49 protein-coding genes (1 of these 49 running past the window's edge) are annotated in these 53,015 nt (G+C 66.2%); 23 read left to right on the forward strand and 26 right to left on the reverse strand.

Annotation, left to right across the window (positions count from 1 at the left end; translation table 11 throughout):
• The 5 genes from VE25_RS17535 to VE25_RS17555 form a co-directional block, all read right to left on the reverse strand.
• Positions 1-482, reverse strand: the 5' portion of a protein-coding gene (locus VE25_RS17535; protein ID WP_052732067.1) for a diacylglycerol/lipid kinase family protein. Its footprint begins 460 nt before the window's first position; only the first 482 of its 942 coding nucleotides appear in the window; its start codon is at positions 480-482; the stop codon falls past the left edge of the window.
• A gap of 79 nt (positions 483-561) precedes the next feature.
• Entirely contained in the window at positions 562-1,392 is an 831-nt protein-coding gene (locus VE25_RS17540; protein WP_046109951.1) for a MotE family protein, read from the reverse strand.
• Positions 1,389-1,817, reverse strand: a complete 429-nt coding sequence (locus VE25_RS17545; RefSeq protein ID WP_210166889.1) for a DUF6468 domain-containing protein — start codon at positions 1,815-1,817, stop codon at positions 1,389-1,391. Before VE25_RS17545 ends, VE25_RS17540 begins: the two co-directional genes overlap by 4 nt.
• A complete protein-coding gene (fliM, locus tag VE25_RS17550; protein ID WP_046109952.1) occupies positions 1,817-2,989 on the reverse strand; it encodes a flagellar motor switch protein FliM in 1,173 nt (390 codons plus the stop codon). Before fliM ends, VE25_RS17545 begins: the two co-directional genes overlap by 1 nt.
• Positions 2,989-3,483 (reverse strand): flagellar basal body-associated FliL family protein, encoded by a 495-nt coding sequence (locus VE25_RS17555; RefSeq protein WP_046109953.1) that lies wholly within the window; start codon positions 3,481-3,483, stop codon positions 2,989-2,991. Before VE25_RS17555 ends, fliM begins: the two co-directional genes overlap by 1 nt.
• A gap of 302 nt (positions 3,484-3,785) precedes the next feature.
• Between VE25_RS17555 and flgF the strand changes: the two genes are divergently transcribed.
• The 6 genes from flgF to VE25_RS17580 all read left to right on the forward strand — a co-directional run bounded on the left by flgF (position 3,786) and on the right by VE25_RS17580 (position 8,966).
• Positions 3,786-4,523 carry a flagellar basal-body rod protein FlgF gene (gene flgF, locus VE25_RS17560; RefSeq protein WP_046110000.1) on the forward strand — a complete coding sequence of 246 codons (738 nt, stop codon included), beginning with the start codon at positions 3,786-3,788 and terminating at the stop codon, positions 4,521-4,523.
• Between the two features lie 12 nt (positions 4,524-4,535).
• Entirely contained in the window at positions 4,536-5,321 is a 786-nt protein-coding gene (gene flgG, locus VE25_RS17565) for a flagellar basal-body rod protein FlgG (protein ID WP_046109954.1), read from the forward strand.
• A gap of 12 nt (positions 5,322-5,333) precedes the next feature.
• Positions 5,334-6,281 (forward strand): flagellar basal body P-ring formation chaperone FlgA, encoded by a 948-nt coding sequence (flgA, locus tag VE25_RS17570; RefSeq protein ID WP_046109955.1) that lies wholly within the window; start codon positions 5,334-5,336, stop codon positions 6,279-6,281.
• Positions 6,282-6,302: 21 nt separating this feature from the next.
• A complete protein-coding gene (gene flgH / locus VE25_RS17575) occupies positions 6,303-7,040 on the forward strand; it encodes a flagellar basal body L-ring protein FlgH (RefSeq protein ID WP_046109956.1) in 738 nt (245 codons plus the stop codon).
• Between the two features lie 201 nt (positions 7,041-7,241).
• Entirely contained in the window at positions 7,242-7,391 is a 150-nt protein-coding gene (locus VE25_RS23030; protein WP_500683372.1) for a glycine zipper domain-containing protein, read from the forward strand.
• An 81-nt stretch (positions 7,392-7,472) separates the two neighbouring features.
• Complete coding sequence (locus tag VE25_RS17580) at positions 7,473-8,966, forward strand: carboxypeptidase M32 (RefSeq protein ID WP_046109957.1); 1,494 nt, start codon at positions 7,473-7,475, stop codon at positions 8,964-8,966.
• A 49-nt stretch (positions 8,967-9,015) separates the two neighbouring features.
• Here the strand turns inward: VE25_RS17580 and VE25_RS17585 are convergent, their stop codons facing one another.
• Positions 9,016-9,714 (reverse strand): L,D-transpeptidase, encoded by a 699-nt coding sequence (locus VE25_RS17585; RefSeq protein WP_244466970.1) that lies wholly within the window; start codon positions 9,712-9,714, stop codon positions 9,016-9,018.
• Between the two features lie 295 nt (positions 9,715-10,009).
• Here VE25_RS17585 and VE25_RS17590 point away from each other — a divergent pair, with 295 nt between their 5' ends.
• The gene (locus tag VE25_RS17590; protein ID WP_046109959.1) at positions 10,010-11,599 is read left to right on the forward strand and encodes an ABC-F family ATP-binding cassette domain-containing protein; all 1,590 of its coding nucleotides are present in this window, start codon (positions 10,010-10,012) and stop codon (positions 11,597-11,599) included.
• Here VE25_RS17590 and VE25_RS22450 read toward each other — a convergent pair.
• From VE25_RS22450 to VE25_RS17605, 3 genes are all read right to left on the reverse strand, one after another.
• Complete coding sequence (locus VE25_RS22450; RefSeq protein ID WP_083989028.1) at positions 11,596-12,267, reverse strand: class I SAM-dependent methyltransferase; 672 nt, start codon at positions 12,265-12,267, stop codon at positions 11,596-11,598. The two genes, VE25_RS17590 and VE25_RS22450, sit on opposite strands and share 4 nt — an antisense overlap.
• A 143-nt stretch (positions 12,268-12,410) precedes the next feature.
• Complete coding sequence (gene dksA / locus VE25_RS17600; RefSeq protein WP_046109961.1) at positions 12,411-12,830, reverse strand: RNA polymerase-binding protein DksA; 420 nt, start codon at positions 12,828-12,830, stop codon at positions 12,411-12,413.
• Between the two features lie 163 nt (positions 12,831-12,993).
• Complete coding sequence (locus VE25_RS17605) at positions 12,994-13,404, reverse strand: flagellar assembly protein FliX (RefSeq protein ID WP_046109962.1); 411 nt, start codon at positions 13,402-13,404, stop codon at positions 12,994-12,996.
• A gap of 259 nt (positions 13,405-13,663) precedes the next feature.
• On the opposite strand from VE25_RS17605, the gene VE25_RS17610 reads away from it, so the two are divergent.
• The 7 genes from VE25_RS17610 to flaF all read left to right on the forward strand — a co-directional run bounded on the left by VE25_RS17610 (position 13,664) and on the right by flaF (position 18,185).
• A complete protein-coding gene (locus VE25_RS17610; protein WP_046110001.1) occupies positions 13,664-14,785 on the forward strand; it encodes a flagellar basal body P-ring protein FlgI in 1,122 nt (373 codons plus the stop codon).
• The gene (locus tag VE25_RS17615; protein ID WP_046109963.1) at positions 14,785-15,111 is read left to right on the forward strand and encodes a rod-binding protein; all 327 of its coding nucleotides are present in this window, start codon (positions 14,785-14,787) and stop codon (positions 15,109-15,111) included. Before VE25_RS17610 ends, VE25_RS17615 begins: the two co-directional genes overlap by 1 nt.
• The gene (locus VE25_RS17620; RefSeq protein WP_046109964.1) at positions 15,112-15,579 is read left to right on the forward strand and encodes a hypothetical protein; all 468 of its coding nucleotides are present in this window, start codon (positions 15,112-15,114) and stop codon (positions 15,577-15,579) included.
• 136 nt (positions 15,580-15,715) lie between these two features.
• Positions 15,716-16,054 (forward strand): hypothetical protein, encoded by a 339-nt coding sequence (locus VE25_RS17625; RefSeq protein WP_046109965.1) that lies wholly within the window; start codon positions 15,716-15,718, stop codon positions 16,052-16,054.
• Positions 16,055-16,188: 134 nt separating this feature from the next.
• Complete coding sequence (locus tag VE25_RS17630; protein ID WP_046109966.1) at positions 16,189-17,334, forward strand: flagellin N-terminal helical domain-containing protein; 1,146 nt, start codon at positions 16,189-16,191, stop codon at positions 17,332-17,334.
• 100 nt (positions 17,335-17,434) lie between these two features.
• Positions 17,435-17,866 (forward strand): flagellar biosynthesis repressor FlbT, encoded by a 432-nt coding sequence (gene flbT / locus VE25_RS17635; RefSeq protein WP_046109967.1) that lies wholly within the window; start codon positions 17,435-17,437, stop codon positions 17,864-17,866.
• Positions 17,811-18,185 (forward strand): flagellar biosynthesis regulator FlaF, encoded by a 375-nt coding sequence (gene flaF / locus VE25_RS17640; protein ID WP_046109968.1) that lies wholly within the window; start codon positions 17,811-17,813, stop codon positions 18,183-18,185. The genes flbT and flaF overlap by 56 nt, the downstream gene beginning before the upstream one ends.
• Positions 18,186-18,561: 376 nt before the next feature.
• Here flaF and VE25_RS17645 read toward each other — a convergent pair whose 3' ends face one another.
• The 3 genes from VE25_RS17645 to VE25_RS17655 all read right to left on the reverse strand — a co-directional run bounded on the left by VE25_RS17645 (position 18,562) and on the right by VE25_RS17655 (position 23,781).
• On the reverse strand, positions 18,562-20,454 hold the full coding sequence (locus VE25_RS17645) for a hypothetical protein (protein ID WP_046109969.1): 1,893 nt from the start codon (positions 20,452-20,454) through the stop codon (positions 18,562-18,564).
• Positions 20,455-20,465: 11 nt separating this feature from the next.
• The gene (gene flgK, locus VE25_RS17650) at positions 20,466-22,301 is read right to left on the reverse strand and encodes a flagellar hook-associated protein FlgK (RefSeq protein ID WP_046109970.1); all 1,836 of its coding nucleotides are present in this window, start codon (positions 22,299-22,301) and stop codon (positions 20,466-20,468) included.
• A 100-nt stretch (positions 22,302-22,401) separates the two neighbouring features.
• Entirely contained in the window at positions 22,402-23,781 is a 1,380-nt protein-coding gene (locus VE25_RS17655; protein ID WP_046109971.1) for a flagellar hook protein FlgE, read from the reverse strand.
• 285 nt (positions 23,782-24,066) lie between these two features.
• Between VE25_RS17655 and VE25_RS17660 the strand changes: the two genes are divergently transcribed.
• The gene (locus tag VE25_RS17660; RefSeq protein ID WP_046109972.1) at positions 24,067-24,933 is read left to right on the forward strand and encodes a hypothetical protein; all 867 of its coding nucleotides are present in this window, start codon (positions 24,067-24,069) and stop codon (positions 24,931-24,933) included.
• 66 nt (positions 24,934-24,999) lie between these two features.
• A complete protein-coding gene (locus VE25_RS17665) occupies positions 25,000-25,917 on the forward strand; it encodes a homoserine O-succinyltransferase (RefSeq protein WP_046109973.1) in 918 nt (305 codons plus the stop codon).
• A 313-nt stretch (positions 25,918-26,230) separates the two neighbouring features.
• Here VE25_RS17665 and VE25_RS17670 read toward each other — a convergent pair whose 3' ends face one another.
• Positions 26,231-28,216: a PhoX family protein gene (locus tag VE25_RS17670; RefSeq protein WP_083989031.1), complete on the reverse strand. Its 1,986-nt coding sequence runs from the start codon at positions 28,214-28,216 to the stop codon at positions 26,231-26,233.
• 329 nt (positions 28,217-28,545) lie between these two features.
• Here VE25_RS17670 and VE25_RS17675 point away from each other — a divergent pair, with 329 nt between their 5' ends.
• Both VE25_RS17675 and VE25_RS17680 read left to right on the forward strand, forming a co-directional pair.
• Entirely contained in the window at positions 28,546-29,997 is a 1,452-nt protein-coding gene (locus VE25_RS17675) for a YcjX family GTP-binding protein (protein WP_046109974.1), read from the forward strand.
• Positions 29,994-31,013: a YcjF family protein gene (locus VE25_RS17680; protein ID WP_046109975.1), complete on the forward strand. Its 1,020-nt coding sequence runs from the start codon at positions 29,994-29,996 to the stop codon at positions 31,011-31,013. Before VE25_RS17675 ends, VE25_RS17680 begins: the two co-directional genes overlap by 4 nt.
• On the opposite strand, the gene VE25_RS17685 is transcribed toward VE25_RS17680, so the two are convergent.
• Positions 31,010-31,438: a winged helix-turn-helix transcriptional regulator gene (locus VE25_RS17685; RefSeq protein WP_046109976.1), complete on the reverse strand. Its 429-nt coding sequence runs from the start codon at positions 31,436-31,438 to the stop codon at positions 31,010-31,012. The genes VE25_RS17680 and VE25_RS17685 overlap by 4 nt on opposite strands.
• Before the next feature lie 115 nt (positions 31,439-31,553).
• On the opposite strand from VE25_RS17685, the gene VE25_RS17690 reads away from it, so the two are divergent.
• Positions 31,554-32,150, forward strand: a complete 597-nt coding sequence (locus tag VE25_RS17690) for an NADPH-dependent FMN reductase (protein ID WP_046109977.1) — start codon at positions 31,554-31,556, stop codon at positions 32,148-32,150.
• Between the two features lie 139 nt (positions 32,151-32,289).
• Here VE25_RS17690 and VE25_RS17695 read toward each other — a convergent pair whose 3' ends face one another.
• The 10 genes from VE25_RS17695 to VE25_RS17740 form a co-directional block, all read right to left on the reverse strand.
• Entirely contained in the window at positions 32,290-32,619 is a 330-nt protein-coding gene (locus VE25_RS17695) for a 2Fe-2S iron-sulfur cluster-binding protein (RefSeq protein WP_046109978.1), read from the reverse strand.
• 149 nt (positions 32,620-32,768) lie between these two features.
• Positions 32,769-33,797, reverse strand: coding sequence for an NAD(P)/FAD-dependent oxidoreductase (locus tag VE25_RS17700; RefSeq protein WP_046109979.1), 1,029 nt, complete (start codon positions 33,795-33,797; stop codon positions 32,769-32,771).
• 175 nt (positions 33,798-33,972) lie between these two features.
• Positions 33,973-35,247: a phosphoadenylyl-sulfate reductase gene (locus VE25_RS22455; protein WP_083989033.1), complete on the reverse strand. Its 1,275-nt coding sequence runs from the start codon at positions 35,245-35,247 to the stop codon at positions 33,973-33,975.
• 167 nt (positions 35,248-35,414) lie between these two features.
• Complete coding sequence (locus tag VE25_RS17710) at positions 35,415-37,085, reverse strand: nitrite/sulfite reductase (protein ID WP_046109980.1); 1,671 nt, start codon at positions 37,083-37,085, stop codon at positions 35,415-35,417.
• The gene (locus VE25_RS17715) at positions 37,072-37,377 is read right to left on the reverse strand and encodes a DUF2849 domain-containing protein (RefSeq protein ID WP_046109981.1); all 306 of its coding nucleotides are present in this window, start codon (positions 37,375-37,377) and stop codon (positions 37,072-37,074) included. The genes VE25_RS17710 and VE25_RS17715 overlap by 14 nt, the downstream gene beginning before the upstream one ends.
• Complete coding sequence (gene cysG, locus VE25_RS17720; RefSeq protein ID WP_046109982.1) at positions 37,378-38,772, reverse strand: siroheme synthase CysG; 1,395 nt, start codon at positions 38,770-38,772, stop codon at positions 37,378-37,380.
• A gap of 193 nt (positions 38,773-38,965) precedes the next feature.
• Complete coding sequence (locus VE25_RS17725; RefSeq protein ID WP_046109983.1) at positions 38,966-39,286, reverse strand: 2Fe-2S iron-sulfur cluster-binding protein; 321 nt, start codon at positions 39,284-39,286, stop codon at positions 38,966-38,968.
• Positions 39,287-39,581: 295 nt separating this feature from the next.
• Positions 39,582-40,763 (reverse strand): class I SAM-dependent methyltransferase, encoded by a 1,182-nt coding sequence (locus VE25_RS17730; RefSeq protein WP_046109984.1) that lies wholly within the window; start codon positions 40,761-40,763, stop codon positions 39,582-39,584.
• On the reverse strand, positions 40,760-42,382 hold the full coding sequence (locus VE25_RS17735) for a peptide chain release factor 3 (protein WP_083989034.1): 1,623 nt from the start codon (positions 42,380-42,382) through the stop codon (positions 40,760-40,762). The genes VE25_RS17730 and VE25_RS17735 overlap by 4 nt, the downstream gene beginning before the upstream one ends.
• A gap of 173 nt (positions 42,383-42,555) precedes the next feature.
• Complete coding sequence (locus VE25_RS17740; protein WP_052732069.1) at positions 42,556-42,948, reverse strand: Hpt domain-containing protein; 393 nt, start codon at positions 42,946-42,948, stop codon at positions 42,556-42,558.
• Positions 42,949-43,364: 416 nt separating this feature from the next.
• Here VE25_RS17740 and VE25_RS17745 point away from each other — a divergent pair, with 416 nt between their 5' ends.
• The 4 genes from VE25_RS17745 to VE25_RS17760 all read left to right on the forward strand — a co-directional run bounded on the left by VE25_RS17745 (position 43,365) and on the right by VE25_RS17760 (position 50,454).
• On the forward strand, positions 43,365-48,566 hold the full coding sequence (locus VE25_RS17745; RefSeq protein ID WP_160300002.1) for an apolipoprotein A-IV repeat region-like domain-containing protein: 5,202 nt from the start codon (positions 43,365-43,367) through the stop codon (positions 48,564-48,566).
• Positions 48,567-48,995: 429 nt separating this feature from the next.
• The gene (locus VE25_RS17750) at positions 48,996-49,562 is read left to right on the forward strand and encodes a DUF2087 domain-containing protein (RefSeq protein ID WP_046109986.1); all 567 of its coding nucleotides are present in this window, start codon (positions 48,996-48,998) and stop codon (positions 49,560-49,562) included.
• A gap of 11 nt (positions 49,563-49,573) precedes the next feature.
• Entirely contained in the window at positions 49,574-49,954 is a 381-nt protein-coding gene (locus VE25_RS17755; protein ID WP_046109987.1) for a GFA family protein, read from the forward strand.
• The gene (locus VE25_RS17760; protein ID WP_046109988.1) at positions 49,951-50,454 is read left to right on the forward strand and encodes a GNAT family N-acetyltransferase; all 504 of its coding nucleotides are present in this window, start codon (positions 49,951-49,953) and stop codon (positions 50,452-50,454) included. Before VE25_RS17755 ends, VE25_RS17760 begins: the two co-directional genes overlap by 4 nt.
• Before the next feature lie 6 nt (positions 50,455-50,460).
• On the opposite strand, the gene VE25_RS17765 is transcribed toward VE25_RS17760, so the two are convergent.
• On the reverse strand, positions 50,461-51,636 hold the full coding sequence (locus tag VE25_RS17765; RefSeq protein ID WP_046109989.1) for an MFS transporter: 1,176 nt from the start codon (positions 51,634-51,636) through the stop codon (positions 50,461-50,463).
• A complete protein-coding gene (locus tag VE25_RS17770; protein WP_046109990.1) occupies positions 51,637-52,866 on the reverse strand; it encodes an MFS transporter in 1,230 nt (409 codons plus the stop codon). It lies immediately after the preceding gene.
• Positions 52,867-53,015: the final 149 nt, after the last annotated feature.

Consider the following 53,015-nt stretch of genomic DNA (forward strand, 5'->3'; position numbering starts at 1 on the left):
ATGAACTCGAGGAGACCGAAATGCCCACGCACCTTCTCGCGCGCCGCCGCGATCCCGGCGACGAAGCCGACGGCCGCCATGTGCAGGAACAGCCGACCGTTGACCTCGCCGATGTCGATGGGCCGCAACTCGCCGTCGGCGATGCCGGCCACCGCCTCCTCCAGGGTCAGCGGCAGACCGAGATCGCGCGCCACAGCGTTGACGGTTCCAAGCGGCAATACGGCAAGCGCCTTGTCCGTGCCGGCGAGGGCTCCTGCGAGCGCCGCGATGGTGCCGTCGCCACCTCCCGCAACGATGACATCCGCATCGCTTTCGAGCGCCCGTTTCACGCGCTCGTCGAGAGAGACATCGGGGTCGGAATCGACCGTCACATCAAGCCCGCGATCGGCGAAGACCGCCTCCAGGGTCTGTGATGTGACGCCTGTTGCGCTGGCTGTCCCGGCGCTGGCGTTGAGGATGACGTGGTAGGAAAGCTTGGGCACGGACGCATCTCGCAGGCAATGGTAGGCCCTGCGATAACGGGCGGGAAGGCGGTTGGTTCACCTTCCCCGCCTCACCCCTTCACTGCCCTACGATCTGCGGCAACGCCGCGAAGTCGTCCGGCGTCATCTGGTCGGCGGGCTCGTCACGCGTGGCGGCAAGGCGCACCGTCAGCTCCTGGGCCCGGGTCGGATTCATCGCCGCCAGGATCGGCGCCATCCTGCGCGGCGCCATCGCTCGCGAGACCTGCAGCAGCACGTCGATGTCGAGCTCGTTGAAGATCGTCGCCGCATCGCGGGGGCGCATGGTCTCGTACATGGCGACGATACCGGTGACCAGTTCCTCCTCGGCCGCCCTGCGCGCCTCGACGAGCGAAGCGATCTGGGCTTCCAGCGCCTCCATCGTGGCCGCGCGTTCCTCGATCCGCTTTTCGGCGGCCTCGATCAGGTCGGCCCGCATCTCGAGCTCGGCCGCATAGGCGTCGAGCTCGGTGCGGCGCTCGGCCAGCCGTTCCAGGAGGCTGCGCTCCGTCGCCCCGCCACCCATGGCATCGAGCGGTTCGGGCTGTTCATCCGCGACAACCTGAGGCGAGGCCGCATGCCCGGCTTCGATGGCATTGGCCCCGATGGACTCTCCCGCCTCCTCGCCGCCCTCGGCAAGCCCATGCGTTCCCGCGATATCGGTCGGATCGACAGTCGGCGCGCGGTCGGCAAGCGTTGGCGATGAATCCTCGGCTGTCGGATCGATGAGTTGCAAGGCGCCGGCATTGCCTGCCGGCTCGGGTCCGGCAGCTGCGGCCTCGCTGACGCCTGTCAGCACGTAGCCGCCCTGCGTCATCAGGCCGATGGACTTGAACGTCAGCAATGCGGCGGTCGCACAGACGACGACCGGCAGGAGGCGAATGGTCCTCACGCCGCGTTCCCCCGCTCGCGGGCATGGGCCGCGAGCCTATCAAGCGCCTGCTGCACCTTGTTGGACTCGCTGACCGGCTCGATGGAGCCGCCTTCGCGCACCGCCCGGGCAATCCGCGAGATGCGCTCGACGAGCGCGCTGCCCGAATTGACGTGGTTGGCGAGTTCGATACCGAACCGCTCGGCCTCGTCCAGCCGCGCGGTGAGCATGGTGTCTGCCTCGACCGCGGATTGCTTCAATTCCTTGATCGCCTGGTTGGCCAGATGCGTCGCGCCCACCAGATCCGCGATCATCTGCTTGAGCATATCGCGATCCGCATGCAGGCGTTTCAGCCGCGCATTGAGCACCACGCAATAGCCGATGGTGAGCGCCAGGAGCAGGGCCACGGCTCCTTCGATCAGGAGCCCGAGAGGAAGTTGCTGCATCATTTGCCGTCCATTGACTCGTCGATCGCCTCGAAGGCCGCCATGGTGACCTTGGGTGGATTGAGCGGGCGCACCACCCGCACCGAAACATTCTTGCCGATATGGCCCATGATGGCCTGCGTCAGTTCCACCGAGCCGCAACGCAGTTGCACGGGGTCGGCCGGCGCGCGTTCGAACATCACCGTGTCCCCTTCCTTGAGGAACATGATGCGTTTCAGCGGCAGGTCCTGCTCGTGGAGCACTGCGTCGATCTCGACCTCGGCCTGGTAGATCTCGGTGGCCAGGTGCCCTTCCCAGATCGGGTCGCGGCCGAACTTTTCACCCATGAACATCTGCAGGAGCTGTTCACGGATCGGCTCGATGGTCGCGTAGGGCAGCAGAATCTCGATCTTGCCGCCGCGATCGTCCATCTCGATGCGCAATTCGATGAGAATCGCCGCATTCGCAGGCCGCGAGATGGCGGCAAAGCGCGGATTGGTCTCCATGCGCTCGAGCTTGAAGTTGACCTGCGTCACCGGCTCGAACGCGCGGTGCGTGTCATCGAGGATCACCTCGATCAACCGGCGCGCCAGCGTCATCTCGATGGTCGTATAAGGCCGCCCTTCCACCCGGATCGCCCCACCCGTGCGCCGGCCGCCGAGCAGCACGTCGATCATCGAGTAGATGAGATTGGAGTCGATGGTCAGCAGCCCGTAGTTGTCCCATTCTTCGGCCTTGATGACCGAGAGGATGGCGGGCAGCGGGATCGAGTTGAGATAGTCGCCGAAACGGACAGACGAGATCGATTCCATCGACACTTCGACATTGTCCGAAGTGAAGTTACGCAAACTCGTCGTCGCCAGCCGCACCAGCCGATCGAAGACGATCTCCAGCATCGGCAGGCGCTCGTAGGAAACGAGCGCCGAGTTGATCAGCGCCTGCACGCCCGTCAGCTCGACGTTGCCGCCGGCGTTGGGATCGAACCCGAGGAGGCTGTCGATCTCGTCCTGGTTGAGCACCCGGCCGCCCGCCTCGCCCTCGGTGCCGGCCGGGTCGGCCTCCAGCATCGCCGCCCACTCGGCAGCGGCCGCGGCAGCGCGCTCGTCGTCGCTCATCGCCTTGCCGGAGATATCGTCGAGGGCGTCGAGCCCCCAGTCCTCGCTCAGCTTGTCCTGTTCACCGGGTCCGGGCATCACTGCACCAGCAATTCTTTAAAGAGCACGCTCTCAGCCCGCGAAGGATAGATGGCGACATTGACGCGCCGCAGCAGCTCTTCCTTCATCCGGTAGACGCCGGCCGAACCTTCGAGGTCGCTCTTGCGCAGCTCGCGCAGATAGACCTGGAAGGCATCGATGACCTTGGCGAGACGGGGCTGGATGTCGAGCATCATCTGCTCGTTGGCGACTTCCAGCGCCACCGTGACGCGCAGGAACGACTGCCCCTCGCCCTCGTCGTTGAGGTTCACCGTCATCGTCGGCAGGTTGAAGATGAAGGTTTCGACCGGTGCAATCACGCCACCTTCGGCGACCGACTGCTGCTGGCTCGAAGAGAGATAGAAGTAGAGCCCGGCGCCACCGGCCAGGATCACGGCCAGTGCCGCGCCGCCAATGATGAGCAACAAGCGGCCACGCCCGCCCTTGGCAGGCACCTGGCCGGCGCCCTCTTGAATTTCTGCATCAGCGGCCATGCCCCCAAACCCCGTCTTTCCCGACGATTCCGAACCCGCGACCAGCTAAGCGGTCGATGGTTAACGAATGGTTACGAAGTGCCCCTCATGCGGCAATTTTTGCCGGGCAGCTTTTTCCCGGCACAACCGCCCTATCCCGGCAATTCCTGCACCTACCCACAGCTAACCCACTGATTTTACTTAATTCAGCGCCTTGGCATGGTTTCTGCAAAGTAAATGGCGAGCCCGCCAGCTTGGGGAAGCGGGAGGGCTCGGGGACCAGGCAAGCGGCAATGTTTGCCACATAACGGGGATCTCGCATGATCGAGAATGCGCAGCTCATCAGCCTGTCGCGCCAGATTGCGCTTCGACGGCAGATGGATGTGGTGGCCAACAACATGGCCAACATCAACACCACCGGTTTCAAGGGCGAACAGATCCTGTTCGAGGAGTACATGATGCCCGGCGCCAGCCACCGGGACTTCATGCGCCCCGACCAGCCGCTCTCTTACGTGCAGGACTGGGCGACGCGCCATGACCTTGCCGCCGGCGCCATCACGCAGACCGGCAGCGAGCTTGACGTGGCGCTGATGGGCGAAGGCTTCCTCGCCGTCGAGACGCCCGCCGGCGAACGCTGGACCCGCGCCGGCTCGCTGCAGGTCGACGCCGCCGGGCGCCTTGTCGACACCTCCGGCAACCCGATCCTCGGCGAAGGCGGACCCATCGTCTTCCAGCCGGAAGAGACCGGCATCGTCATCGCCGAGGACGGCACCGTTTCGACCAGCGAAGGCCTCAAGGGCCGGCTGCGCATCGTCGAGTTCGACAATCCCCAGCAATTGACCCGCGAGGGCTCCAACCTCTTCGCCGGTGGCACGCCGGTAGAGGCGCAGAATACGCGCGTCATTCAAGGCGCCGTCGAGCGCTCCAACGTCTCGGGCGTCACCGGCATGGCCCAGATGATCCGCGTGCAGCGGGCCTACGAATCCCTCGTCAAGCTGATGGGCGACCAGGACGACCTGCGCCGCGCCGCCATCCAGCGTCTCGGCGACGCGAACGCATAAAGGAGAACCCACATGAAAGCGCTCTATATCGCATCGACTGGCATGAGTGCCCAGGAACGCAATGTGGAGGTCATCTCCAACAACATCGCCAACATGCGCACCACGGGCTTCAAGCGGCAACGCGCCGAGTTCCAGGACCTGCTCTACCAGCAGATCCGCCGCGCCGGCTCGCAGACTTCGGACGAAGGCACGATGCTTCCCGCCGGGCTCGAGATCGGCTCGGGCGTGCGCACTGTCGCCACCCCGCGCATCATGAGCCAGGGCTCGGTCGTCGCGACCGAAAAGGAGCTTGATCTTGCCGTGCGCGGCGAAGGCTTCTTCGTCGTCGAGATGCCGGACGGCACCGCCGCCTATACCCGCGACGGCGCCTTCGAGCGCGACGACCAGGGGCGGCTGGTCAACTCCAGCGGCTATCCCGTGCAGCCCGGCATCACCATCCCGCAGGATGCGGTGTCGGTCTCCGTCTCCGCCGACGGTCTCGTCCAGGCCTATATCGGCAACGATGCGTTCCCGACCCAGCTCGGGCAGCTTCAGCTCGCGCGTTTCGTCAACAAGGCCGGCCTCGCCTCCATCGGCGACAATCTCTTCAACGCGACCGCCGCCAGTGGCGAGGCCCAGATCGGCCTGCCCAAGGCCAATGGCACCGGCGACCTGCTGCAGGGATACCTCGAGCAGGCCAACGTCAACTCCGTCACCGAAATCGCAGACCTCATCGCCGCCCAGCGCGCCTACGAGATGAACGCCCGTGTCATCTCCGGGGCCGACGAGATGCTGCGTTCGGCAACGCAGATGAGTTGAGGAGACTGACAGATGATCGCCCGCCCGCTCATTGCCATCGCCGCCGCCGTCCTGATGGCCGGCACCGCCGCCGCCGCGCCGACGCTCAAGGCCGACGTCACGGTCTCGGGCGCCATCGTCACCATCGGCGACATGTTCGAGGATGCCGGCACCTTGGCCGAAACGCCGCTCTTTCGTGCCCCGCAGCCGGGCACGGTCGGCACCGTGCCCCTGAAGGACATAGAAGCTGCCGCAACCCGCGCCGGACTTGCCGAATTCGCCAGCGAAGGGCTTTCGTCCGTGCGGGTGGCCCGCCCCGGCGTGATGGTCGGCAAGGACGATCTGGTGCGGCTGATCGAGACCGATCTTGCCGCCCGCGGCGTTCTCGCCGACGGCATGTCGACGCAGACGCTCTTCTCCCGGGATTTCGCTCCCCTCACCGCCGCCGCCGTTGCCGAGCCGGTCAATCTTGTCGCGTTGCGGTACCTGCCCGGCACCGGAGGCTTCACGGCACGGTTTGCCGTCGCCGGCCTCGACCACACCGTCGACGTTTCCGGCACGATCGATCTGATGATCGAGATGCCGCACCTCGCCGCCGCGATGCCGGCTGGCTCGGTGCTTCGCCCCGAGCACATCGTCATGCGGCCGATGCCGCTGCGCCAGGCCGACGCCATGGGCTTCGCCAGTCCGTCCGCGCTCGTCGGCAAGGCTCTGAAGCGCCAGAGCCGCGAGGGCATGGCGCTCAAGGCCACCGACGTCGCCGAACCGCAGGTGATCGCCCGCAACGAGATGGTGACCATCTATTTCCGTTCCGGCCCCATGACGTTGACCGTCAAGGGCCAGGCGCTGAACGCCGCCGCGCGGGGTGAACCCGTGGACGTGATCAACCTGATGTCGAAGCGTGTCGTTTCCACCACCGCCATTGCTTCCGGCGCGGTCGAGGTGACCGCCGCCGGCCCCATCAATCTCGCTGGCCTCTGACCGGTTTCGGGAGACTTTCTGATGCACCCCTTCAAGATTGCCACGCTCCTCGCCGCCACCCTGGTTCTCGCCGGCTGCAACACCACCGACCGGCTCGCCAGCATCGGCCAGGCTCCGCCGCTCAATCCGATCATCGACCCGACGACGGTCGCCGGCTACCAGCCGGTGCGCCTGCCGATGCCCGAGCCCTCGCCCGACACCTACCAGGCGAACTCGCTCTACCGCACCTCGGCGCGCGGCTTCTTCAAGGATGAGCGTGCCCACAAAGTCGGCGACATCCTCACCGTCCTCGTCACCATCGACGACCGCGCCAGGATCGCCAATCAGACCGCCCGCAGCCGCTCGTCGAGCAATTCGGCCGGCATGGGCGGCATCTTCGGCAGCGCCGTGACCAACATCTCGGGCGGAGCGATCAACCCGGCCGACGCCATCGACCTGACGTCAGGCACGAGCGACAACGGCAACGGCTCTGTCAACCGCTCCGAGAACCTCGAGACGTCCGTCGCCGCCGTCGTCACGCAGGTGCTGCCCAACGGCAACCTCGTCATCGAAGGGCGCCAGGAAGTGCGCGTCAACTTCGAGGTGCGCGACCTCATCGTCGCCGGCATCGTGCGTCCCTCGGACATCCAGGCCAACAACACGATCCCCTCGAGCAAGATTGCCGAGGCGCGCATCTCCTACGGCGGGCGCGGGCAGATCACCGACGTGCAGCAGCCGCGCTACGGTCAGCAAGTGCTCGACGCCATCCTGCCCTTCTAGAACCACCAGCTTGCCCGCCGCGCACTCCCCCATCATGGCGCGGCGGGTGATCGAGGCCGCCTCCCAGAACAGGACCGGCCACTTCGAGGGCGCAGTCTCCCCGGCTGCGCCCTTTCCCTTTCGTGGGGAACGATCCTGTCGCACCACGTGTTGCCCAAGCGAGGGCCAACGCGGAGAACTAGCATGGATACGGCCGGCAGCATGGCCATAGGCATGGCGGTGGGCATCGGCGTCGGAGCCGTTATCGGCGCCGCCCTCGACAACACGGCCCTGGGCATAGGCATCGGAATTGCCATCGGCGCGGCGCTCGGGGCAACCTGGCGCACCTATCGCGGCGGTCGAAGAGACTGAACCTGCCCAACGCTTTGCCCCCTTCCATCTCCGGCCCGGCTGTGGAACTTAGGTGACCATACCGATCCGGAGCGTTCCTTCATGTCCTTCCAAAAACTCGACGCCCTCGGCCGCAAGCTCGAAGCGCTGGAGCATGCGCTGGCGATCCTCGGCGCCGACGAGGCGACCCACATGGCCGTCGGCGGCGGCGAGAAGCGCGCCGAGGCGATGGCCAACCTCGCCGGCATGTACCACGCGCAATCGACCGCACCCGAGATCCGCGACTGGCTCGAGGCAGCCAAGGCCGAGGGCCTCTCCGAGGATCAGCGCCTGGCCCTCGGGGAGTTCGAGCGCGTCTACGTCAACGCCACATGCCTCCCGACCGAGTTCGTCGAGCGGCGCACCGCCGCCACCATGCGTTCCGAGCAGCTCTGGCGCGAATTGCGCCCGACCGGCGACTGGGACGCGTTCCTGCCTGCCCTAGAGGGCGTCGTGGCGCTGGTGCGTGAGGAAGCACAATTGCGCGCTGATGCGCTTGGCCTTGCGCCCTATGACGCGCTGATGGAGCAGTACGATCCCGGCAACCGCACCGCCGAGCTCGACAAGGTCTTTGCCGACCTCAAGGCTTTCCTCACCGATTTCGTGCCGCAAGCGCTCGGCGTTCAAGAAAAGCGCCTCGCCGACCGGCCGCTGAAACCCCTCACCGGCCCCTACCCGATCGAGAAGCAGCGCGAGCTGGGGCTCGCCGCCATGCGGGCCGCCGGTTTCGACTTCACCCACGGCAGCCTCGCCGTCTCGCACCACCCGTTCTGCGGGGGCGTGCCGACCGATGTGCGCATGACGACACGCTACCGCACCGACGAGTTCCTCTCGTCCCTCATGGGCGTGCTGCACGAAACCGGCCACGCGCTCTACGAGCAGGGCCTGCCGAAGGATTGGTCGCACTGGCCTCTGGGCAAGGCGCGCGGCATGGGCATCCACGAAAGCCAGAGCCTCTTCGTCGAGATGCAGGTGGCACGCAGCCCCGAGTTCTGGCAGTTCGCCCTGCCGCTGGTGCACCTGCACCTGGGCGAGGACGCGATCCCCGGATGGGAGGTCGAGGACGTTCTGGCCAAGGTCAACTTCGTCGAGCGCGGCTATATCCGCGTTGATGCCGACGAAGTGACCTACCCGCTCCACGTCATCCTGCGTTACGAGCTCGAGCAGGATCTCGTCTCGGGCAAGCTGGAGGTCAGCCAGATTCCCGAAGCCTGGGACGCCAAGATGACCCAATATCTCGGCATCTCGACCATCAATGACCCCAAGGACGGTCCGATGCAGGACGTACATTGGCCGGCTGGCATCTTCGGATACTTCCCGAGCTATACGCTCGGCGCCATGATCGCGGCGCAGCAATGGGCCGCGCTCGAAAAGGACATCCCCGACGCCCGTGGACAGATCGCCAAGGGCGATTTCGCCGCCGTCAACGACTGGCGCGCGCAGAACATCTGGCTGCAGGCATCCCGCTGGTCGACGCCCGACCTCATCAGGCGCGCCACCGGCGAGCCATTGAACGCCGGCTACTTCAAGGCGCACCTGAAGCGCCGGTATGGATAAATGAAAAGGGCCCGGCACTGCCGGGCCCTTTTCATTGAATTGACTGCGGTCAGATATACCCCAGATCGTTGGGCGCCGCGAGGCCCGTGTTGAGCACGACGACCTTCGAGCCGACCGTCACACGGTTATAGAGGTCGATGATGTCCTGGTTGAACAGGCGCACGCATCCGCTCGACACCGACTGGCCGATCGAGGCCGGGTCGTTGTTGCCGTGGATGCGGTAGAGCGTGTCGCGCCCGTTCTGGAAGAGATAGAGCGCCCGCGCCCCGAGCGGATTATCGAGCCCCGGCGGCTTGCCGTTCGCCCAGGGAGCGTTGAGCTCGGGGTTCTCGGCGATCATGGTTGCGGTCGGCGTCCAGGTCGGCCATGCCGCCTTGCGCCCGATATAGGCCTCGCCCTGATAGTCGTAGCCGGCGCGCCCGACGCCGACGCCATAGCGGATCGCCTGGCCGTCGCCACGGGTGAGATAGAGGAACTTGGCGCCCGGATCGACGATGATCGTGCCGGGCCGCTCCGAGGTCGGATAGTAGACGACCTGCCGCAGCAGCTCAGGCCGCACCCGCGCCGGGTTGAAGGCGGGAATGGGGAACTTCTCTTCGGGCATCGCCCCGTACATCTCGAGATAGAGCGGGTCGACATAGGGCATCGGCTCGACGCCAGCCACCGGCATGCCGCGGCTCGACGTGCACGCCGCGAGCGCGAGGGGAGCGAGCGCCAGGAAGCCGCGGCGCGAAACTTTGGACAACACTTTGACAATTCCGTCGGTTAGGGTGAGCGAAATCTAACGAAAAGCGGCAAACGCTTTCCTAATTGCGGCCCGTCTAGCCGCAATCCAAGGCAGGAACTAGGACGCCAGTGCCACAGTTTCCGGCCTTTGTGTGAGGCGCGATAACATTCTCGCGACGTCGCGCGGAACCGGAAGCCGGTTGACTCCCAGGCGCGCGTCCCTATCTTCCCCTCATCCGCAGCACCAACAGGACGGTGAGTCATGGAAACCCACGTGATCGATCGCTTCGCCCGCATCGCCCACCTGGACTCCGCCCATGCCCACCTCCATCACGCTCGCAAACCTCAGCTACCGGACGCCTGACGGCCAGACGCTTTTCGAAGGGCTTGATCTTTCCTTCGGCCCGCAGCGCACCGGCCTCATCGGCCGCAACGGCACCGGCAAGACCACGATACTGAAGCTGATCACCGGAGAGCTGACGCCCTCCGGCGGACAGATCACGGTCAGTGGAACGCTCGGTGTCCTTCGCCAATCCGTGCAGGTCACGCCCGGCACCACCCTCGCCCAAGCGCTCGGCATCGCGGAGGCACTTGCCCGGCTCGAGCGCCTCGACGCCGGCACCGGCAGCCTCGATGATGCGGCGGAGGCCGACTGGACCCTGACGGCCCGGCTCTCTTCGGCGCTCGCCCAAACGGGCCTGCCCGACCTCGATCCGCATCGCCCGCTCGCAACGCTCAGCGGCGGCCAGCGCACGCGGTTGGCGCTTGCCGCCCTCCTCATAGAAGAGCCGGACATGATCCTGCTCGACGAGCCGACCAACAATCTCGATGCCGACGGGCGTGCGGCGGTCGCGGATGTGCTCTCGGGCTGGCGCGGCGGCGCGATCGTCGTCAGCCACGACCGAGAGCTGCTGCGTCGCATGGACGTCATCGTCGAGCTGACGACGCTCGGCGCAAAGACCTATGGCGGCAATTGGGACCACTATGCCGAGCGCAAGGCCCTGGAGCTCGCCGCCGCCGAGCACAATCTGGCCGCCGCCGAGCGCAAGGTCGTCGAGATCGACCGGCGCATCCAGGCACAGGCCGAGCGCAAGGCCAAGAAGGATGCCGCCGGGACGCGCAAGGCGGCCAAGGGCGACATTCCGCGCATCGTCCTCGGTGGAATGAAACGGCGGGCGGAGGAAACCAGCGGCGAGAACGCCCGGCTCGCCGGCCGCATGCGCGGGGACGCGGCGGAAGCCGCCAGCGAAGCCCGCGCCCAGATCGAAATCCTGCAACCGCTTTCGGTAAAGCTCGCTCCGACGAACCTGCCGACGGGCAAGACCATTGTCGACGTCAAGGAACTGACCGGCGGGCCTGATGCCGGCAATCCGATCATCCGTAACCTGAGCTTTACCGTTGTCGGCCCCGAGCGTGTCGCCATCACCGGCGCCAACGGCTCGGGCAAGACGAGCCTGCTGAGGCTCCTCACCGGCGAATTATCCCCGGTTTCCGGCACAGCGCGCATCCTCGGCAGCTTCGCCATGCTCGACCAGACTGTCTCGATCCTCGATCCCCGAGAAACCATCCGCGACAACTACCGCCGCCTCAACCCGGACGAGGACGAGAACGCCTGCCGCTCAGCGCTGGCCCGCTTCATGTTCCGAGCCGACGCGGCCCTCAAGGTCGTGGGAACGTTGAGTGGCGGCGAGATGCTGCGCGCCGGCCTCGCCGCCACCATCGGCGGCAGGACGCCACCGCAGCTCCTCATCCTCGACGAGCCCACCAACCACCTCGACATCTCCGCCATCGAGGCGGTGGAGGCCGGACTGAAGGCCTATGACGGCGCCCTGCTGGTCGTCAGCCACGATCGGGCGCTCCTAGGAAATATCGGGGTGGAGCGGGAGATCGTGCTGGGTGACGACTAGCGCACCCGACGCCAAATTCCTTCCCATTGCGACCACTGGCCCTGCCCGGGAGGCTTGCGCCACGTCTGCTGGACACGCAGGGGCAGTATAGGATCGAACCAGGGGTGGAGAAGGTCGGCAATTTCGGATGCTCCAAAGAAATGGACCTCCAGTCCCCGCTTCGGACCATCCAGATAGAGCGCGGTAAAGCCTCCACCGGGAGAGTGCTCGGTCACTTCATGGGCAAACGGCAAATCGGTACCTGCCGCGTTGACACGCATGCAGAACAATCCTCCCAACGCAACGCGCTCCAGAGCGGTCCGGATATGGGCATGTGCCACCGCCTGGTTGCCATGCTGGAAGACCTGGATGCCGATGACCAAAGCATAGGTCCGGCCGGCAGGAAGAGCCGACAGGTCGCCATGAATCAGGCGGTGCTTTCCCGCTGGAAACCGCTCCGCCAATTGCGTGAGCGCAACTTGGGAGATATCGAGGCCCGTGAGATTGAGGCCATTGCTCACCAATGGCAGATAGTTGCGGCCATTGCCGCACCCGATATAGAGACCTTCCGCTCGGACTAGATCGGCCGCGCTTGCGTAGGCGAGGATATCTTCAACGAACGCGACGGGCGCTTCGGCTTTGTACCGTCCTGCAGCGTATTCCGCGTCCCAAGCCGTCTCGGCATCCATTCGCTCGCCTCATGCTCACCTGGGATCGCAGCATCGCCGAGTCCAGACGTCACAGAAAGACATTCTTGCGTGGTCGGGTCCTAAAAACAAAAAAGCCCGCACTCAGGCGGGCTTGGCAGGAACTGCGGAATCAATCCCGCAGGTTATTCGTCCCGATATACCTTCTCGCGCCGCTCGTGCAGTTCCTGGGCTTCGAGCGAAAGGGTGGCGATGGGGCGGGCGTCGAGGCGGGCTATGCCGATTGGGTCGCCCGTTTCCTCGCAGTAGCCATAGGTGCCGTCCTCGATCCGCTTCAGCGCCGCGTCGATCTTGGCGATCAGCTTGCGCTGCCGGTCACGGGTGCGAAGCTCCAGCGCCCGGTCGCTTTCGGATGAGGCCCTGTCGGCCATATCGGGATGGTTCTGGCTTTCTTCCTGGAGGTTCTCGAGAGTCTCGCGGCTTTCCCGGAGGATCTCCTCCTTCCAGGTTTCGAGCTTCTTGCGGAAGTATTCCCGCTGGCGCGGGTTCATGAACGGCTCGTCTTCCGTGGGCCGGTATTCAACAAGGTCATCAACCGAAGACATCAGCAGACTCAACTCCAATGCGCCCTTGAGGGGGCCTATATAGTCAAGTGCAAGGGGCCGGGCAAGCAAGGAAAGCCGCTCGCGGCCTCGGGCCAGGCCCATGCCGCCGGGCCTTAGCCCGATTTGCACAACGGTTTGATGACGATGCGGGTGGGCGAGGCCGTCAGCGGCCGTGCTTGGCGAGCTCGACGCGCACGCGCAGCTCGATGTCGTCGAGCAGCGCGTCAAGCTGCGGCTCGGCCGTCTCGCGCTCCTCGGAAAGGATGGTGGCGAGCCGGTCGAGCATGGCGGGATTCGCCCGCCCGGCCAAAAAGTCGGCGCGCATCTCCTCGAGCGTGTCGAGAAGCGTGCGCCCGCGCTTGATCGCCTGCCTGCGGCGCCCTTCGGTCGCATCGCCGACGGCCTGCAGGGCGAGCAGCGCTCCGATGCTGGCCGGTCCCGAAACCAGGGGCGCCGAGCCCGCACGCGCAGAAGCTGCAGCCTCGCCGAGGCGGAACTCGCCCCCACCCTGCGCCTGGCCGACGCCTGAGCGCGAGGCAACGCCGCTGGTCCTGAAATTGGCTTCGATGCGCACCGCGGCCCGACTCTCGGCTGGTCCATTACCCGGCAAAAACTGCCCCGCGCATGGTTAAGGAACGCTTAAACAGATCGGCAAGTTTTGCCCGCACGCCGGAAGGCAATGCCGCGCAGACCCCAAAGCGACAGAAAATTATCTTTAGTTTCATTCCCTTAACGTTGTCCCCGGAATCAATCCGGCAATTGGCACGTTTCTCGCAATGTGCATGGCGAATGGTTCGCCCATGGGGATGGGCGGACGCGATACGGGGAACACCATGAGACCAAGGCTATTGCGATACGCCCTTGCCGCGCTCGCCGCCGTCGTCCTCTCGGGGCCGATGGCCGAGGTGCAGGCCGCCGCTGCGCGCATCAAGGACATCGTCGACTTCGAGGGCATCCGCGAGAACCAGCTCGTCGGCTACGGCCTCGTCGTCGGCCTCAACGGCACCGGCGACGGGCTCAACAACTCGCCCTTCACCCGCCAGTCGCTGCAATCGATGCTCGAACGCCTCGGCGTCAACACCGCCGGCGAGAACGTGCGCACCGCCAACGTCGCGGCCGTCATGGTCACCGCCAATCTGCCGCCGTTCGGCACCCAGGGCTCGCGCATCGACGTCACCGTCTCGGCGCTTGGCGATGCCCGCAGCCTGCAGGGCGGCACGCTCCTCGTCACCCCGCTCCTTGGCGCCGACGGTGAGGTCTATGCCATCGCCCAGGGCCCGGTGAGCATCAACGGCTTCCGCGCCGAAGGGGACGCCGCTACCATCATCTCGGGCGTGCCCACCACCGGCCGCATCTCCAGCGGTGCGCTGATCGAACGCGAGATCGACTTCCATCTCGGCTCGCTCCGCTCGCTGCGCCTCGCCCTGCGCAACCCGGACCTGACCACTGCCCGGCGCATCGCCCTTTCCATCAACGACTTCATCGGCGCGCCGACCGCGACGCCCGAGGATCCGGCGACGGTGCGCGTCACCCTGCCCCCCGGCTTCAACGGCAACATCGTCGACCTGCTGACCGACATCGAGCAGTTGATGGTGCAGACCGACCAGCCCGCCAAGATCGTCATCGACGAGAACTCCGGCATCATCGTCATGGGCCGGGACGTGCGCGTCTCCACTGTGGCGGTCGCCCAGTCGAACCTCACCGTCACGATCGCCGAGAACCCGGAAGTTGTGCAGCCCGCTCCCTTCAGTTTCGGCGTGACCGCTGTCGAGCCCAACACCAACCTCGACGTGACCGAAACGAGCAGCAACCTCGCCCTCGTCAACGAGTCGGTCACCCTTCAGGAGCTCGTCGACGGGCTCAATGCCCTCGGCATCAGCCCGCGCGACCTCATCGCCATCCTGCAGGCGATCAAGGCGACCGGCGCCCTGCAGGCCGAGATCGAGGTGCTGTGATGGTCGGCTCCGTTTCCGTGACCACCCAGACCGGTCTGCCCGTCGAGCGTCTGCGCCAGCAGGCGCAGGAACTGGAGGGCGTGTTCCTTCACACCCTCGTCAAGCAGATGTTCTCCGGCATCGAGACCAAAGGCGCCTTCGGCGGCGGGTTCGGCGAGGAGACCTGGCGCTCGATGCAGGCCGAGCAGATGGCCCAGGCCATGGCCGAGGCCGGTGGCATCGGCCTCGCCGATCAGATTCTCGGCGACCTCATCGCCGTACAGGAAGCCGCCAACGCAACCGTGCCCGCAGGGGCCGCAACAGCCTACAAGGGAGCAACCCGCTAAATGTCCGCCGCAGAACGCCTTTCCGCCCTCGACAGCCTGCCGGCCGCAGAACTCTGCGCCAGCGCCGGCGAGACCCTTGCCGCCCTCGTCGATATCATGAACCGCGAAACGACCCTGCTACGCGCCGGACATCTGCGCGACTCGGCGGCCCTGACACCCGAGAAAACGCGTCTGGCTCAGGACTATGTCGGCTTTGCCCGTTCCATCCAGCGTCAGGCCGATCGGCTGAAGGCCGAAGCCCCCGCCGAGCTCGAGGCGCTGCGCCTCGGCCATGAACGCCTCGCCACCCAGATGGCCGAGAACCTGCGCGTCATCGCCACCGCCAAGGCCGTCACCGACGATCTCCTCACGGACGTCGCCGTGCTCGTCGGCCAGCAGGAGCGGCCGGCGACCTATGGCGCGAACGGCGCGATGGCCGAGGACCCCGCCGATGCCGCCCTCGGCATAGCGGTCAACAAGGCCCGTTAAACGGGCAGCGACATTGCGTTAAAATTTGAATCGAATAGGCTCGAATTCCTAAAGGTGGGGACAACGTCCCCACCCGACCCTCCGGATGAACGAAGGCCGCCGGCGACCCCGGCGACCAAGCCGAAGGGATCGTCGATTGAGTCTTCTCTTTTCCGCCGAGCCCATCCTCGCCGGCGCCGCCGCGAATGCGGACTTGCGGGCACGCACGGCGCCGGGCCAGGCGACGATCCTGCCGGACGGCGCGGTCCCTGCCCGCCGCGCCGGCCTCATGAGCGACAACAAGTCCCGCGAACGTTCCCGCCGCAACGCTCCGCCCGCCGAGCCGGAGCTGCCGGCCGGCGCCATGTTCGCCGCCTCCGTGGCCGCTGAGGCCGTGCCGCCGCGTCCGGACGACCGCCAGGAAAATGTGCGGCGCATCGGCAGGCCGAGGGGCTCGAAGCAGACCGGCCTCATCCTGCCCGACCGCACCGCCTGAACCGGCCTGATGCCACCTGGATGACGACTGGGTTTACCGCCGCCGTTAACGGTTCTTTATCGGGTCCGCGGCATGCTGGCGTCAGTCTCAGGAAGAGGCGTCACTGCAATCGGTCTCCTAGAAGAGGAAACAAAATGTCCGATATTTCGCTTTCGAAAGCCGTTCGTTCGAACCTGCTTTCGCTCCAGAACACCGCGGCGCAGATGGGCAAGACGCAGGAGCGTCTGGCCACCGGCAACAAGGTGAACTCCGCCCTCGACAACCCGACCAACTTCTTCACCGCGTCGTCGCTCAACAGCCGCGCCGGTGACATGGGCGCGCTGCTCGACGGCATGGCCAACGGCATCCAGACGCTGCAGGCCGCCGACAATGGCCTCAAGGCCATCACCAAGAACCTCGAGTCGATGCAGTCGACCCTGCGCCAGGCCCGTCAGGACAAGTCGTTCCAGACCCAGTCTTACGAGCTTTCGCTCACCAACGGCGCTTTCGCGGGCGCTGCCGGTGACGGCACCGTTGTTATCGGCCTGGACGGTGGTTCTATCGGCAACACCGCCGGCACTCCGGCTGAAGTCGACATCAGCGGGTTGACGCTGGATGCCGCAGTTGAAGCGATCAACACCGCGCACACGGGCAAAGTTCGCGCCTCGAACGACAATGGCAAGCTGCGCATCGAGAACATCTCGACTGGAGATTTGACGGTCTCCAACGAGGGCACCAACACCACCGCGGTCACGATCGGCGCTACTGCCGGCACGATTGAGGGCAACTCGGTCCGCGCCGACCTCGCCACCCAGTACAACGAGCTGCGCGACCAGCTCGACAAGCTGGCCGACGATGCCTCGTTCAACGGTGTGAACCTGCTGCGCGGCGACCTCCTGAAGATCACCTTCAACGAGACCGGCACTTCTGAACTGGAAATCCAGTCCAAGGACGGCAAGTCGATCAATTCGGCGACGCTCGGCCTCGAGACCAACATGGAGGCCCAGGACTTCGACGCCGACGCCACGATCGACGCGTTCCTCACCGATGTGAAGTCGGCGATCAACACCGTCCGTTCGCAGTCGTCCGCCTTCGGTTCCTCGCTTTCGATCGTCGAGAACCGCCAGGACTTCTCGAAGAACATGATCAACACGCTGCAGACCGGCGCCGCCAACCTGACGCTGGCCGACGCCAACGAGGAAGCCGCAAACCTCCTCGCCCTGCAGACCCGCCAGCAGCTCTCCTCGACGGCCCTCTCCATGGCCTCGCAGGCTGACCAGGCCGTGCTGCGTCTGTTCTAAGCGCAACGCTCATACGAATGGGAGAAGGCGGGCCTCGTGCCCGCCTTTTCTTTCGCCCCCCTGCTATACTGCGCGCAACATCAACGATTCGAGTCCGCGCATGTCGCTCAAGGTCGAACTCAAGCCCGGCGAACGCCTTATCGTCGGCAACTGCATCATCACCAACTCGGATCAGCGCGCCCGCCTCTTCATCGACGGCAAGGCGCCTATACTTCGCGAGAAAGACATCCTGACGCCGGCGACGGCCGACAGCCCCGCCAAGCGAATTTATCTTGCCGTTCAGCTGATGTACCTTGAGGACGACATCTCGACGTTGCGCGGCGAATATTTCGAGCTCGTGAACGACATCGTCAAAGCCGCTCCGTCGACAATTCCCTTTGTCGATCAAGTAAATAACGAGATTTTAACCGGAAATCTTTACAAAGCTCTCAAGGCAGCCAAGAAGCTGATCGAGCACGAACGGGGCATTTTCGCACATGCAGCAGAATCAGGCGGCGGCGGCTTATCAGCAGGTCGCCAGGCGGACGACTAACCCGCGCGACCTGGAGGCGAACCTGCTTTCGCGTTCGGCGGCAAACCTGCAACGCGTGCGCGACAACTGGGAAAAGGACGCGACCGACCTCAACCAGGTTCTGACCTTCAACCGCAAGCTCTGGAACGTGTTCATCAATTCGGCGACCAACGAAAACCATCCTCTGGCCGCGCCCATCCGCCAGAACATCGCCAATCTTGGCCTCTTCGTCATGAAGCGCTCCCACGAGATCATGCTGCGCCCCGAGCCGCAGAAGCTCGATGTGCTCATCAACATCAACCGCGAGCTGGCCGCGGGCCTGCGCAGCCAGGCGAGCTGATCGGCTTCACCCGCTAGTATCCAAAAGCCCCGAACCTGGTTCGGGGCTTTGTGTTTGAGGGTTCGGCGCTATCACGGGGTAGATGGCGGACACAGCCTCAGTCGCCGCTTGCCCTTTTCATCACTCACCGCCTGTCATCCCGGCGAAAGCCGGGATCCATCCTGAGATGGTTCACCAGCCGCAAGGTGTGCGTGATCGAGGCAGGAGGGGCGCTGCCGCTCCTTGCGTATTCCTTGATGCGCTCGGGGATGGGTCCCGGCTTTCGCCGGGATGACAGCCGGTGGGTGGGCGCGATGGTGCCACGGACACTTCCCCCTTCTCCCTAAGGGAGAAGGAGTGCCGTGCCTGTGGTGGCGTCCGGGCAAGGCCGAGTACGCTACCTGATGTAATGCACCAGGCTCAGCTGCGCGACCATGGCCGTCGTCTGGTAGCTGGCCTGCAGGCGCACCTGCAACGCCAGGATCTCCATGGCGACGTTCTCCTTGGAAACCGTCTCGACATCCGAAAGCAGGTCATCGAGCTGGGCCTTGTAGTTCGTATGCCGGGTAGCGGAGTTGTCCGAGGTCGTTCGGGCGACGGCGAGCTCCATGGTGACGATCTCGATGGAGCCGCGTTCGGTGTTGTGCTGCTCGCCCATCTCCGACATCTGCCGCGTGGTCATGGCGTCGAACCGGCCGCGTGAAGAGGGATCGTCGGTAGGGTACGTCTCGACCGACATGGCCGCCATGGTGCGCATGAGCCGGAGGAACCCGCTCTCGTTGGCCTGGACGCCATAGGCGGCCTTGGTCGCATCGTCGACCTGGGCGGTGACGCTCTGGCGCGGATTTCCCTCCGCCGCCCCCGCCGCGACCGTGACGCCGTCAGTCAGGGCCTTGGAGAAATTGGCCGCGGTCTGGGCGGCATCGCCCCCGATGCTGAACTGTCCGGGCCCGGCCTTGCCGCTGACGGCGGTCAGCGTCACCTGGCGGGTCGTTCCGTTCGGCTCGGAAAGCGTCACCGTCACCGTCTCGCCGGCCGCCGGCGGGGCGTTGAACTGGATCGAGACCGACTCCGGATCGCTGCCGGCCTGGCTCGTCGAGATGTTGGCGGTGGGAAGCGAGACGCCGGTGATCCGGAACCCGTGCGCCGCCGAGACCGGCGCCTGCTCGCCGAGCGTCACCGCATTGCCCGACTGCGTGACATTCAGCCGGCCCAGATTGCTCGCACTGACGGCCGGGCTCTCGCCCGCATACCAGGTGACCGTGTCGTTGGGCGAAGCAAGGCGCAGTCCGGTGGCGGTTGCCGCCGTCTGCGGAGGCGTGAAGTCGACGCGCAGCGCCGGTTCGCCGGGACCGTTGAAGAAATTCTGCGCCGCCGCGTAGGTCGAAGCCGCCGAAAGCGTCGTCGAGGCTTCCGTCTCGAGGCTGCCGCGCAGCGCCGTCTCGAAATTGGCGGCCGTCGCCGTCGGATCGGCGCCAATGGTGAACTGGCCTGCCGCCGGCGGATCATCCGTGGTGGCGGTGAGCGTGATCTGCGTCTCGGTGCCGTCCGGCAGCGTGAAGCCCATGGTCACCGTTTCCCCGGCGATGGGCTGGCCGGTGAAATCGACGCCGAGCGAGGCGGGATTGCCCGTTGGGCCGGAGAGCGTGACGCCGCCGCTCGAGCTCGACAGGTTCGAAAGCTTGAAGCCGAAGGGGTGGCTGCCGTCCTCGCTGAGCGTAACGGTGGTGCCGGCTCGGCTCGTCGCCAGGCGCCCGAGGCCGTCGGCGCCCGCATCGGCGAGCTTCCTTTCGCCCGCGACCGTGCGGAAGCCCGCCCGGCCGCCCTCGCCCTCCAGCAACACCTTCTCGTTGGGCAGCGGCGGCTTGTCGGTCACCGAACCACCGAACAGGTAGCGGCCGGCGACTTCGCTGTTGAGCAGGGTGACGATCTCGTCGAACCGGCCCCGCGACAGGCCCGGGAGCGTCGCCATGTTGATGTCGCCGGTGCCGTACTGGCCGGGGATGGCCGAGTTGCGTGCCTCGCCCTCGATCTTGTCGAAGCGCGTCATGGCGTTGTCGAGGAAATCGAGCCGCAGGTTGACGGTCGAGATGTTGGCATTGAAGCCCTCGATGCGGGCGAGGCGCGAACGCACGCTGAGCGACAGCGGCAGGTCGCGCCCCATGCCCGAAAGGTTCGAGGATTTCTGGCCAGTGCCGAGCTGCATCTGCAGTTCGCTGAGCCGCCCCTGCATCTTGGACAGGACCGAGAAGCTCGTCTGTATCGGGTACATCGACTTGTTGACGATCATGGCGAGCTCCTTCAGGCGTTGAACAGTTTGTCGAACAGGTCCTGGACGATCGAAACCACCCGGGCATTGGCCGAATAGGCGTTCTGCAGCTCGATGAGCCGGGCCAGCTCCTCCTCGACGTTGACGCCGTACTGCTGCTCCATCTGCTGCATGACGGTATCGAGCGTCAGCAACCTGTCGTCGCGCCGGTTGATGGCCGAGGCGATCGAGCTGCCCTGGAAGCCCATCACCTGCGAGATGACCTCGCCGACGCTGCCGTTGAGCTGGAAGGCGTTGGGATTGGCCTTCGGGTCGCCGCCCGAGACGAACTTCATGTTCTTGAGCTGGTCGACCAGATAGTCGGGCCGCGAGCTGTCGCCGAGCGACCCGCCGATCTCGTGCTGCACCAGCACCCGGTTGTCGGCGAGCACCGCAGCGTTGATCGAGATGCGCGCGGCAAAGCCGAGCTTCTGCGGCGGATTGGTGTCGAGGTTGTTGGTGAAGGCCTTGTTGCCGGCGTCGACGAAGAGGTTGAGGGCGAGCCCCCCGCCCTGCGCGGCGCCCGAGGACGAGCGCCCGATCACCGATGTGACGTCGATAGCGCCCCCTGCCCCGTCGTCGAGCACGCTGAGGGTGGACCCGGACGACTGCGAAAAATCGAGACCGGGCAGAAGGCCGGCGAGTTGCCCGGCGACCGCCCCGGCGCCCAGCGACATGTCGACGCCGATGACGCGCACGCCGCTCGCGTCCTTGTAGTCGAGCGCCTGCACCGTGTTGACCAGCCGCACCTGTCGGGCAACGCCGTTTTCGGTGTAGTTGATGAGCACATCCTCGCCCGGCGCGATGCCGCCGATGTCGAGCTCGTAGCCCGCCACTCCGCCATTGGCCGCTTCCGTGCCCGGCGTCTGCACCGTGCCGAAGGCCTTGGCGAGCGCGGCGGCGATCTCGTCGAGCTGCGACTGGGCCTGCACCAGCGTGCGGTCCCGCAGGTCGAGGAGCCCACCGAGCTCACCCCCCTGGATCACCCCATGCTGCACGAGATCGAACGTCATCCCCGAGGGGGAGGTGAGCGTCAGCTTGCCGACCTTGGTCAGGTCCGGATCGTGGTGGAACTCGGAGGTCGCCGCGAGATTGCCCGCGGACTCGAAATTGAAGGTCGAGGCGCGCCCGTCGATCAGGCTCGCGCCCGACCGGGTCATGAGCGCCACCGTGCCGTCCGGGCGATAGTCGGCCGTGACGTCGATCTTCTCGGCGATCTGCGAGACGAGCCTGTCGCGCTGATCCATGAGGCTGGCGCGTGCGCCATCCGTCGCACCGAGGTCGAGCAGCCGCAGGTTCACTTCCTGCAGGCTCGTCAGCATGCCGTTGAGCTGATGAACGTTGGCGGCGATCTGCCCCTCGGTCTCCTGACGCATGGTCTGGATATCGTTGGAGAGGCGGTTGAGCGTCTCGACCATGGTCTGGGCCTGGGAGACGACCTGGGCGCGCACGTTGTAGTCGTCCGGGCTCGTGGCAAGCGAGGAGAGCGCGTTCTGAAGGTCCTGGAACACCTTGTCGAGCGAGCCGGCGTCGCCGGGCTTGCCGAGGTAGGTCTGCAGGCGGTCGAGGTAGTTCGCCTGCACGCTCGACATCGCCGCGTCCGAGACCTGGCGCGTGTAGTAGGTCTGCAGGCTCTTGTCGAACGCCCGGTTGATCCCCATCGTGCGCGCATAGGTCGACGAGTGATCGCTGTAGTCGACGACGTTGAGCGATTGCTTGTGATAGCCGGGCGTGCCGGAATTGGCGATGTTGCGCGAAACGACGGCCAGCGAATCCTGGTTGATCCGCAGCCCCGAGACCGCATTGTTGAGCGAGGACATCAAACCCATTCTGGGCTCCTATCGGATTGGGTGTCAGGCGCCGGCGAGGGCGCGGCCGGCGCCGAAGATCGCTCGTCCTTAAGCGGCCTCCGGCGCCCGGCTGCGTGCGTTAGCGGATCATGTTCAGGGATTCCTGCAGCATCTGGTCGGCGGCGCTGACGATACGGGTGCCCGCCGCGTAGGCCTGCTGCGTGACGATCAGCTTGGTGAATTCCTCCGAGATATCCGTGTTGGACGCCTCCAGCGATCCTCCGAGGATTCCGCCGCCCGAAACGTCGGTGATCGGCTCGCCCGACTCGGCTGTCGCCGAATAGACGCCGCCGTCGTGACGCTTCAGCTGGTTGGCCGCGTTGAACTCGGCGGTCACCACCTGCGCCATGTCGATACGCATGCCGTTCGAATAGGTCGCGACGACCCGGCCGTTGTCGGCGATGGCGACCGACACGAACTCGCCGGCCCCGTAGCCGTTCTGGTTGAGCGTCGTCACCCGCGCGGTGCCATTGACGTCGGCGAACTGCGAAATGCCCTTGGCGCCGAAGTTGAACTCGACGTCGCCGACCTGGACGCCGTTGACGGTCAGGTTGGCGATATCGATGGATGTACCCGTAGGCGCAGTCATCGAGCCGTCGGGCCCGAACGTGAACTCGGTGTCCACCCGCGTCCACATGGCGTCCGTGCCGGTCGCGTTGCTGTCCGAGACATAATAGAGGTGCCAGGTGTCCGTGCCGCCATTGGCCTGGCTGTCGACCTTGGCCCAGCGCATCTGCACGACGGCAGGCGCGCCGTTCTCGGCAAAGACGGTGATCGACCCACCCTCGATCGTGTTGGTCAGGAACAGCGCGTTGTCGCCCGCCTCTATCTGGTTGAGCGGCGTGCCGGTCGTGCCGCCCGCATAGTCACCCGCATCCAGCAGCTCGCTGCCCGGCACCGTCGGATTGTAGGCGGTCGTCTTGGGCACCTGGGGCAGGTTGCCCTGATAGTTGATGCGCGAGCTGAGCTGGGCCGGCAGGAACGCGTTGGAGAGCTGGATCACCTCCGGCACCGAACCCGAGATGTTGCCGGTGCGCGTGTCGATCGGCAGGCCCTTGAGATAGTAGCCGGCGCCGTTGACCAAGCGCCCGTCCTTGTCGATCTCGAAATCCCCGCGGCGGGTATAGAAGTTGGTGCCGGCAAAGACCGCATTGCCGTCCGACTGACCGACCTTGGGCTCGACGACGAAGAAGCCGTTTGAGTTGAGCGCGATATAGGTCCCGGTCGAGACCGACTTGATATCGCCCTTGATGTCGTTGGTCGAACGCGACTGCGCCTGCACGGCACCCGGGATCTGGCGGTTGAGGGGCGCATCGGGAATGAGATCGAGGAAATCGGTCTCGATGCGCTTGTAGGCCGTGGTCTGCGAGTTGGCGATGTTGCCCGAGATGTTCTCGAGCGCATGCGCCTGCGCGCGCAGCCCCGACACCGCACTGGAAAGAGCCCCGTAAATGCCCATGAATAACTCCCGCGAACTGGTTGCGCCTCCTCGGGCGCGTCGCCTCATGAGGAGCAAATAGGGTGCCAACTGGAAAGGAGCCCGGATTTGCTGGGGTTTCCGGCGCCGGCGCCCGCAATTGAGGCGGCATCGCGGCAAGTCTGACCGGGCAGCCGGGCATTTTTTGCCGCCGGCTCATGGCGCACCGCCTCTAGCATCGACGGCATGCAGGGCTCCCGCTTGTCCCCGCCGGTCGACTGCTTTAAACGCTTGCGGTCTGACGCCTCCGCCGGAGCCACCCGCCCCATGCTATTCAAGAACAAGGACGAGTTCCTCGCGAACCCGCGCCACGCGGTGACGGTCTTCGGCATGGCCGGCGTCGGCAAGACGTGGCTGAGCAACCTCCTACGCGAGGACGGCTGGTTCCACTACTCGGTGGACTACCGCATCGGCACCCGCCACATGGGCGAGTACATCGTCGACAACTTCAAGCGCGAGGCGATGAAGGTGCCGTTCCTGGCCGACCTGCTGCGCTCGGACTCGATCTACATCTCGTCCAACATCACCTTCGGCAACCTCGACCCGCTCTCGACGTATCTGGGCACGCCCGGCGATCCGAAGCGCGGCGGGCTGCCGCTGCGCGAATACCAGGTCCGCCAGGAGCAGCATCGCGTCGCCGAAATCTCGGCGCTGCTCGACGTGCCGCACTTCATCGAGCGGGCCGAGGCCCTTTACGGCTACGGAAACTTCATCGCCGACACCGGCGGTTCGCTGATCGAGGTCATCGACCATGACGATCCGGAAGACCCGGTCGTCAAGACCCTCACGCAACACACCGCGCTGGTCTATATAAGGGGTACGGACAAGGACGCCGACGAACTCGTGCGGCGCTTCAAGAAGAACCCCAAGCCCATGTACTACCGGCCGCAATTCCTCATCGAGAAATGGAACGAGTACAAGGCGCTGAACGGCGTCGCCGATGACGAGGCCGTCGACCCGGCCGGCTTTGCCGCCTGGGGCTTCGCCGCCCTCCTCCACGACCGCCTGCCGCGCTACCAGGCGCTGGCGGACAGGCATGGTTACGTGATCGAAGCGGCCGATCTCGCCAAGGTGAAATCGGGCGCCGATTTCATCGAGCTGATGTCCTGGGCGATCGAGAACCGAATGCGTTAGGGCCGCAGGCCCCAGCCGCAAGCACGTTTCGATCCCCATTCAACTCAGCAATCGCAAGAGGGCCAGATGCCCATCCGCATTCCCGACAACCTGCCCGCCCGCCAGACGCTCGAGCGCGAGGGCGTGGTGGTGATGGATTCAACCAGAGCCGCCCGACAGGATATCCGCCCGCTCCAGATCGGGCTCTTGAACCTTATGCCCAACAAGGAGCGCACCGAGACGCAGTTCTCGCGCCTCGTCGGCGCGACGCCCCTGCAGATCGACCTGACGCTCGTCCGCGTCACCGACCACAAGTCCAAGAACACCTCGGAAGATTATCTCAAGACCTTCTACCGGACCTGGCAGGACGTGCGCTCCGAGAAGTTCGACGGCTTCATCGTCACCGGCGCGCCTATCGCCAACATGCCCTTCGAGGACGTGCGCTACTGGCCCGAGATGGTCGAGATCATGAACTGGACGCAGACCCACGTCCACCACACCATGTTCATCTGCTGGGGCGCGCAGGCCGCCCTGCACCACTTCCACGGCGCGCGGCGGCGGCGGATGGAGCAGAAGGCGTTCGGCGTCTATCGCCACAAGGTCGTCAAGCCGGCCTCCCCCTATCTTCGCGGCTTTTCCGATGATGTCGCCATTCCCGTCTCGCGCTACAACGACATCGAGCGCGAGAGCCTCTCGGGCGACCTGGAAATCCTCATCGACAATGCCGAGATCGGCCTCTGCATGCTGGACGACCCCAAGCACCGGGCCGTCCATATGCTCAACCACCTTGAGTACGACAACCGCTCGCTGGCGGACGAGTACGAGCGCGACCTGAAGGCCGGCCTCGATACTCCGCCGCCGATCAACCTCTTCCCCAACGACGATCCGACCCAGCAGCCGGAAAACCGCTGGCGCAGCCACGCGTTCCTCTTGTTCCAGAACTGGATCAACGAGATCTACCAGACGACGCCTTATGAGGTGGGCGAGATCGGGACGAGCGAATAACGGCAATACACTGGCGAGTGCGCGGAACCGTCTCCCTACCCCCTTGTGGGGAGGGATTGAGGGTGCCCGCCTTGCAGACCAGAAATGACGGGGCCGGCTCACGGAGCCGGCCCCAACGCGTTACGCTACGCTACTGACTAGACTATGTCATGTATTGACGGAAGCACGAGCCGGAGGGCTCCCTCCCCCTTGAGGGGAGGGGTCGGGGGTGGGGGTCCATCGGTGATCCCCACAACGCCCCCCACTCTCATTCCCTCCCCTCAAGGGGGAGGGAGGCGAAGGAGCCGCCGATTCCGATAGAGCCTGACGTGCCCTAGACAGCGATCTTGCCGCCGCCCTGCCTGGTCACGACCACCACGGACGGACGCACCGGCAGGCTGTCGTCGAAATCCGGCCAGCGGGTCGAGGGATCCTCGTAGTAGGACACGCGCCCGAAGCCTTCCCAGTCGTCGCCGCCGTCGCCCGGGTGCTGGACGGCAAGGAACAGCGTCTCGGCATTGGGCGTGAACACCGGGCCGCACATCTCGGCGCCGACCGGCACGCGGAAGAAGAGCTTGGACGTGCCACGCGCCGCGCCCTCGGTATCCACCGCCCACAGGCCATCAGTGCGGCCGGTGGCGGACGGGTTGTTGCCGTCGGTCGAAACCCACAGGCGTCCGTCGCTGTCGATGGCGCAGTTGTCGGGCATGCCGAACCAGCCATTGACGGTGGTGTCGGTCGAGAAGGTCGCGCCGACCTCGGCCACCGACGGATCACCGCACTGCAGCAGAACTTCCCAAGTGCCGGTGGTCGCGGCGAAGTCCCCATCCGCCTCAGCGATCTCGATGATGTGGCCGAAGGCGTTCTCGGCGCGCGGGTTGGCGGCGTCCACCTGCTCGGCTTCGCGGCGGGTGTTGTTGGTCAGCATGACGTAGACCTTGCCGTTGGTCCCGTTCGGCTCGATGTCCTCGGGCCGGTCCATCTTGGTGGCGCCGAGGAGGTCCGCGGCGCGGCGCGTCTCGATGACGATGTCGGCCTGGCTCTCAAAGCCGTTCTCTTGCGTCAGCGGACCCTCGCCGTGGACGAGAGGCATCCATTCGACCGACCCGCTCTCGTCGAACCGGGCGACGTAGAGCGTGCCCTCGTCGAGCAGGTCCATGTTGGCGGCGCGGTCGTCCGGATTGTAGGTGCCGGCGGTGACGAACTTGTAGACGTAGTCGAAGCGCTCGTCGTCGCCGAGGTAGAACACCACGCGGCCGTCCTTGTTGACGATCGACTCGGCGCCTTCGTGCTTGAAGCGGCCGAGCGCGGTGCGCTTCTTGGGAACGGACGTCGGATCCATCGGGTCGACTTCGACGATGTAGCCGAAGCGGTTGGGCTCGTTCGGCTCCTTGGCGATGTCGAACCGGTCGTGGAAATTGGCCCATTCGTAGGAGCCTTCCGGAACGCCGAGACGGTCGTAGTTGGCGAATTCCGGATGATCTTCGGTCAGCTCGCCGCTGAAGTAGCCGTGGAAGTTCTCCTCGGCCATGATGTAGGTGCCCCAGGGCGTGACGCCCCCGGCGCAGTTGTTGAGGGTGCCGAGTACCTTGGTGCCGGTCTGGTCTGCATTGGTCTTGAGGCGGTCGTGGCCGGCGGCCGGGCCGGTCAGTTCCATCTCGGTCATCGCCGTGATGCGGCGATTGTATTGCCCGTCCGGAACAACCTGCCACTTGCCGTCGACCTTGCGGATCTCGACGATGGTGCCGCCATGCGCCATCAGCTCGACATCGACCTGCTCCTTGGTCAGCGAGTTCATCGTCATCTCGCCCTCGACGATGGTGACGAGGCCGGGGAACATCAGGTGCGGGTTGGTGTACTCGTGGTTGACGACGAGCAGCCCGTGCTCATCGGAGCCGTCGAGCGGGATATAGCCGACATAATCGTTGTTGTAGCCGAACTGCTTGGCCTGCGCGTCCGCGGTCTGGTTGGCCGGATCGAACGCGGGTGCATCGGGCAGCACCGCATCGCCCCAGCGCAGCAGCACGTCGGCGTCATAGCCTTCGGCGACATGGTGCGTCTCGTCGACGCCGGCCTCGACCTCGGTGAACGAGAAGGCCGAGCCGCCCTCCTGCGCGCGGGCCTGTTCGGCCTGCAGCAGCGCCAGCGGGCTCACGGTCGCTGCAATGGCCGAAACCGCAAGCGAGCCTTTGAGGAAGCCGCGGCGCGAGAAGCGGGCCGAGATGATCTCGCCCATGGTCGGGTTGGCGGACGGGTTGCGCGGCTCGGCGTCGGCAAGCTCGAGCTGCGACGTCTTGAAAACGGGTTGGTGCTCGTTCATCGGCATGCTCCTCAACTGCATGGAAAGGCTCCAGAGATTAGAGCCGTTCCAAGCTGTAGGAGGGGCCGATCACAGACCGATGACCGGCGCGTGACGTTTATGTGACGGACGTTTCTCGCTGGTGGTTGCCCCTCCCCAAGGGTCATCCCCGCGAAAGCGGGGACCTCTGTTTTCCTTACCGGCGTTGCAAACGGAGGTCCCCGCTTTCGCGGGGATGACCCGGTTGGTGGAGGATGCTCACGAAGCTCGATCAGCATGGGTGGGCCACCCCCTACCGCCTTGCAATTCCTGTCATAGCCCCTACCTTCTTCCCGCTCGAGGAGACCCGCTTGCCGCAATCGCCAACCACCATCGTCGACGAACTGGGCATAGCGCTGGCCAACCTCGCCGACGCGGCGACCGGCACGTTCACGCCGACGCTGCGATTAGGCGTCACAGGCCTGTCGCGGGCCGGCAAGACCATCTTCATCACCGCCCTCGTCCATAACCTCCTGACCGGCGGGCGCCTGCCCGGTTTCGCGCCTTTGACCGAAGGCCGCTTCATCGGCGCGCGGCTCGCCGAGTATCCGGACGCCACCATTCCGCGCTTCGCCTACGAGCAGCACCTGGCGGCGCTGACCGGCAAGCCGGCCACCTGGCCCGAGAGCACCCGCCGCATTTCGCAGCTGCGTATCGTGCTCAAATACCAGTCGAACCGCTGGCTGGCCGGCATGACCGGCCCCGCGACCCTCAACCTCGACATCGTCGACTATCCGGGCGAATGGCTGCTCGACCTGCCACTGCTGTCGCTGAGCTTTGCCGAGTGGAGCCGCGGCGCGCTGGAGCGCGCCCACCGCCCCGGCTCCGAGAAGGAAGCCAAGCCTTTCCTCGATGCGCTCGCGGGCATCGATCCGCTGAAGGACGCCAACGACGCCGACGCCGAGACGCTCGCCGCCGCCTTCACCCAATACCTGCGCATGAGCCGCGAGGACGGCCGCGCGCTCTCGACGCTGCCGCCCGGGCGTTTCCTCATGCCCGGAGATCTCGAAGGCTCCCCGGCCCTCACCTTCGCGCCCCTGCCGCCGCAGGAGCACGGCGTGCGCTCGTCGAGCCTTTATGCCATGCTCGAGCACCGCTACGAGGCCTACAAGGACCGGGTGGTGCGCCCGTTCTTCCGCGACCATTTCGTGCGGCTCGACCGGCAGGTGGTGCTTGTCGATGCGCTGCGGGCCCTCAACGCCGGACCGGCGGCGGTCGCGGACCTCGAAACGGCGCTCTCGGATGTGCTGGCGTGCTTCCGCCAGGGCGAGAGCAACCCGCTCTCGCGCCTCGTCTCGCGCCGCATCGACCGCATCCTCTTTGCCGCGACCAAGGCCGACCACCTGCACCACACCAGCCACGACCGGCTGGAGGCGATCCTCAACCGGCTCGTCGCCAACGCTTCGCGCAAGGCGCGTTTTGCGGGAGCCGGGACGCAGTCGATCGCCATCGCCGCCATCCGCGCCACGCGCGAGGGCACCATCACCGAGCGCGGCGAGACGCTGCCAACGATCATCGGCACCCCCGACAAGGGGCAGACGCTCGACGGGACCGTCTATGACGGCAAGACGGAAATCGCGTTGTTTCCCGGTGACTTGCCGGAAAATCCGGAATCGGTTTTCGAGGGCGAAAAGCTGGCGCTGAGCTTCCTGCGTTTCGTCCCGCCGCAGACTCTCGAGCGCAACGCCGCCGGCGATTTCGTCCTGCCACACATCCGCTTCGATCGCGCGCTCGACTACCTCATCGGAGACTGGCTGAAATGAAACGCCCCGTCGCCCGACCCGTCACGCCCGACAAGATCGTCCCGGAAACCATTCGCGCCCCGCGCGCCTTCACGCCGCAGGCGGTAACCGTCGCCGAGCCCGAGTTCGACGAGCAAGCGGCACCCGACGATCTCGTTTCGCCCGCGCCCAAGCGCATGGGACTCGTCGGCCGCATCCTCTGGACGACCGGCGGAATCCTCGTTTCGCTGGCCCTCGGCCTTGCCGCCGAGCGGCTGATCCGCGATCTCTTCGAGCGCTACGAATGGCTGGGCTGGGCAGGCGTCGCCGCCCTCGCCGCCTTCCTCGTCGCGCTCCTTGCGTTGGTGCTGCGCGAAATCTGGGCACTGCGGCGGCTGCGCACCCTCGACAAGCTGAAGGCCGAGGCGGCAGAGGCGGTGGCGACCGACCGGCCGGACAAGGCCAGGGCCGTGCTGGCGAGCCTCGAAAACGTCTATGCCGGCCGCGCCGACCTCGCCCGCGCCCGCCAGTCGCTCAAGGACCACACCGCGCACATGCTCGACGGGGCCGAGCAGATACACCTCGCCGAACGTTCGCTGATGGCCCCGCTCGACGCCCGCGCCCGGGCGCTGACCGCCGCGTCCGCCCGGCGCGTGGCGCTGGTGACGGCGGTGTCGCCGCGCGCGCTCATCGACATCGCCTTCGTCATCTATGAAAGCATACGGCTGGCCGGCGCCATCGCGCGGCTCTACGGCGCCCGCCCCGGCTTCTTCGGCTTCTGGCGCCTCACCGGCGCCGTTCTGGCGCACCTCGCCGTCACCGGCGGACTGGTGCTGACCGACGGCGTCGTGGAACAACTCGTCGGCCAGGGGCTGGCGGCCAAGCTCTCCGCACGCCTCGGCGAGGGCGTCGTCAACGGCCTCATGACCGTGCGTGTCGGCATCGCCGCCATGCGGGTCGTGCGCCCCCTGCCCTTTGCGGTGCTGAAACAGCCCGTAGTCCGCGACTTCATCGGCGACCTCGCCAACGTCACGCAGACGGGCGGGAAAGCGGACTAGCGGAAATAGGCGATCTTCGCCGGCTCTTCCGTCTGCCGCGCCTCGAATGCCTCACGCGCCGCCGCGACGCGGTTGCGGTTGACCACGGCCCAGCTGCTGAGCGCCATCAGCGGTCCGCGCAGGTCCTGCCCGAGCTCGGTCAGCGCATAGTCGACGCGCGGGGGAATGCTGGGCGTCACCTTGCGCGTCACGAACCCGTCCTTCTCGAGATCCCGCAGCGTCGAGGTCAGCACCTTCTGCGAAATGCCCTCGATGTCGCGTTTCAGCTCGGAGAACCGCCGCGGCCCTTCCGACAGCATGATGATGACGAAGATCGTCCACTTGCCGCCGACGCGTCCCAGCAGCTCCGCGATCGTCATACCCGCCTCCCGGCAGGTCTCTTCCGTTACTTCCGCCGATTTCTTGAAGGTAACCGGGGTCACCATGGCCTCACTCCAGTATGAAAAAAGTGCCGTCTTGCCGCTCTCGGCGACAGTCACAAATATAGTCTCGGTTACCGTTGGTGACCAGATCACCCACGAGAATTTCGAGGTTCTTTCAATGACTCTCCCCAAGATCGGCGTCATCCTGTCCACCACGCGCCCCAACCGCTTTGCCGACAAGCCCGCGTCCTGGATCATGGAGCTCGCCGCGCGCCGCGGCGACCTTGCGCTCGAGCTCGTCGACCTGCGCGACTATCCGCTCGCCTTCTTCGACGCCCCGATGTCGCCGGCCCACGCGCCGATCGAGGACGAAGTGGCGCAACGCTGGTCGAGGCGGATCAGCGGGCTCGACGGCTACATCTTCGTCGTCGCCGAGTACAACCACTCGATCCCGGCGGCCTTGAAGAACGCGCTCGACTACACCTACAACGAGTTCGCCCGCAAACCCGCCGCCTATCTCGGCTATGGCGGGGTCGGCGCGGCCCGCGCCATCGAGCAGCTGCGCCTCATCAGCATCGAGCAGCAGATCGCGCCCACCCGCGCCGGCGTCCATATCGGCATGGAGCCGTTCCTCGGCATCCTGCAGCAGGGCAAGACGCTCGACGATTTCGACTATCTGGTGACGTCCGCCAACGCCATGCTCGACGACCTCGCCTGGTGGACGAACGCCCTCAAGACCGGCCGCGAGGCGGTGGAGATCACCAAGGCGGCTTAAGGTCCGCTCCCCTCCCCCTTGAGGGGAGGGGCCGGGGGTGGGGGTCCATCGGTGGACCACTGAACCACCCCCACCCTCATTCCCTCCCCTCAAGGGGGAGGGAGGCGATGGAACCGCCAGCTCAGTTCAATGGAAAGAATCAGGCCGCTTCGTCCTTGGCGGCGCTTTGCGCCAGCGTGACCTTCAGCCCATCGAGGTCGTCGCTCATCAGGATCTGGCAGGAGAGCCGCGAGTTGGCGCGCACGTCCCCGACGCTGTCGAGCATGTCCTCCTCCTCGTCGCTCGGCGCGCCGACGGTGTCCATCCAGGCATCGTCGACGTAGACGTGGCAGGTGGCGCAGGACATGGCGCCACCGCACTCGGCCTTGATGTTGAGGCCCCAGTCACGGATGACCTCCATCACCCGCCAGCCCTCGAGACCCTCGAGCTCGTGTTCGGTGCCGGACTGGTCGGTGACGTGGATTTTCATGCCGCTTGTCCTTGTATTGCCCTTGGCCGGTCAACTTTCACAGGTCATCCCCGCGAAAGCGGGGACCTCTGTTGAATTTGAAACGGAGGTTCCCGCTTTCGCGGGAATGACCCGGGGTTTTATTTCCCCGTCCGGTGCGAGGCAAGGATTCAAGCCACCCCGAGCTTCTTCTGCAGCTTGGTCGAGGAGGTCGTGTACTGGAACACGATCTTCTCGTCCGGCGAGATGATGCGCTTGGCTGCCTGCGCCATCAGCGCCGCCTCGTGGAAGCCCGAGAGGATGAGCTTCAGCTTGCCCGGATAGTGGTTGATGTCGCCGATGGCGAAGATGCCGGGCACCGAGGTCTCGAACTTCTCGGTGTCGACGACGATGAGGTTGTCGTTGAGCTCGAGGCCCCAGTCGGCGACGGGGCCGAGCTTCATCGTCAGCCCGAAGAAGGGCAACAGGCGCGTCGCCGGCAGCGACACGTCGCCGGCATCGGTCGAGAAATGGATGCGCTGGAGCTGGCCGCCCTCGCCCTCGAGGCCGGCGATCTGGCCGATCTGCAGCGAGATCTTCCCGTCGGCGACGAGCTTTTGCATCTTGTTGACCGAATCCGGGGCCGCGCGGAAGGCGTTGCGGCGATGGACGAGGGTCAGCGAGCGCGCGATCGGCTGCAGGTTGAGCGTCCAGTCGAGCGCGGAATCCCCGCCGCCGACGATGACGACGTCCTGGCCGCGGAAGTCCTCCATCTTGCGCACCGAATAGAAGACCGACTTGCCCTCGTAGGCCTCGATGTTGTCGACGGGCGGACGCTTGGGCTGGAACGAGCCGCCGCCGGCCGCGATCACCACCACCTTGGCGATGAACGTCTCGTCGGCGTCGGTCGTCAGGCGGAACGTGCCGTCGGCCTGCTTCTCCAGCGTGTTGACCATCCGGCTGAAGTGGAATTCCGGCTGGAACGGCGCGATCTGCTGCATCAGGTTGTCGGTCAGCCCCTGGCCGGTGACCACCGGGAAGCCGGGGATGTCGTAGATCGGCTTTTCCGGATAGAGCTCGGCGCACTGGCCGCCGGGGCGGTCCAGGATGTCGATGAACTGACATTTGATGTCGAGGAGCCCGAGCTCGAAGGCTGCGAACAGGCCGCACGGCCCCGCGCCAATGACGACGGCATCGGTGACGATTTCAGTTCCACTCATTCTTGTCTCAATATTGTCGGGGCGGCGCCGGCCCTCGATCTATCGCAGGGTCATCCCCGCGAAAGCGGGGGGCTCCGTTCGGCTGAACAGAGGTTCCCGCTTTCGCGGGAATGACCCCGTGGTTGAACATGTTTGCTGTGCGCCAGCAAAAGGTGACAAACGCGCTCCGTTTAAATCAACTGGCGCGGCGAAGATAGGGCCGAGTGCCGACCGGCACCTCGGTCACGCCCACAGGCTGATAGAAAATGCCGACTTGCGCCAGCTTGCCTTCGACCAGCGCATTGCGGGTCGGCTCGTGCGTCACGACCAGCGCAGTGACGCCGCAGCGGCGCATCAGCGGAATCTGGTCGGCAAGCACGTCGCCTACCGCCCTGATTTCCCCGGCGAATTTATAGCGTTCGGCCAGGAGCCGCGCCGTCGAATAGCCGCGCCCGTCGGTGAAGGCCGGGAACCTGATGGCGATCGAAGCAAAGCGCGACAAATCGTCCTTGACGTCCTCGATGCGCTCGCCGGGCGACACCAGCAGGCCCAGCGGATGCGGGTTGGCAAGGAACGTCTCGCGGTGCTCGAGAAAGACGGGCAGCGGCACATGCGTGTAGCGGGCCGTCGCCGCATCGTCCGCCTCGCTCCACTCGTGGAACGGATCGGCGATGAAGGCGCCGTCCTTGTAGAGGTTATGCTTCTCGACCGCGACCATGGGCTTGGCGATGGCTCCGTTGAAGTCGAAATGGATGCCGCATTCCTTCTTGTTGAGCCCGCGCCAGCGGCCGGCCCGCGGATCCTCGCCATCGGCTACCACCGAGGTGCACGGCGCGCAACCGATGGATTTGTAGCCATGGGCATAAAGCGGGTGTTCGGGCAGGTCATGCTCGCGCCGGTAGGCGACGACATCCGCATCCGAGAAATAGGCGAGCGGATTGACCTTGATGCGATCGTCGCTCGTCAGCTCGAAATGCGGCAGCACCCCTCGCTCGGCGGTCTGGTAGCGCTTGCGGCCGGTGACCCAGCCGCCGTACTGCTCGGTGATCGGCTCCAGCGGCTCGGTCTTGCGGATATGGCAGCAGGAATCCGGGTCCGTCTCCCAGAGATCCCCGTCGGGATCGAAGCGCTTGACGTCGGCCTGGTCGGGGTGGATGGCGATGACGTTGGTCAGCCCCAGCCGGTTCTTGAGCGTCTCGACATAGTCGAGCGTTTCGGAAAAGTGCTTGCCCGTCTCGAGGAAATAGACCGGCAGGTCCTTCTTCACCTGCGAGACCATGTGCAGGAGCACCGCCGAGTCCGCGCCGAACGAGGAGACGATGGCGACGTCGTCCGGCAGGATTTCCTCGATGGCATGCCGCAGTACCCCGAGCGCATCCATCTCGTCGAACATGCCGTTGAGCGCGACGACGCCGAGGGCGCGCAGAGGATCGGGGCGATGCTGCCTAGGCAGCGCGCTGACTTGGGCCATAGAGGGCCTCCTGAGGTTTCCTCACCGGGTTGCGGAACACCCCCCTCCCATCCTCCCCCGCAAGGGGGGAGGTGCTGCATGGTGCATGGGCACAATCCTGCCAAACCCACCAGCCCGGCACCTCCCCCCTTGCGGGGGAGGTTGGGAGGGGGGTCAAGACTGCCGGATCACGCCGCACGTTCGGCCGCTCCGTAGAGCGCCTCCTTGAACGGAGCTTCGCCGAGCCGGCGGACCGCCGAGATGAACGTTTCCTGCGGCCCCTCGCGCCGGGCGATATACGCATCGACCAGCCGCTCGATGGCGTCGGGCACGTCCTCGGCCTCGAAGCCGGGCCCGAGGATCTTGCCGACGGCGGCGTTTTCCGTCGCATCACCCCCGAGCGTAATCTGGTAGAGCTCGCCGCCCTTCTTCTCGACGCCGAGAATGCCGATGTGGCCCACGTGATGGTGCCCGCAGGCATTGATGCAGCCCGATATCTTGATCTTCAGTTCCCCGATCTCCTTCTGCCGCTCCATCCTGGCGAAGCGTTCGGAGATCGACTGGGCAACGGGGATCGAGCGGGCATTGGCCAGCGCGCAATAATCGAGGCCGGGGCAGCAGATCATGTCGGTGATGAGCCCGGCATTGCCGTCGGCGAGCTCGGCGGCCACCAGCGCGTCATAGATCGCCCGCAGGTCGCTGATCCGCACATGCGGCAGCACCAGGTTCTGCTCGTGCGTCACCCGCAGCTCGTCGAACGAATAGCGCTCGGCAAGGTCGGCGACCGCATCGATCTGCGCGTCGGTCGCGTCCCCCGGCGGCTTGCCGATGGGCTTCAGGGAGATCGTCACGCTCGCATAGCCCGGCACGCGGTGCGAGGTGATGTTGTTCTCCAGCCACTCGCCATAGGCGGTGTCGAGAATCTTCTCGCGCGCCACATCGATCTTCGTTGCCGGCAGGTTTTCGAACGGCGGCGGCGCGAAATAGGCGCCGATCCGGTCGAGCTCTTCCTGCGGCAAGGTGAGGACGCCGCCGCGGATTTCGGCGAATTCGGCTTCCACCTGCCCCTTGATCGTCTCGAGGCCCTCTTCGTGGACGAGGATCTTGATGCGCGCCTTGTACTTGTTGTCGCGCCGTCCGTAGCGGTTATAGACGCGCAGGATGCTTTCCAGGTACGCCAGCAGGTGCTCGTGCGGGACGAACCCGTTGATCATCTTGCCGATCATCGGCGTGCGCCCGAGCCCGCCGCCGACCCAGACTTCCCAGCCGATCTCGCCATTGGGATTGGCGACGGCCTGCAGCCCGATGTCGTGGAAGCGGATCGCCGCCCGGTCGTTGGGCGAGCCGGCCATGGCGATCTTGAACTTGCGCGGCAGGTAGCTGAACTCCGGGTGGAGGCTCGACCACTGCCGCAGGATCTCGGCGACGGGGCGCGGATCGATGATCTCGTCGGCCGCGGCACCTGCGAACTGGTCGGTGGTGATATTGCGGATGCAGTTGCCCGAGGTCTGGATGGCGTGCATGTCGACCGAGGCGAGGTCGGCGAGGATCGCCGGCACGTCCTTGAGCTTGGGCCAGTTGAACTGGATGTTCTGCCGGGTGGTGAAGTGTCCGTAGCCGCGGTCGTAGGTGCGCGCGATGTGGGCGAGCATGCGCATCTGCCGCGAGCTCAGCGTGCCATAGGGCACGGCAATGCGCAGCATATAGGCGTGGAGCTGCAGGTAGAGCCCGTTCATCAGCCGCAGCGGCCGGAACTGGTCCTCCGAAAGCTCGCCGGAAATCCGGCGCCTCACCTGATCGGCGAACTGCGCCGTGCGCTCGCGCACGAACGCGGCGTCAAATTCGTCATATCGATACATGACCGTCCTCACCCAGATGCTGCCGGTCGAAGACGGGCGCCGTCGGTCCCGCCGCGCGGATGCGCTCGCGCAGGCGCTGGGGCACGATCCTGCCTTCGACGATGTTCACTTGTTCGGTTTCGAGGCTGATGACCCGGCCGGTGGCCTTGGTGGCGGCGAGAGCGGCATCGCGCGACTCTGCCTCTTCCTTGGCGAAGACGCGCGCCGCCTGCAGGTCCTCGACCCAGCGGCCTTCGCCGTCGAGATAGACCGTCGCGCCCGATGTCAGCTCGTTGCCTGTCAGAATTTCCATCTATGCTACCTTGAAACTTGCCTGCGCGAGGTCCGCCGCCTCGCCCCAGTCGCCGGCAGCCACCGCCTCGCCGACGAAGATGATGGCCGGGCCCGGCGCGAAATCGACCGTCCCGTCCGCCAGCCCGCCGAGCGTGCCGGCATAGAGCGCCTTGTCGGCGCGGCCGGCGTTGACGACGATGCCGACCGGCAGGCTCGCGCCCGCCCCGTGAGCGATGAGCCGGCCCGCGACCTCGGCCGCGATCGACTTGCCCATGTAGAGCGCCAGCGTCAGCCCGCTCGCGGCGAGCGCCGCCCAATGCTGCAGTTCACCGTCGTCCGCGCCATGCGCCGTCGCCATGACGAAGCCGCTCGAGACCTTGCGCAGGGTCACGGGCGTCGCCGTATCGGCCGCCGCCGCCAGCGCCGCGCTGACGCCCGGCACGATGGCGTAGCCGATGCCGGCCTTGCGCAGCGCCGCGATTTCCTCGCCCGCACGCCCGAAGATCATAGGATCGCCGGATTTCAATCGCGCGACCTTCTTGCCTTCGCCCGCGAGCCGCACGAGGAGCGTGTTGATCTGCGCCTGGCTGAACGAGTGATGGCCCTTGGCCTTGCCGACGCAGATGCGCTCGGCATCGCGCCGGCCCATCTCGACGACGCCATCGGGCACGAGCTGGTCGTGGACGATGACGTCCGCCTCCTGCAGCAGGCGCTGCGCGCGCAGCGTCAGCAGGTCCTCGGACCCCGGGCCGGCGCCGATCAACCAGACCATTCCAGCTCCGGCACCGTTCCGGGCATGCGCCTCAAGCAGCGCTTCAGCCGCCTGCGCACCGTCGCCGGCATTCGCCGCCGCCTCGATGGCGGGCGAGGTGACGAGATCCTCGTAGAACCGGCGCTTTGCCGGCCCGTCCTGAATCAGTTTCTCAACTTTCGCCCGCAGGCTCCCGGCAAGCCGCGCCACCTTGCCGAGCCCCGGCGGCAGCAGCGCCTCGATGCGCGCCCGCACCAGCCGCGCCAGCACCGGCGCATCGCCCTCGGTCGAGATCGCGACCGTCAGCGGCGCCCGCTCGACGATGGAAGGCGTATAGAAATCGCACTCCTCCGGCACGTCGACGACGTTGAGCGGAATGCCCCGTGCCCGCGCCGCAGCCTTTGCCGCCACGCCATCGGCGCCATGACCGGCAACGAACACCAGCGCCGTCCCATCAAGGTCGGAGGCCACGAACGGCCGCGCGATGACGCTGACAGGCAGCGCGGAGAAATCCGCTTCGATGTCTTCTGAGATAATGACGACCGATGCAGTCGTCTTAATTGCCAACCGGGCCTTATTGAGGGCTTCTTCTCCACCGCCGACGATGACGATGCGCTTACCCTCGATCTTGTAGCTCAACGGAAATGTGTTGAGTTGGCCCATTGGACTCCTTGTCCTTCACGTGAGCCCGGAAAATAGAGGCAGCGCGCGTCACGAGCAAGGCGTTGAAATACAATAGCTTTTATATTTCCCTTCACCCGCCGCACTTAGAACGCCACGCACAACGGGCCGGCCGCACCGCCAAAAGAATCCGCGCCCGCCCGGATGGAGGAAATTTTTCTCCGGAGAACCGCGCCTACCCCTGCCGCGTCGGAACATGCACCACCAGCCCGTCGAGCTCGTCACGCACCTTGATCTGGCAGGAAAGCCGGCTCGTCGGGCGCACGTCGAAGGCGAAATCGAGCATGTCCTCTTCCATGTGCGAGGGACCGCCGGTGGCGTCGAACCACTCCTCGTCCACGTAGACGTGGCAGGTCGCGCAGGTGCACGCGCCCCCGCACTCGGCCACGATCCCCGGCACGCCGTTCATGATGGCGGTCTCCATCACGGTCGCCCCGTTCTGCGCCTCGGTCTCGTGGCGAGTGCCGTCGGATTCGATGTAGGTGATCTTGGTCATCAGGCCGTTCTTGCTGCTTTATGAAGCCGATATAGACCCGGTGTGGCAACCCTGCAACGCCGGTGGGCGCATACCTCCCGCGAAGCCGGAACACAACGTGGTGGCGTTGAAGGCTGGCCGGAGGCCCCCTCATCCGCCCTTCGGGCACCTTCTCCCACAAGGGGAGAAGGGAAGACGGAGCACAACTGCTTTCGTGCGAAACGCGGTTTGGCAAGGCGCCCATTTAGGGCACCTTCCCTTCTCCCCCTCGTGGGAGAAGGTGGATCGCGCGCAGCGCGAGACGGATGAGGGGGGGTCACACACCCAGCAGCCCCTCCAGATAGTGCCGTCCGACCCCGAACGTGCGCTTCACGTCTGCAATGCGCGTCAGCACTGCGTCCCGATCCCGGCCCGCACGCCCGTCCTTCTGTGCGACGATCAGCACGTTCTTGGGCGTATGCGCGTCCGGCACGAACTCGAAGACACGCGTCTTGTAGCCGGAAAGCTCGAGCATCAGCGCGCGCAGGCCGTCGGTCACCATTTCCGCCTGCCGCTCGAGGAACACACCGTGCTTCAGCAGGAACTCGAGCTCGGCATTGGCCCTCCCCGCCTCCATCTCGCGGCGCACCTGCTTGTGGCAGCAGGGTGCGACCGCGATCAGTTCGGCGCCCGCCGCGATACCCTTGTAGATCGCATCGTCCGTCGCCGTATCGCAGGCATGGAGCGCAATGACGACGCTGGCGCCGCTCGCGTCATGGTCGAGGATCGAGCCCTCGACGAACCGCAGTCGCGCAAAGCCATTGTCGCGCGCGATGCCGTTGCAGAGCTCGACGAGGCTCTGGCGCAGCTCGACGCCGACCATCTCGACGTCGAAGCCGTTGCCGGCGAGATAGTCGTAAAGCGCGAAGGTGAGGTATCCCTTGCCCGCCCCCATGTCGACGATCCGCTTCAGCCGCTCCTTCGGGATCGCCTGAATCAAAGGCGCAAAGATTTCCACCATCTTGTTGATCTGGCGGTATTTGTCCTGCGCCGAGTCGAGCACGCGCCCCTGCGCGTCGGTGAGGCCCAGCGAACGGAGCCACGGCTTGCCGGCAGCGACCGGTCGATCTTTCGCCCGGTCGTGGGTGACCGGCGCCGCCTCGCGCCCGGCGACCTCCTCGCGCTTCAGCCGCACCTTGTCGCCATTGCGCTCGAAGGTGAGATCGAACACCGTCGTCGAGAGCCGCGCGCTGCGGAAATCCTTGGCTAGCCCTTGCCGCAGCAGAGCCAGCGCCCCGCCGATCTCGTAGTTCTTGGTGATGTCGCGGGTCTGGTAGCGCCAGACGATGCTGAGCCGTTCGCCACCCTTGAGGGCGACCTTGCGACCCTCGGCCGATTTCAAGCCCTCCTCGGGGCCGTGATAGCCGCCGAGCTTCAGCTTCACCAGCGTGCCGTCGCCGAAGGCCGCACCGAGCGCGTCGAGGAACTCGGCCGTCCGCTGCTCGGCGACAGGCGTCATGCCCGCTCCTTGGTGGTCAGGAACCGGACCTTGGGGAAATCCTGCTGCGCACGCTGCGCCCACCAGGCGTTCTGCGCCATATAGACGGGCGCGCCATCGCGGTCCTCGGCCATGTTGGCCTTCTGCGCGGTGATGAAACGCTTGAGCTCGGCCTCGTCGTCGCTCTCGATCCAGCGCGCGACCTCGAGTCCGACGCTTTCGAAGCCGATCGGCACGTTGTATTCCTTCTCGACGCGGGCGCCCAGCACCTCGAGCTGCAGCGGCCCGACGACGCCGACGAGGTAGTCCGCGCCGATCATGCGGCGGAAGACCTGCGCGACGCCCTCCTCGGCAAGGTCGGAAAGCGCCTTGGCGAGCTGCTTGGCCTTGATCGCCTCGGAGAGCCGCACGCGCCGGATGATCTCGGGCGCGAAGTTGGGAATGCCGGTCACCTTCAGCGCCGCGCCCTCCGTCAGCGTATCGCCGACCGAAAGCGTGCCGTGGTTGGGGATGCCGACGATGTCGCCGGCCACGGCTTCCTCGGCCAGCTCCCGGTTGTTGCCGAAGAAGAACATCGGGTTGGAGATGGCGAGGTCCTTGCCGCTCCTGACGTTCCGCAGCTTCATGCCGCGCGTGAAGGTGCCCGAGGAGAGGCGCACGAATGCGATGCGATCGCGGTGATTGGCGTCCATGTTCGCCTGCACCTTGAAGACGAACCCGGTGACCTTCTTCTCGTCGGGAGAGATCGGCTTGGGTTCGGCCGGCTGCGGACGCGGCTCCGGCGCCCATTCGCCGAGCGCGCGCAGCAGTTCGGCAACGCCGAAGCCCTTGAGCGCCGAACCGAACAGCACCGGCGTCAGGTGCCCCGACTGGAACGTCTCGAGGTCGAACTCGGGTAGCGCCGAGCGCGCCAGGTCGAGCGTTTCGAGCGCGTTGACGAAGACCGGATCGGCCATCAGCTCGTCATGATCGATGAGCTCCTCGATCTCCTCCCACTCGACGCCCGGCGTGCCGGTGGGGCCAACCATGCGCTTCTCAACGAGGTCGAGATAACCGCGGTAGTCCACCCCCTGCCCGATCGGCCAGAGCGCGGGGGTGAGGTCGAGCGCCAGCTTGTCGGCGATCTCGTCGAAGAGCGCCAGCGGCTCCTGGCCTTCCCGGTCGATCTTGTTGATGAAGGTGATGATGGGAATGTCGCGCAGGCGGCAGACCTCGAAGAGCTTCAAGGTCTGGCTCTCGATGCCCTTGGCCGCATCGATCACCATTATCGCGGCATCAACCGCCGTCAGCACGCGGTAGGTGTCCTCGGAAAAGTCCGAGTGGCCGGGTGTGTCGAGCAGGTTGAAGGTCAACCCCTGGTAGTCGAACGTCATCACCGAGGAGGCGATGGAGATGCCGCGCTGCTGCTCCATCTCCATCCAGTCCGAGCGGGTGGAGCGCGTGCCGGCCTTGCCGCGCACCTGGCCCGCGCTCTGGATGGCGCCGGCCGCCGCCAGCAGCCGCTCGGTCAACGTCGTCTTGCCTGCGTCCGGATGCGAGATGATGGCGAAGGTGCGCCGCGTGCGGAACGCGTCCTTGCTCGCCAGCGACTGGTCGATACGGGAAAACGGGGCGGTCGCGACCGCTTGGACAGCGCTCATGTGAAGGATCTGGCCTATCGAGAAAACCTGGCTCCCGGCGACTTGCGAGCCGGCCGGACAATGCGATGCGCTCTATATTGGGTTTAGGACGCGATCGTCAAACGAATGGCGCAGCTGTGAGGCGAGGACGTGCCACGCGCCGGGGTGGCATCGAGGGTGGGGGCAGGTCGTGCCTACTCCCCCGCCTCCGCGACGATCCCCGCGATATACCCGCGCACTTCCTCGACCGCCATGGAAAGATCCTCGATCAGCTCGGTGCCGACCGACCATCCCTCGCGCAGCGCATCCTCGGCCTGGGGCGCCATATCGGCGACGGTGAAGGCGCCGATGCCGGCGGCCGCGCCCTTGATCACGTGGAGGTTCATCCGGATCTCCTCGGGCTCGCGCGCAGCCGAGAGGCGTTCCACGTATCGGGTGATGGTTTCGTCAAAGAGCCGCAGCACCTCGATCTCGAGATTGGCATCATGCAGGCACTGTTTGGCGAGGTGTTCACGGTCGATCGGTCCGCCGGCGCGCCGGCGCCCGGGGTTTTCCACATATTCGACGAAGCCTGCCACGCGTCCCATCTGCTCCCCCTGCCGGGTCGGGGCCACACCCTAAACTGCTCTTGGCCCAGCATTCGAGCCTAGTTTGCGGCTATGAACAGGAGTTTAAGCCACACCTTCGCCTTTGTTTGAGGTTGTGGTCCGGCCGAGTGTGGACGCGCCCTGTTAACCTTTCGTTAAGAAAAGGTTCGGTTTGCGTAAAATTGCATGTATTAATGCGCTACACCGGCGCGCGGCGGCGTAGGTACAAGGGGACGATGCGCGTTATTTGCATCGAATTCGACCTATCTGGCACCCCTTCCGGAAAGGGGTGGCGAGTCATCAAAACTCGCGAACCTCGCCGTATCGCCGGTTGAGTCGACGCGAGAGTTGTAACGAGTATGGCGAAGAATTCGACACCCCCCGCAAACGATCCCGCAGCGCTGGCGTTTTCGGCAGTGGAGGACGCTCTGAAGGAATCCGTCTTCAATCTCGAGCCGACCGAGAAGGCCGAAGCCGAGAAGAAGCCGGCCGAGCCCGCGCCGCGTTCGGAGCGCCTGCGCGCCGCCACCCGCATCGCCGCCCAGGCGAGCACCGTGGCCAACGACGACCGCGTGCAGCCCTCGCGCATTCTTTATAATCTGCAGACCCGCTCGTCCTCGACGCCGACCTGGGTCGCCATCATCCTGTCGATCGTCTGGCTTGGCGCCACGGGCGCGGCCGGGTACCTGCGCTATCAGGACCAGCTTGCCGATCTCGCCTCGTTCGTCGGCACCCTCGATTTCATCGGCCTCGTCGCGCTGATGGTCGTGCCGGTGCTCGGGTTCTTCGCCGTCGCGACGCTCGTGCGCCGCGCGCAGGACCTGCGCAATGCCGCGTCCTCCATCACCCAGGCGGCGGTTCGCCTCACGGAGCCCGAAGTCTCCGCTGCCGAACGCGTCGCGACCGTCGGCCAGGCCGTGCGCCGCGAAGTCAATGCGCTCGGCGATGGCCTGGAGCGCGCCCTCTCGCGCGCCGGCGAGCTGGAGGTGATGATCCACAACGAGGTCACCGCCCTCGAGAAGACCTATTCGGAGAACGAGTCGCGCATGCGCTCGCTGATCTCCGAGCTCGCCGCCCAGCGCGAGAGCGTCTTGACCAACACCGAGCGCGTGCGCGAGGCGATCACCGAGAGCCACACCGGCCTCGTCTTCGACCTCGACATGATCAGCCAGCGCATCGCCGGCACAATCGTCGACAGCGGCGGCAACCTGACCCGCGCCCTCGAGACCGCCGGCAGCACGCTCAACAACGGCTTTGCCGAGCGCACCGAGAACTTCGTCTCGCTGGTCGACAACCGCACCGGCGAGTTCCTGAGCGCGATCGACGCCAGCGCCGGAAAGCTGACGCAGAGCTTTGCCGAGCACTCCGGCGCCATGTCGCGCGACCTCGAAGCGCGCACGCAAGCCCTCTCGACGACGATCGACGAGCGCATGAACGCGCTGACCGACGCCCTCGACAGCCGCGCGGCCGTTTTCACCGGCTCGCTCGACGCGCAGACCAGCGCGTTCACCGAGGCCCTGGAGAGCCGTTCGGCGTCGCTGACCAGCTCCATCGATGCGCAGGCCAACACCCTGACCGATGCTCTGGAGACGCGGGTTGCGGCGCTGACCGGCACTCTTGAAACCCAGACCGGCGTGCTCTCGAGCGCGCTCGAGGAGCGTACGACCTCGCTTTCGACGCTGCTGACCGATGGCGGCAATTCCCTGCTCGAACAGCTGCGCGAGCGCGGCCACGAGGTCGCCGGCGCCCTCGACATGGTCGGCACCCGCATCAGTGAGGATATCTCCGGCCGCTCGCAGGAAGCCGAGATGCTGCTTTCGGCCCTCAGCCGTCAGTTGGACGAGAGCGTTTCCATCCAGCTCAACTCGCTGGAGAGCCGCCTGCACTCGGCGTTGATCGAGATCAACGGCGCCCTCGACGACACCGCCGACCGGGCGCGCGAAACCATCGCGACCGCGGGCGCATCCTCGCTCGCCGACTTCGATACCCGCCTCAACGAGATCTCGGTCGGCATCGACGAGCGCCTGACCCGCCTCGACGGCGCCGTCGGCGACAAGGGCGAGAAGCTCATCGCAGCGCTCGAAACCCAGAACCAGACGTTCGTTTCCCGCGCCGACACGCTCGAAGCCACCCTCGGCGAGCGCGCCGAGAGGTTCGACGGCCTCGTCACCCGGCACGTCGCCGACCTCGACGGCGTCCTCGGCGTGCGCGCCGGCGAGATCGCCGAGGCGCTTGATTCCCGCGCCGGACAGATCGCCGAGGCCCTCGACAGCCGCACCACGCAGATCGCCGAAGCTCTCGACACCCGCACCGCGCGGATCGCCGAGACTCTCGACACGCGCGCCACGCGGATCAACGAGACCCTCTCCACCCGCACGGGCGAGATCGCGCAGGCCCTCGACAGCCGCGCCACCCGCCTCGACGAGACGCTTTCGACGCGCGTCCGCGACGTCGACGGCGTTCTCGAGCAGCGCACCGCGCAGATTGCCGAGACCTTCGCCGACCGCAGCCGCGAGATCGCCGATTCCCTCGAAGGCCACGCGCAGATCATCGCCGAAACCCTCGACACGCGCGTCACCGGGCTCGATTCGACCCTGGCGGCGCGCACCGTCGAGCTCGAAGCGACCCTGACCGAGCGGGCCGGCACCCTCGATTCCTCGCTCGCCCAGCGGGCCCGTGAGCTCGAAACGTCGCTTGCCGCCCATCAGCGGGGCATGGACGAAGCCATCGCCCGCCGCACCGGGGAGCTGGGCGCGACGCTTGCCGAGCGCACCCAGGGCTTCGAGGAGGCCATCGTCACCCGCACCCAGGACCTGGCCGACACCATCGTCCAGAAGGGCGGCGCGCTGACCGCCGAGCTCGACGCGCAGTCCGTGAGCCTGACCACCGCGCTCGACAACCGCACCCATCAGCTCGCCTCGACCGTCGGCACGCGCACCACCGCGCTCTCCGACGCCCTCTCCCAGCGCACCGAGCAGCTTGCCCAGTCGCTGGCCGAGCGCACCGAGGAGATGTCGCGCGCCATCGAGGAACAGGGCCTTGCCGCCCGCACCCGCATCGATGCCTCGCTGCGCGGCGTGACCGACACCATGGCCGAGCGCGTCAATTCGGTCTCGGGCCTCGTCGACACCAAGGTCGACGAGATCAACCAGAGCCTCGGGCGCGGCATCGACGAGGCGCTGGTGCGCATCACCGACGCCGAGAACGGCGTCATCCAGCGCATCGAGGGCGCCTCCTCGACCGTCAGCCAGAGCGCCCGCCAGGCTGCCGATATCATCGAGGAAGGCGTCAACTCCGCCCGCCAGGCGATCGCCGACATGGTCGACCAGCGGCTCGGCACCCTTCCCGAGGCCATCACCGCCCGCGCCGACATCACTGCCGACCGGCTCGCCGCTCTCAACGCCGCGATCAACACCTCGATCACCCAGTCGATGGCCGATCTCGAAGCCGGCGCCGACCGCATCGAGGAGACGATCACCAGCCGTCTCGGCACGGCCACACAGTCGATCGTTGCCGACGTCAACGCCTCGGCCGACCGCATGGACGGCGCCGTTCGCCTCGCCCTCCAGCAGATCCAGGCGGCCGCCTCCAGCATCGACCAGCTCGTTTCCGTCAAGGCCACCGGCGCCGTCGACGACATCGCGAGCCGTATCGCCGAGGTCAACCGCTCGGTCGCCGAGCACACCGACGCGTTCGCCAACATCGTTTCGGAAAAGTCCGACGAGTTGCGCGGGGCGCTGGCCAACCACGGCAACGTGCTGCGCGAGGCCCTGTCCGACACCGCCCGCGAGGCCGAGACCGTCATGTCGATCTCGACCTCCCGTATTCTTGAGGACGTCGGTTCCGCGCTCGGCAAGCTCAACGACTCCAACCTCCTGCTGCAGCGCGTGCTCGACGCCTCTACGTCGAACCTCGCCCAGCTCGAGTCGAGCGTCGCCCAGCAGACCGCCAACTACTCGTCGGCCGTGCGCGACGCCATCAGCCAGACCGAGGAGGCCGGCGACACCGTCAGCCGCCACGTCACCGCCCTCCAGGAGACCATCCGCGGCATGACCGCCGAGTTCGGTCTCGTGCTCGGCCGGCTCGACAATGAGGCCGCCAATATCGCCGAAGCCGCCAACACGCTCTCGACCTCGGGCAACTTCGCCCTCGAGACGCTGGAGGAGCGCCGCGGCGCCATGGACGCGCTGGCCTCGACCTTCACCGCCCGCGCCGACGACATCGACGCGCGCATGCGCCTCTTCGCCCAGTCGATCGCCGACACGGTCAACGACACCGAACGCCGCCTCATCGGCGCGCGCCGGGCGATGGACGACGCGCTGAACGCCACGTCCACCGGCGTCACCGAGGCCATCGAGAGCGCGACCGCCGCCGTCAACCAGTCGCTCACCGACACGAGCGAACGCGTCCACCAGTCGCTGACCGAAACCAGCGAGCGCGTCACCGAGACGCTGACCGCCACCAGCCGCCAGGTGGATACCGCCCTGCTGCGCGCAAGCGACAGCGCTTCGGCCGCCATGCGGCAGAACGCCAACGTCGTCAACGACGCCCTGGCCCAGACCGCCGAGCGCGTCAACGCGGCGCTGACCTCGTCGACCTCGACGCTCTCCGACACCATCGGCGACTCCACCGCCTCCGTGCGCCACGCCATCGCCAGCCATACCGATGCGCTGCGCCAGGCGCTCGACGCGACGAGCGAGGAAGTCACCGGGCGCATCGGCGCGTTCCACGAGGCCGCCGGCAGCGAAAGCCAGCGCACCAACCATGCGATCCGCCAGGCGCAGCAGTCGATGATCGCCGAGATGCAGCAGGCGCTCGAAGACGCCACGCAGCGCTTCAACGACACCGCCCGCGCCATGCGCGACACCGCCCGCGAGGTCGGCACCGAGCTCGAAGCCACCCGCTCCGAGCTTGCTCGCGGCGTCACCGAACTGCCCGAAGAGACCCGCGCCAGCGCCGCCGCCATGCGCCGGGTCGTCGCCGAGCAGATCGAGGCGCTTTCCGAGCTCAACGCGATCGTGCGCTCGCAACCCGCGACCCGCGATCTCAACGACCGCGCCCCTGCCCCCCGCCAGGAAGCGCCGCGCCAGCCCGCGCCGACATATCGGGCAGAGCCGGCCCGTGCCACTCCCGCTCCCACTTATCGCGAGGAGCCGCGCCCGGCTCCGGTCGCCGTGCAGGCCGCGGCCCAACCGGTACAGTCCACCCAACCGGTGGACGAGAACGGCGGGTGGCTGCGCGACGTGCTGCGCAACGCCACCGCCAAGCAGGCCGGGCAGCCGGGGGGCCTTTCCGGCCTCACCGACGAGATCGCCCGCTCGATCGACGAATCGGCCCTCGCCGATGCGTGGGCCCGCTACCAGTCTGGAGAGTCCGGCGTCTTCTCGCGCCGCATCTACACCCTCTCCGGCCAGAGCACCTATGACGATCTGCGCCGGCGCTTCACGCGCGATCCCGAGTTCGCCCGCACGGCCCAGGCCTATATGAGCGAGTTCGAGCAGCTGCTGCGCCGCGCCGCCTCCGGCTCCCGGGCCGCCGCCGAGACCCGCGAGCACCTGCTCTCCGACCGCGGCAAGGTCTACACCGCCCTCGCCCACGCCAGTGGCCGGCTGGCGTAACACCGGCATCTGAAACACGAAGGCCCCGCCGAAGCGGGGCCTTTTCGTTTTGTTTGGCAATATCCTGCCCCATCCCACCGGCTGTCATCCCGGCGGAAAGCCGGGACCCAGTAAACGGCGCAGGAGAGGCTCCTGCGGCGATAGGCGGCGAGAGGAGCTTCGGCGCGAATCCGATCGACTAGAGTGTACTGGATCCCGGCTTTCGCCGGGATGACAGCGGTGATGGGAGCAACGTCAACGCCCATGCCCCCTCGTTGCCGTGATACCTGACGCGTGCTAGAAAGCCACACGGTCGGCAGACACCGAGGCGTCGCTGTCCCGCAAGGGAAGCTAAACCTGCCATTCACCTCGACAGCATTGGCTCCTATCCAGTGCCGCGTCGTCAAGCCAGCGACCAACGACGTTTCCGCGGCACGCGATGGATATGACATGTCGAGACAAGCCATTCCGCTGGTGGCGGAGGATATCTCCGTTTTCGCCCGCACCCTGACCCATCAGTTGAGAAGCGCCGAAGCGCCGCCCTCGCACCTGAGCGTGATGAACATGCTCGCCCGGGCGGCCGGTTTCCGCAACTTCCAGCACCTGCGCGCCGCGCATGGCGCCGCCGAGCGCCTCTCGCGGCCGCAGGCGGGCGTTGCGGCCGACCATCGCCTGGTCGAACGCGCCCTCTTCCAGTTCGACGAGGCCGGGCGCCTGCGCCAGTGGCCGTCGCGGCGCAACGTGCAGGAGCTCTGCCTTTGGGCGCTCTGGGCGCGCCTGCCTGTCGACGCGACGCTGGACGAGCGGCAGGTGAACGCCCTGCTCCGCCGCGAACACCTCTTCGACGACCCGGCCATCCTGCGCCGGAGCCTCTTCGGCCTCGGCCTCGTCACCCGAGAGCGCGACGGCTCCAACTACCGCCGCCTCGAAGTGCGCCCACCCGCCGAGGCGCGCGAGCTGATCCGCTTGCTCGAAGCCAGGCGCAACGCACCACGGCTCCCTTCGGCAAATATTTGAAGGAAACACCGATGCACGAGGGATCATGCCTTTGCGGAGCCGTCCGTTTCACGGTCGGGAGCGACCTCTTGCCCCCCACCGCCTGCCATTGCACGCGCTGCCGCAAGTTCACCGGCCACTACGAAGCCGGCACTGATGTCCCGCGCTCGGCCGTGAGCATCCATGGCGAGGACAGCATCACCTGGTACCACTCTTCCGACAAGGTACGACGCGGCTTCTGCTCGATCTGTGGCTCGTCACTGTTCTTCGACCCGCTGCACCTCGACCGGATCGGCATCTTCATGGGAGCATTCGACACGCCGACCAACACGAACCTTGCCATGCACATCTTCGTTGCCGACAAAGGCGACTACTACGATATAGCCGACGGCCTGCCGCAGAACCCGCAATGACCATGATCCCCACCCTCACCACCGAACGCCTGATGCTGCGCCCGCCGGTCTTTGCGGACTATCCCGCATATGAACGGCTGATGGCCTCGCCGCGCTCGGTCTATATGGGCGGACCGTTCGATACGCGCGGCGCCTGGGGCATGTTCGCCAGCGACCTCGCCATGTGGCAGCTCTTCGGTCATGGCGCGCTGATGATCGATGTGACCGAAACCGGCGAGTGCGTCGGTCAGGTCGGCATCAATCACGGCCCCCTGTTTCCGGAAAAGGAACTCGGCTGGATGATCTACGAGGGTTTCGAGGGCAAGGGCTACGCCCTCGAAGCCGCCCGGGCGCTGCGCGCCTGGGCCTTCGAGGTGCGGCACCTGCCCACTCTCGTCAGCTATGTCGACCCGCACAATGCCCGCTCCATCGCGCTTGCCCAGCGGATGGGCGCGGTTCTCGACCCCGATGCGCAAAAGCAGGATCCGGAGGACTTGGTGTTCCGCCATCCGGCCCCATAACCGGGTTTACTTGGCCGGCATCAGCCGGAGCGAGACCACGACGCAGACAAGGGCCGCAACGCCCAGGCCCGCCGCCGCGAAGAACGAGGCGACACCGAACTGGGCGATCAGCCAGCCAAAGGTCATGAGCGTGATGACGCTCATCGCCTGCTGCAGCACGAAGGCGAAGCTCTGCGCTTCGGCGGCGATGTCCTCGCTCGTCCAGTTGGCGATGAAGTGCACCAGCCCGAAATAGCCGAGCGCATAGGTCACGGAGTGCAGCGTCTGCAGGCCGAAGAGCACCGCGACCGGCGGATTGAGCCCCATCACCGTCCAGCGGAAGATCGTCGCGATGGCGGCCGCGAGGATCATGTGGCGGGCGCTGACCCGCGCGCCGACCCGCCGCCAGATGAACATCATCACCGCTTCCGATCCCGCCGCCACGGCGATGAGCTGGCCGATGGTGACCTCGGAAATCCCCTCATTGTGCCAGACTAGCGCCGTCAGCGTCGAAAGCACGGCGTGCGTGGCGTTGACGAGGGCGTAGGCGACGAGCGGCAGCACGAACCATGGCTTCAGCACCTCCTTCAGCGCCCCGGCGCGCGGACTGGCCTGCGCCACCGTCACCTCGCTCGCCGGCGCGCGGAAGCGCGGCAACTGCAGCGCCAGCAGCGCCCGGAACAGCGAAAGCCCGACGAAGAGCGGCACGAATGCCGCCGCGCCCCACCAGACGATGGCCATGCCGGTCAGCGCCGTGCCCGCGACGTAGCCGACCGTTCCCCAAGCGCGCACCGTGCCGAAATCGCTGCCGTTGCGCGTCGTCATCCGCACGGTCGCCGCATCGACCACCGGCGGTATCGAACCGGACGAGACCGCGACCAGCGTCCAGACCAGCAGGATTCCCCAGAACTCGTCGACGAAGAAAAGCCCGATCGGCACTGATCCGGCGATCAGCGCCATGATCAGGATCATCGTGCGCCAATCCTTGGCCCGGTCGGCCAGCCGCCCGATGAAGAGGTTGATGAGCAGCAGCACCAGCACGGGCGCCGCGTTGATGATGCCGATCTGTTCTGGCGAGATGTCCTTGCCCGAGAGCCAGATGGCGAAATAGACCGCGCTCACCGAAACCGGCAGGAACACGGTGAAGTGGAAGACCGATGCGCGCGTTTCCGGTCGCGCAAGGAAGGCGAGCACGCGCGACATCTACCGGAATACGCCTTTCAGTTCGGCCTTCTCGACCTTTGGGCTCATCAGCATGAGCGAGGCGAACACCATCACCGCGCCAAGCGCAGCCAGGAGCGCGGCGACGAAATAGGCTCCCGCGCCGAAGGCAGCCGCCAGATATCCGAAGCCGACGAGAGTGATCACCGTGATCACCTGCCGGATCATCACGAAGAAGCTCTGCGCCTCGGCGGCGATGTCCTCGCTCGTCCAGTTGGCGATGAAGTTGGTGATGCCGAGGAACGTCAGGCCGACGGTCGCCAGGTGCAGCGTCTGCAGGCCCATCAGCACCCACATGTTCGGTTCGAGCCCGAAGCCCCACCAGCGGATCGCCCCGCAGAGGCAGCCGAGGAGGATGAGATGGCGCGCCGCGAACCGCCGCGTGATGCGCTCGAAATAGAACATGGCCAGGATCTCGGCCGTCGGCGCCACCGCCCAGAGGATGCCGATGACCCACCCGGGCAGTCCCGCCTCGCTCCAGATCAGCGCGCCGAACCCCATCTGCATCATGTGGCTGCCGTGAAGGAACGATGCGCCGACGAGCGTCAGGATGAACCAGGGCTTCCACAACTCGCCCATGCGCACCGCGACCAGCGGGCTGATCGGCGCATCGATGGGGTAGGTCGGGCGGAAGTGATCCTCTCCGCCGCGAAAGAGCGGCAGTTGCAGCGAAAGTGCGGCCCGCGCCACGCTGACGGCGATCAGCAGCGGCACGAACGCCACCGCCCCCTGCCAGTCGAGCACGAGCCCGGCGACGAGCGTCATCACCACGAACCCGATCGTGCCCCATACCCGGATCGCGCCGAAATCATAGTTGTTGCGCCGCGCCATGCGGTAGGCGGCGGCGTCCACCACCGGGGCGATGGCCTGGAACGGCACGATCAGCAGCGTCCAGATGATGAGGATCGGCAGGTATCCGTCCATCACCAGCAGGAAGAACGGCGGCACGGCCGCCATGATCGAGCCGACGACGATGACCGTGCGCCAGTCGCTCGCCCGGTCGGCGATGCGCCCGACGACGAGGTTGATGGCGATCATGGCGAAGATCGGCGCGGCGTTGATGATGCCGATCTGCTCGGGCGAGATGCCCTTCTCGGTCAACCAGATCGGCAGGAACGGATTGGAGACGGCTCCGGTCAGGAACAGGCTGGAGTAAAAAATACCTGCACGGGTGGCGGGCGAACCCATGCGCGCCGCCAAAGTCGAACCCATCGAAAATGCGCTCCGGGGAAATCACGCGAAACAATACGCGCACAATGCGCGCGTCGCGCCGGGCTGGCAAGAAGTTAGGGAGCCACAAATCGCACGCGATGGGCTCCCCTCCCCCTTGAGGGGAGGGGTCGGGGGTGGGGGTCCATCGG

The organism is Devosia geojensis, from assembly GCF_000969415.1.
Lineage (GTDB): Bacteria > Pseudomonadota > Alphaproteobacteria > Rhizobiales > Devosiaceae > Devosia > Devosia geojensis.

Excerpts from the sequence above, each read along its gene's own strand:
- VE25_RS17710 (WP_046109980.1), bottom strand. The coding sequence starts at position 37,085 with ATGTATCGATATGACGAATTTGACGCCGCGTTCGTGCGCGAGCGCACG.
- VE25_RS17755 (WP_046109987.1), top strand. The coding sequence starts at position 49,574 with ATGCACGAGGGATCATGCCTTTGCGGAGCCGTCCGTTTCACGGTCGGG.
- VE25_RS17770 (WP_046109990.1), bottom strand. The coding sequence starts at position 52,866 with ATGGGTTCGACTTTGGCGGCGCGCATGGGTTCGCCCGCCACCCGTGCA.
- VE25_RS17735 (WP_083989034.1), bottom strand. The coding sequence starts at position 42,382 with ATGAGCGCTGTCCAAGCGGTCGCGACCGCCCCGTTTTCCCGTATCGAC.
- VE25_RS17730 (WP_046109984.1), bottom strand. The coding sequence starts at position 40,763 with ATGACGCCTGTCGCCGAGCAGCGGACGGCCGAGTTCCTCGACGCGCTC.
- VE25_RS17700 (WP_046109979.1), bottom strand. The coding sequence starts at position 33,797 with ATGAGTGGAACTGAAATCGTCACCGATGCCGTCGTCATTGGCGCGGGG.
- VE25_RS17630 (WP_046109966.1), top strand. The coding sequence starts at position 16,189 with ATGTCCGATATTTCGCTTTCGAAAGCCGTTCGTTCGAACCTGCTTTCG.
- VE25_RS22450 (WP_083989028.1), bottom strand. The coding sequence starts at position 12,267 with ATGGATGCCGAGACGGCTTGGGACGCGGAATACGCTGCAGGACGGTAC.
- VE25_RS17645 (WP_046109969.1), bottom strand. The coding sequence starts at position 20,454 with ATGATCGTCAACAAGTCGATGTACCCGATACAGACGAGCTTCTCGGTC.
- flaF (WP_046109968.1), top strand. The coding sequence starts at position 17,811 with ATGCAGCAGAATCAGGCGGCGGCGGCTTATCAGCAGGTCGCCAGGCGG.
- VE25_RS17760 (WP_046109988.1), top strand. The coding sequence starts at position 49,951 with ATGACCATGATCCCCACCCTCACCACCGAACGCCTGATGCTGCGCCCG.
- flgG (WP_046109954.1), top strand. The coding sequence starts at position 4,536 with ATGAAAGCGCTCTATATCGCATCGACTGGCATGAGTGCCCAGGAACGC.
- VE25_RS17750 (WP_046109986.1), top strand. The coding sequence starts at position 48,996 with ATGTCGAGACAAGCCATTCCGCTGGTGGCGGAGGATATCTCCGTTTTC.
- flgH (WP_046109956.1), top strand. The coding sequence starts at position 6,303 with ATGCACCCCTTCAAGATTGCCACGCTCCTCGCCGCCACCCTGGTTCTC.
- VE25_RS22455 (WP_083989033.1), bottom strand. The coding sequence starts at position 35,247 with ATGGCCCAAGTCAGCGCGCTGCCTAGGCAGCATCGCCCCGATCCTCTG.
- VE25_RS17670 (WP_083989031.1), bottom strand. The coding sequence starts at position 28,216 with ATGAACGAGCACCAACCCGTTTTCAAGACGTCGCAGCTCGAGCTTGCC.
- VE25_RS17590 (WP_046109959.1), top strand. The coding sequence starts at position 10,010 with ATGCCCACCTCCATCACGCTCGCAAACCTCAGCTACCGGACGCCTGAC.
- dksA (WP_046109961.1), bottom strand. The coding sequence starts at position 12,830 with ATGTCTTCGGTTGATGACCTTGTTGAATACCGGCCCACGGAAGACGAG.
- cysG (WP_046109982.1), bottom strand. The coding sequence starts at position 38,772 with ATGGGCCAACTCAACACATTTCCGTTGAGCTACAAGATCGAGGGTAAG.
- flbT (WP_046109967.1), top strand. The coding sequence starts at position 17,435 with ATGTCGCTCAAGGTCGAACTCAAGCCCGGCGAACGCCTTATCGTCGGC.
- VE25_RS17655 (WP_046109971.1), bottom strand. The coding sequence starts at position 23,781 with ATGGGCATTTACGGGGCTCTTTCCAGTGCGGTGTCGGGGCTGCGCGCG.
- VE25_RS17660 (WP_046109972.1), top strand. The coding sequence starts at position 24,067 with ATGCTATTCAAGAACAAGGACGAGTTCCTCGCGAACCCGCGCCACGCG.
- VE25_RS17695 (WP_046109978.1), bottom strand. The coding sequence starts at position 32,619 with ATGAAAATCCACGTCACCGACCAGTCCGGCACCGAACACGAGCTCGAG.
- VE25_RS17740 (WP_052732069.1), bottom strand. The coding sequence starts at position 42,948 with ATGGGACGCGTGGCAGGCTTCGTCGAATATGTGGAAAACCCCGGGCGC.
- VE25_RS17545 (WP_210166889.1), bottom strand. The coding sequence starts at position 1,817 with ATGCAGCAACTTCCTCTCGGGCTCCTGATCGAAGGAGCCGTGGCCCTG.
- flgA (WP_046109955.1), top strand. The coding sequence starts at position 5,334 with ATGATCGCCCGCCCGCTCATTGCCATCGCCGCCGCCGTCCTGATGGCC.
- VE25_RS17665 (WP_046109973.1), top strand. The coding sequence starts at position 25,000 with ATGCCCATCCGCATTCCCGACAACCTGCCCGCCCGCCAGACGCTCGAG.
- VE25_RS17620 (WP_046109964.1), top strand. The coding sequence starts at position 15,112 with ATGTCCGCCGCAGAACGCCTTTCCGCCCTCGACAGCCTGCCGGCCGCA.
- VE25_RS17715 (WP_046109981.1), bottom strand. The coding sequence starts at position 37,377 with ATGGAAATTCTGACAGGCAACGAGCTGACATCGGGCGCGACGGTCTAT.
- VE25_RS17680 (WP_046109975.1), top strand. The coding sequence starts at position 29,994 with ATGAAACGCCCCGTCGCCCGACCCGTCACGCCCGACAAGATCGTCCCG.
- flgK (WP_046109970.1), bottom strand. The coding sequence starts at position 22,301 with ATGGGTTTGATGTCCTCGCTCAACAATGCGGTCTCGGGGCTGCGGATC.
- VE25_RS17685 (WP_046109976.1), bottom strand. The coding sequence starts at position 31,438 with ATGGTGACCCCGGTTACCTTCAAGAAATCGGCGGAAGTAACGGAAGAG.
- VE25_RS17580 (WP_046109957.1), top strand. The coding sequence starts at position 7,473 with ATGTCCTTCCAAAAACTCGACGCCCTCGGCCGCAAGCTCGAAGCGCTG.
- VE25_RS23030 (WP_500683372.1), top strand. The coding sequence starts at position 7,242 with ATGGCCATAGGCATGGCGGTGGGCATCGGCGTCGGAGCCGTTATCGGC.
- VE25_RS17725 (WP_046109983.1), bottom strand. The coding sequence starts at position 39,286 with ATGACCAAGATCACCTACATCGAATCCGACGGCACTCGCCACGAGACC.
- VE25_RS17615 (WP_046109963.1), top strand. The coding sequence starts at position 14,785 with ATGGTCGGCTCCGTTTCCGTGACCACCCAGACCGGTCTGCCCGTCGAG.
- fliM (WP_046109952.1), bottom strand. The coding sequence starts at position 2,989 with ATGCCCGGACCCGGTGAACAGGACAAGCTGAGCGAGGACTGGGGGCTC.
- VE25_RS17555 (WP_046109953.1), bottom strand. The coding sequence starts at position 3,483 with ATGGCCGCTGATGCAGAAATTCAAGAGGGCGCCGGCCAGGTGCCTGCC.
- VE25_RS17690 (WP_046109977.1), top strand. The coding sequence starts at position 31,554 with ATGACTCTCCCCAAGATCGGCGTCATCCTGTCCACCACGCGCCCCAAC.
- VE25_RS17610 (WP_046110001.1), top strand. The coding sequence starts at position 13,664 with ATGAGACCAAGGCTATTGCGATACGCCCTTGCCGCGCTCGCCGCCGTC.
- VE25_RS17765 (WP_046109989.1), bottom strand. The coding sequence starts at position 51,636 with ATGTCGCGCGTGCTCGCCTTCCTTGCGCGACCGGAAACGCGCGCATCG.